50 protein-coding genes and 1 tRNA gene (1 of these 51 running past the window's edge) are annotated in these 57,671 nt (G+C 33.0%); 30 read left to right on the forward strand and 21 right to left on the reverse strand.

Annotation, left to right across the window (positions count from 1 at the left end; genetic code table 11):
* The first annotated feature begins 81 nt into the window (after nucleotides 1-81).
* Nucleotides 82-1,137, forward strand: coding sequence for an IS110 family RNA-guided transposase (locus B5X55_RS16710; RefSeq protein ID WP_079511101.1), 1,056 nt, complete (start codon nucleotides 82-84; stop codon nucleotides 1,135-1,137).
* A gap of 304 nt (nucleotides 1,138-1,441) precedes the next feature.
* On the opposite strand, the gene B5X55_RS16715 is transcribed toward B5X55_RS16710, so the two are convergent.
* The 7 genes from B5X55_RS16715 to B5X55_RS16745 all read right to left on the reverse strand — a co-directional run bounded on the left by B5X55_RS16715 (nucleotide 1,442) and on the right by B5X55_RS16745 (nucleotide 10,529).
* Entirely contained in the window at nucleotides 1,442-2,023 is a 582-nt protein-coding gene (locus B5X55_RS16715; protein ID WP_079514013.1) for a helix-turn-helix domain-containing protein, read from the reverse strand.
* A gap of 278 nt (nucleotides 2,024-2,301) precedes the next feature.
* Nucleotides 2,302-3,786 carry a cellulose synthase family protein gene (locus B5X55_RS16720; protein ID WP_079514015.1) on the reverse strand — a complete coding sequence of 495 codons (1,485 nt, stop codon included), beginning with the start codon at nucleotides 3,784-3,786 and terminating at the stop codon, nucleotides 2,302-2,304.
* Between the two features lies 1 nt (nucleotide 3,787).
* Entirely contained in the window at nucleotides 3,788-4,477 is a 690-nt protein-coding gene (locus tag B5X55_RS16725) for a glycosyltransferase family 2 protein (protein ID WP_079514017.1), read from the reverse strand.
* The gene (locus B5X55_RS16730; RefSeq protein ID WP_143814527.1) at nucleotides 4,477-4,968 is read right to left on the reverse strand and encodes a toxin-antitoxin system YwqK family antitoxin; all 492 of its coding nucleotides are present in this window, start codon (nucleotides 4,966-4,968) and stop codon (nucleotides 4,477-4,479) included. Before B5X55_RS16730 ends, B5X55_RS16725 begins: the two co-directional genes overlap by 1 nt.
* A gap of 112 nt (nucleotides 4,969-5,080) precedes the next feature.
* Nucleotides 5,081-7,489: an alpha-L-rhamnosidase-related protein gene (locus B5X55_RS16735; protein WP_079514021.1), complete on the reverse strand. Its 2,409-nt coding sequence runs from the start codon at nucleotides 7,487-7,489 to the stop codon at nucleotides 5,081-5,083.
* Nucleotides 7,490-7,590: 101 nt separating this feature from the next.
* Nucleotides 7,591-9,171: a 4Fe-4S binding protein gene (locus B5X55_RS16740; RefSeq protein ID WP_079514239.1), complete on the reverse strand. Its 1,581-nt coding sequence runs from the start codon at nucleotides 9,169-9,171 to the stop codon at nucleotides 7,591-7,593.
* A gap of 11 nt (nucleotides 9,172-9,182) precedes the next feature.
* A complete protein-coding gene (locus tag B5X55_RS16745) occupies nucleotides 9,183-10,529 on the reverse strand; it encodes an NAD(P)/FAD-dependent oxidoreductase (protein ID WP_079514023.1) in 1,347 nt (448 codons plus the stop codon).
* Nucleotides 10,530-10,806: 277 nt separating this feature from the next.
* On the opposite strand from B5X55_RS16745, the gene B5X55_RS16750 reads away from it, so the two are divergent.
* The 3 genes from B5X55_RS16750 to B5X55_RS16760 all read left to right on the forward strand — a co-directional run bounded on the left by B5X55_RS16750 (nucleotide 10,807) and on the right by B5X55_RS16760 (nucleotide 13,745).
* Nucleotides 10,807-11,520, forward strand: coding sequence for a DUF547 domain-containing protein (locus B5X55_RS16750; protein WP_079514025.1), 714 nt, complete (start codon nucleotides 10,807-10,809; stop codon nucleotides 11,518-11,520).
* A gap of 129 nt (nucleotides 11,521-11,649) precedes the next feature.
* Nucleotides 11,650-12,657, forward strand: coding sequence for a glycoside hydrolase family 113 (locus B5X55_RS16755; RefSeq protein WP_079514027.1), 1,008 nt, complete (start codon nucleotides 11,650-11,652; stop codon nucleotides 12,655-12,657).
* Nucleotides 12,658-12,719: 62 nt separating this feature from the next.
* Complete coding sequence (locus tag B5X55_RS16760) at nucleotides 12,720-13,745, forward strand: N-acetylmuramoyl-L-alanine amidase family protein (protein ID WP_079514029.1); 1,026 nt, start codon at nucleotides 12,720-12,722, stop codon at nucleotides 13,743-13,745.
* Nucleotides 13,746-13,748: 3 nt separating this feature from the next.
* Here B5X55_RS16760 and B5X55_RS16765 read toward each other — a convergent pair whose 3' ends face one another.
* From B5X55_RS16765 to B5X55_RS16780, 4 genes are read right to left on the reverse strand one after another with little or no spacing between them, the layout of a single operon-like run.
* Nucleotides 13,749-14,453, reverse strand: coding sequence for a TIGR04283 family arsenosugar biosynthesis glycosyltransferase (locus tag B5X55_RS16765; protein ID WP_079514031.1), 705 nt, complete (start codon nucleotides 14,451-14,453; stop codon nucleotides 13,749-13,751).
* A 44-nt stretch (nucleotides 14,454-14,497) separates the two neighbouring features.
* Nucleotides 14,498-15,313, reverse strand: a complete 816-nt coding sequence (locus B5X55_RS16770) for a purine-nucleoside phosphorylase (protein WP_079514033.1) — start codon at nucleotides 15,311-15,313, stop codon at nucleotides 14,498-14,500.
* A complete protein-coding gene (locus tag B5X55_RS16775) occupies nucleotides 15,310-15,981 on the reverse strand; it encodes a TIGR04282 family arsenosugar biosynthesis glycosyltransferase (protein WP_234999784.1) in 672 nt (223 codons plus the stop codon). The genes B5X55_RS16770 and B5X55_RS16775 overlap by 4 nt, the downstream gene beginning before the upstream one ends.
* A 37-nt stretch (nucleotides 15,982-16,018) precedes the next feature.
* Nucleotides 16,019-16,555, reverse strand: coding sequence for a rhodanese-like domain-containing protein (locus B5X55_RS16780; protein ID WP_234999778.1), 537 nt, complete (start codon nucleotides 16,553-16,555; stop codon nucleotides 16,019-16,021).
* A gap of 25 nt (nucleotides 16,556-16,580) precedes the next feature.
* Here B5X55_RS16780 and B5X55_RS16785 point away from each other — a divergent pair, with 25 nt between their 5' ends.
* A complete protein-coding gene (locus B5X55_RS16785; protein WP_079514039.1) occupies nucleotides 16,581-18,164 on the forward strand; it encodes a glycoside hydrolase family 32 protein in 1,584 nt (527 codons plus the stop codon).
* Between the two features lie 5 nt (nucleotides 18,165-18,169).
* On the opposite strand, the gene B5X55_RS16790 is transcribed toward B5X55_RS16785, so the two are convergent.
* The 3 genes from B5X55_RS16790 to B5X55_RS16800 all read right to left on the reverse strand — a co-directional run bounded on the left by B5X55_RS16790 (nucleotide 18,170) and on the right by B5X55_RS16800 (nucleotide 20,559).
* Complete coding sequence (locus tag B5X55_RS16790; protein ID WP_079514041.1) at nucleotides 18,170-19,444, reverse strand: ADP-ribosylglycohydrolase family protein; 1,275 nt, start codon at nucleotides 19,442-19,444, stop codon at nucleotides 18,170-18,172.
* The gene (locus B5X55_RS16795; protein ID WP_079514043.1) at nucleotides 19,441-20,412 is read right to left on the reverse strand and encodes a phosphotransferase; all 972 of its coding nucleotides are present in this window, start codon (nucleotides 20,410-20,412) and stop codon (nucleotides 19,441-19,443) included. Before B5X55_RS16795 ends, B5X55_RS16790 begins: the two co-directional genes overlap by 4 nt.
* 74 nt (nucleotides 20,413-20,486) lie before the next feature.
* Nucleotides 20,487-20,559, reverse strand: a tRNA-Phe gene (locus tag B5X55_RS16800).
* Between the two features lie 100 nt (nucleotides 20,560-20,659).
* Between B5X55_RS16800 and B5X55_RS16805 the strand changes: the two genes are divergently transcribed.
* The 7 genes from B5X55_RS16805 to B5X55_RS16835 all read left to right on the forward strand — a co-directional run bounded on the left by B5X55_RS16805 (nucleotide 20,660) and on the right by B5X55_RS16835 (nucleotide 28,412).
* Nucleotides 20,660-21,388 carry a type III pantothenate kinase gene (locus B5X55_RS16805; RefSeq protein ID WP_079514045.1) on the forward strand — a complete coding sequence of 243 codons (729 nt, stop codon included), beginning with the start codon at nucleotides 20,660-20,662 and terminating at the stop codon, nucleotides 21,386-21,388.
* Complete coding sequence (locus tag B5X55_RS16810; protein ID WP_079514047.1) at nucleotides 21,389-22,675, forward strand: BamG family beta-barrel-assembly machinery protein; 1,287 nt, start codon at nucleotides 21,389-21,391, stop codon at nucleotides 22,673-22,675. It abuts the gene before it with no gap.
* 39 nt (nucleotides 22,676-22,714) lie between these two features.
* Nucleotides 22,715-24,088 carry a hypothetical protein gene (locus tag B5X55_RS16815; protein WP_079514049.1) on the forward strand — a complete coding sequence of 458 codons (1,374 nt, stop codon included), beginning with the start codon at nucleotides 22,715-22,717 and terminating at the stop codon, nucleotides 24,086-24,088.
* A 5-nt stretch (nucleotides 24,089-24,093) separates the two neighbouring features.
* Complete coding sequence (gene lptC, locus B5X55_RS16820; RefSeq protein WP_079514051.1) at nucleotides 24,094-24,696, forward strand: LPS export ABC transporter periplasmic protein LptC; 603 nt, start codon at nucleotides 24,094-24,096, stop codon at nucleotides 24,694-24,696.
* Nucleotides 24,689-24,898, forward strand: coding sequence for a hypothetical protein (locus B5X55_RS19075; protein WP_079514053.1), 210 nt, complete (start codon nucleotides 24,689-24,691; stop codon nucleotides 24,896-24,898). The genes lptC and B5X55_RS19075 overlap by 8 nt, the downstream gene beginning before the upstream one ends.
* Entirely contained in the window at nucleotides 24,898-26,184 is a 1,287-nt protein-coding gene (locus tag B5X55_RS16830; protein WP_079514055.1) for a hemolysin family protein, read from the forward strand. Before B5X55_RS19075 ends, B5X55_RS16830 begins: the two co-directional genes overlap by 1 nt.
* A gap of 110 nt (nucleotides 26,185-26,294) precedes the next feature.
* Entirely contained in the window at nucleotides 26,295-28,412 is a 2,118-nt protein-coding gene (locus B5X55_RS16835; protein WP_079514057.1) for a peptidylprolyl isomerase, read from the forward strand.
* A gap of 51 nt (nucleotides 28,413-28,463) precedes the next feature.
* Here B5X55_RS16835 and B5X55_RS16840 read toward each other — a convergent pair whose 3' ends face one another.
* Complete coding sequence (locus B5X55_RS16840; RefSeq protein ID WP_079514059.1) at nucleotides 28,464-29,375, reverse strand: GYDIA family GHMP kinase; 912 nt, start codon at nucleotides 29,373-29,375, stop codon at nucleotides 28,464-28,466.
* 10 nt (nucleotides 29,376-29,385) lie between these two features.
* On the reverse strand, nucleotides 29,386-30,702 hold the full coding sequence (locus tag B5X55_RS16845; RefSeq protein ID WP_079514061.1) for a hydroxymethylglutaryl-CoA reductase, degradative: 1,317 nt from the start codon (nucleotides 30,700-30,702) through the stop codon (nucleotides 29,386-29,388).
* A gap of 209 nt (nucleotides 30,703-30,911) precedes the next feature.
* Between B5X55_RS16845 and B5X55_RS16850 the strand changes: the two genes are divergently transcribed.
* Nucleotides 30,912-33,077: a S9 family peptidase gene (locus tag B5X55_RS16850; protein WP_079514063.1), complete on the forward strand. Its 2,166-nt coding sequence runs from the start codon at nucleotides 30,912-30,914 to the stop codon at nucleotides 33,075-33,077.
* A 15-nt stretch (nucleotides 33,078-33,092) separates the two neighbouring features.
* Nucleotides 33,093-34,628, forward strand: coding sequence for a peptide MFS transporter (locus B5X55_RS16855; RefSeq protein ID WP_079514065.1), 1,536 nt, complete (start codon nucleotides 33,093-33,095; stop codon nucleotides 34,626-34,628).
* 1 nt (nucleotide 34,629) lies between these two features.
* Here the strand turns inward: B5X55_RS16855 and B5X55_RS16860 are convergent, their stop codons facing one another.
* Nucleotides 34,630-35,748 carry a ComEC/Rec2 family competence protein gene (locus B5X55_RS16860; RefSeq protein WP_262494168.1) on the reverse strand — a complete coding sequence of 373 codons (1,119 nt, stop codon included), beginning with the start codon at nucleotides 35,746-35,748 and terminating at the stop codon, nucleotides 34,630-34,632.
* A 39-nt stretch (nucleotides 35,749-35,787) separates the two neighbouring features.
* Here B5X55_RS16860 and B5X55_RS16865 point away from each other — a divergent pair, with 39 nt between their 5' ends.
* Nucleotides 35,788-37,395: a recombinase family protein gene (locus B5X55_RS16865; RefSeq protein WP_079514069.1), complete on the forward strand. Its 1,608-nt coding sequence runs from the start codon at nucleotides 35,788-35,790 to the stop codon at nucleotides 37,393-37,395.
* A gap of 16 nt (nucleotides 37,396-37,411) precedes the next feature.
* On the opposite strand, the gene B5X55_RS16870 is transcribed toward B5X55_RS16865, so the two are convergent.
* Nucleotides 37,412-38,158, reverse strand: coding sequence for a recombinase family protein (locus B5X55_RS16870; RefSeq protein WP_079514071.1), 747 nt, complete (start codon nucleotides 38,156-38,158; stop codon nucleotides 37,412-37,414).
* Between the two features lie 611 nt (nucleotides 38,159-38,769).
* On the opposite strand from B5X55_RS16870, the gene B5X55_RS16875 reads away from it, so the two are divergent.
* From B5X55_RS16875 to B5X55_RS16890, 4 genes are all read left to right on the forward strand, one after another.
* The gene (locus tag B5X55_RS16875; protein ID WP_079514073.1) at nucleotides 38,770-39,816 is read left to right on the forward strand and encodes a type I restriction enzyme HsdR N-terminal domain-containing protein; all 1,047 of its coding nucleotides are present in this window, start codon (nucleotides 38,770-38,772) and stop codon (nucleotides 39,814-39,816) included.
* A gap of 180 nt (nucleotides 39,817-39,996) precedes the next feature.
* Nucleotides 39,997-40,881 (forward strand): hypothetical protein, encoded by an 885-nt coding sequence (locus tag B5X55_RS16880; RefSeq protein WP_079514075.1) that lies wholly within the window; start codon nucleotides 39,997-39,999, stop codon nucleotides 40,879-40,881.
* A gap of 101 nt (nucleotides 40,882-40,982) precedes the next feature.
* Nucleotides 40,983-41,855, forward strand: a complete 873-nt coding sequence (locus B5X55_RS16885; RefSeq protein WP_079514077.1) for a hypothetical protein — start codon at nucleotides 40,983-40,985, stop codon at nucleotides 41,853-41,855.
* A gap of 152 nt (nucleotides 41,856-42,007) precedes the next feature.
* On the forward strand, nucleotides 42,008-42,463 hold the full coding sequence (locus tag B5X55_RS16890; protein WP_079514079.1) for a hypothetical protein: 456 nt from the start codon (nucleotides 42,008-42,010) through the stop codon (nucleotides 42,461-42,463).
* 280 nt (nucleotides 42,464-42,743) lie between these two features.
* On the opposite strand, the gene B5X55_RS16895 is transcribed toward B5X55_RS16890, so the two are convergent.
* The gene (locus B5X55_RS16895) at nucleotides 42,744-44,726 is read right to left on the reverse strand and encodes a WG repeat-containing protein (protein WP_079514081.1); all 1,983 of its coding nucleotides are present in this window, start codon (nucleotides 44,724-44,726) and stop codon (nucleotides 42,744-42,746) included.
* A 1,168-nt stretch (nucleotides 44,727-45,894) separates the two neighbouring features.
* On the opposite strand from B5X55_RS16895, the gene B5X55_RS16900 reads away from it, so the two are divergent.
* Entirely contained in the window at nucleotides 45,895-46,104 is a 210-nt protein-coding gene (locus tag B5X55_RS16900) for a hypothetical protein (RefSeq protein ID WP_079514083.1), read from the forward strand.
* Nucleotides 46,094-46,288, forward strand: coding sequence for a MerR family transcriptional regulator (locus B5X55_RS16905; RefSeq protein ID WP_079514085.1), 195 nt, complete (start codon nucleotides 46,094-46,096; stop codon nucleotides 46,286-46,288). Before B5X55_RS16900 ends, B5X55_RS16905 begins: the two co-directional genes overlap by 11 nt.
* 34 nt (nucleotides 46,289-46,322) lie before the next feature.
* Here the strand turns inward: B5X55_RS16905 and B5X55_RS16910 are convergent, their stop codons facing one another.
* Both B5X55_RS16910 and B5X55_RS16915 read right to left on the reverse strand, forming a co-directional pair.
* On the reverse strand, nucleotides 46,323-47,249 hold the full coding sequence (locus B5X55_RS16910; protein WP_079514087.1) for an HNH endonuclease: 927 nt from the start codon (nucleotides 47,247-47,249) through the stop codon (nucleotides 46,323-46,325).
* Entirely contained in the window at nucleotides 47,239-47,607 is a 369-nt protein-coding gene (locus tag B5X55_RS16915) for an HIT family protein (RefSeq protein WP_079514089.1), read from the reverse strand. The genes B5X55_RS16910 and B5X55_RS16915 overlap by 11 nt, the downstream gene beginning before the upstream one ends.
* A gap of 578 nt (nucleotides 47,608-48,185) precedes the next feature.
* On the opposite strand from B5X55_RS16915, the gene B5X55_RS16920 reads away from it, so the two are divergent.
* The 9 genes from B5X55_RS16920 to B5X55_RS16960 form a co-directional block, all read left to right on the forward strand.
* A complete protein-coding gene (locus tag B5X55_RS16920; RefSeq protein WP_079514091.1) occupies nucleotides 48,186-48,407 on the forward strand; it encodes a hypothetical protein in 222 nt (73 codons plus the stop codon).
* Nucleotides 48,408-48,653: 246 nt separating this feature from the next.
* A complete protein-coding gene (locus B5X55_RS16925; protein WP_143814528.1) occupies nucleotides 48,654-48,884 on the forward strand; it encodes a hypothetical protein in 231 nt (76 codons plus the stop codon).
* A 300-nt stretch (nucleotides 48,885-49,184) separates the two neighbouring features.
* Nucleotides 49,185-49,442, forward strand: coding sequence for a hypothetical protein (locus B5X55_RS16930; protein ID WP_200811631.1), 258 nt, complete (start codon nucleotides 49,185-49,187; stop codon nucleotides 49,440-49,442).
* Between the two features lie 46 nt (nucleotides 49,443-49,488).
* The gene (locus tag B5X55_RS16935; protein WP_159447564.1) at nucleotides 49,489-50,001 is read left to right on the forward strand and encodes a hypothetical protein; all 513 of its coding nucleotides are present in this window, start codon (nucleotides 49,489-49,491) and stop codon (nucleotides 49,999-50,001) included.
* Between the two features lie 30 nt (nucleotides 50,002-50,031).
* On the forward strand, nucleotides 50,032-50,268 hold the full coding sequence (locus B5X55_RS16940) for a hypothetical protein (protein ID WP_079514097.1): 237 nt from the start codon (nucleotides 50,032-50,034) through the stop codon (nucleotides 50,266-50,268).
* Between the two features lie 115 nt (nucleotides 50,269-50,383).
* Nucleotides 50,384-50,635, forward strand: coding sequence for a hypothetical protein (locus tag B5X55_RS16945; RefSeq protein WP_079514099.1), 252 nt, complete (start codon nucleotides 50,384-50,386; stop codon nucleotides 50,633-50,635).
* Between the two features lie 190 nt (nucleotides 50,636-50,825).
* Entirely contained in the window at nucleotides 50,826-51,590 is a 765-nt protein-coding gene (locus tag B5X55_RS16950; protein ID WP_079514101.1) for a hypothetical protein, read from the forward strand.
* 34 nt (nucleotides 51,591-51,624) lie between these two features.
* Nucleotides 51,625-53,994 (forward strand): InlB B-repeat-containing protein, encoded by a 2,370-nt coding sequence (locus B5X55_RS19230; protein WP_200811632.1) that lies wholly within the window; start codon nucleotides 51,625-51,627, stop codon nucleotides 53,992-53,994.
* Between the two features lie 562 nt (nucleotides 53,995-54,556).
* A protein-coding gene (locus B5X55_RS16960; protein ID WP_079514103.1) for a RecQ family ATP-dependent DNA helicase crosses the window boundary here: on the forward strand, nucleotides 54,557-57,671 show its 5' portion. Its footprint extends 278 nt past the window's final position; 3,115 of the gene's 3,393 nt are visible here — the first part of the coding sequence; its start codon is at nucleotides 54,557-54,559; its stop codon lies off the right edge, out of view.

The following is a 57,671-nucleotide window of genomic DNA, read 5'->3' on the forward strand; positions in this document are numbered from 1 at the left end:
GCCCTAAAGTCCGCATTACGTTTAGCATTGATGAAAAAGCAGTAAGTCGAGTATCTTTAAAATGAACTAAAAATTAAAGATATGATTACTCAAATTACTGCTATACCGAAGTTATATATTGGCATCGACATACACAAACGAAGTTGGAAGGTACATTGTGCAACAGATTTGTTTGCAGGTAAGTCTTTCAGTATGTCTGCAGATCCAAAGCAATTACAAACTTATGTTTCCAAACATTTTCGGGAGTATGAAGTAACAACTGCATACGAAGCAGGTTGCTGTGGTTATCATGCACACCGATGTTTTGAAGGTTATGGTTGGCGAAGTTTAGTTGTGAACCCGGCAGATATTCATCGCAAGGGTAAAGAGAAGCATACAAAGACAGATAAGATAGATGCGCAGTTAATTGCTAGAGAACTTAAAGATGGTCGTTTAGAGAGTATCATAATACCAAATAAGAAACGAGAAGAGCTTCGCAGTCTGTTTAGACGAAGAAATGATTTGGTTAAAGATTTTAGAAGAGTAAAGAGTTATATCAAGATGCAATTATTGTATTTCGGTATTAAAGAGCCAGAGGAGTTCGATAATGACCATTGGAGTCATAAATACAGAAATTGGTTAGATGATATGGTTTTTGAATACCCAACGGCGAAGTCTACTTTAGATAGTCGACTGCGTTTCTTTCGTTTCGTAGATCAAGAGCTACGTGATGTCTCTACTGAGCTAAGGAGGTACTGTAAAACGCATTACAAGAAAGATTATATGCTGCTAAGAAGTATACCCGGTATAGGTGGCATAGTAGCCTGTGGTATATTATGTGAACTAGGAGATTTAAGACGTTTCAACAACATTAAACATTTGGCAGGCTATGTTGGTCTGGCACCAAGTATATACCAAAGTGGAAATAGTCAAAGGACAATGGGAATGACTCCACGGGCAAACCGTTTATTGAGAAGCTATTTTGTGGAAGCATCATGGCAAGCAATACGAGCAGACCCAGTTATGCAGGCTTACTATCGTAAACATCAAGGGAAGAACGTAAAAAGTATCATTGTCAAAGTAGCAAGAAAGTTACTTAGTAGAACCTTAGCCGTAATTAAAACGGAAGTGCCTTATACCATAGGTGTAATTGAATAATAAAATACGAATTCAAAGAAATAGGAATCATAACAAAGCTCTAAAAAAGTAGTAAGAACTGTATCACAAAACAAAACCCGTGACCTGTATTGTTCAGGATCACATTTTTAGCAAGTGACCGGTTCTATTATAATTTATAATCATACAAATGCCGGTGACGTTTCAGGTTTCGAACCGATCACATATAGGAGTGCGAGCAAGTTATATTAAAAGAAAAAAAGGTGGTTTAAAGTAAAAAAGAAAATATTAATTAACTTTAAAGAACTGGACGAAGGCTTTTCATAGGAGGTTTTGTTGGCAACAGTTATTTTATTATTTGTATTAAATTCGGGTACGATGTGTATTTAGATTTTCGTTTAATTCTATACGCAATGATTACAGCCATTGCAACATTAATAATATTTAAAATCACAAATAGAAATAATAAAACATAGGAGATATATCCGTTTTCCAGATTAGTCAATTCTAGCGTAGCAGTTAATAGAGCTGTGGATAACGTAATAGTTGTTAAGACGGTCCAGATTATTTGAAAATTTAGTAAGCGAGTACCTTTTTCATCTAAGTTGATAATTTTATCTTTTTTTGAAACCCAAAAAATTAACGGAATTAATATATTTCCAATAGGAATGACTAAATAAGTAATTACAGATAAATGCATTAAAACTAAAAGTTTCAAATCCTCTTTTTTTCCATAATCAATGATTTTCTCAGGCAAAGTGTCTAACGCTTCACAGATAAATTTTAGAGTATTTCCACTCGGTTTGTTTTCTTCATTCTCTATCCTTTGAATTGTTCTTAAGTTAACTTTTGCTTTTTCTGCTAATTCTTCTTGAGTATAACCTTTTGACTTTCTTAGTTCGACAATTTTTTGACCAATATTCTCCATCTCTTGTAGTTTTAATTATTTGGTCAAAGTTATTTTAGAAACAAACAAATTGATAACGGTTCGTTTCCGACAACTTTACGACATTACTGTCTAATTCCTTGTTTTATAATTGTTGCCAACAATTATATATAGTAACTATATTTTTTTATGGTAGATATATGCATTAGTAAACCTATTCCCATTTCACCTGTAATTTAATCAATCTTGTAGAATTGAGGTAAAATAAAAAAGGGATAGCCAACGACTATCCCTTTTTTAAATATTTTATAATTACGGTTTTATGCTCTTGAGGTCAATGATGTAAAGAATACAAAGCCAAAGCCTAAGAATAACATAAAATGGAATGGGAATAAACCGAAATCATTTAAAGGTATAGCGCTGTACATACCGAACATGAAATAGACCATTAAAGCAAATTCTAAAATCATATTAGGTGAAAGCTTTTTGGCAAGGTATTTATTGCCTTTCCAGCTTTGTTTCAATGTACTAATATTGAATTTTGGTGTACGAACAAATTCACTTCGCTTACCCATGTGGCCTTCTATTACAGCAATGGTATTGTGTAAAGAGAATCCTAAGGCTACCGAGAAAAATGTAAAGAATATACGTATATAATCTACAAAATTATTAAAGCCACTACCTTGTATGCTCTTGTAGGTAAACCAATAGCAGACAAATAAAATGATGGTGCTTATGGCGAATAAACTAAGTAGAGAGAAAACCCAATCTAGGTGACCATAAGTATTCTTGATATATAATGATGGTATACTTAATATTGCTACTAAGAATACACATAAGAACATAGAGCTATTCAGCAAATGCATAACCCCATGAAACTTGGTTTTAAAGGGTATATTCTTGGCTTTAACAACACTCCAAACGGTCTTTCTAAAGTTCTCTGCACCGCCTTTGTTCCATCGAAATTGTTGTGAACGGGCTGCACTAATTACCACAGGTAGTTCAGCAGGTGTCTCAACATCTTCTAAGTACTTGAATTTCCAGTTCTTTAACTGAGCACGGTAGCTAAGGTCTAAATCTTCTGTTAGCGTATCGCCTTCCCAGTTACCTGCGTCAATGATACATTCTTTACGCCAGATACCTGCTGTACCATTAAAGTTAATGAAATGTCCTTTGCTGTTACGACCAACTTGTTCTAAAGTAAAGTGGGCATCTAAGGCAAAGGCCTGTATTTTTGTCAACGTTGAATAGTCACGGTTCAAATGGCCCCAACGGGTCTGTACCACACCTATCTCTTCATCCTTAAAATAAATAACGGTTTTCTTCAACCAATCTGAAGCTGGTAAAAAATCAGCATCAAAAATAGCGATGAATTCTCCCTTTGCTATTTTCAATCCTTCTTTTAAGGCTCCGGCTTTAAAACCTGATCTATCTGTTCTTGTTATATGCTGAATATCTAAACCGGTTTCTTGTAATTTAGCTACACTAGCAGCAGTTGTAATTACGGTATCATCGGTAGAATCATCTAATACCTGAATTTCTAATTTGCTTTTTGGGTATTCTATTTTAGCAATATTCTCCAATAAACGGTCCATTACATACTCCTCGTTAAAAACAGGAAGTTGAATGGTAACGAACGGAATTTCCTTTGGGTCTAGAAGATTAAATTTAGGAGCTGTTTGGTTCTGTCTTTTTTGAGACAAATAGTTGAATAAAAGATTTAGCTGTGCTAAGCTATAAAAGAAAATCAATAGTAATGATAAACTATAAATTGCTATGATAAAATACGCTAGTGCTAATTCCATATTATTTTATACTGTATTTGAAGATCCACCCCAAAATTTTTATGCCTGCAAATATACTACCTTTTACGGTTCCTGAAACTTTTGAGATACCTATTCTTCGTTTGTAACGTACTGGTACTTCGGTATATGTCATTTTCTTCTTTAGAATTTTCAATTGCATTTCCACTGTCCACCCGTAGGTTTTGTCTTCCATGTTCAATTCTTTGAGCTTATCGTACTTAATGGCTCTAAAAGGGCCTAAGTCTGTAAACTTTGCACCAAAAAATAATCGCATTAGAAATGTTGCTAACCAGTTACCGAACACTTGTTGCGGAGTCATTGACCCCTCTTCACGCAAATTTTTTCTTCTGGCCCCAACTACAAAATCAATATCATCTTCTAAAATAGGAGCTACCACATTATCTAATTCTTCAGGATAATCAGAATAGTCTCCATCGATAAATACGATAATATCTGGCTGTTTGGACTTCGATGCAATGTATTCTAGTCCCTTAAGGCAAGCATACCCATAACCTTTTCTTAGTTCTGTTATTACAGTAGCCCCAGCTGTTTCGGCATTTTTCACCGTATTATCGGAGGAGTTATTATTGACAACGATTACCTCAGAAACTGATTTTGGTAGTTCATTGACGACATGGGCAATAGAATCTACTTCGTTATAAGCCGGAATAATTACTTTTATATCGGCCATTATTTTAAATTGGATAAATTGTTTTCATGTGTAAAGGCATTGAATGTTGACCATTCTTTAATCTTTGCACCATTACTATATTTTTCTGCAGATATCATTTTCGAGTCTTTATATTTTAGGCAGTAGCCATCTTTAACGCCCTTATTTATTTGGCATTTGTGATTTATACGTCCTTTTTTATCATAGAATAACCACCAGCCTATTTGTTCGTTTTTAAGATATTTTCCTTCTTTCGTGCGAATTCGATTTTCATCATAGAAAAACCAATATTTTTCTTTCTTACCATATTCAAAATAGCCTTTCTCAGCTATTTTACCATTCGGATGATAAAAGGACCAGTAATCGGTCTTAATATTAAAACGCATCCAACCTTCGCTAGCCAAAGTGCCATCTTCAAAATAGGTACGTTCATAGCGTTTGTCCTCAGAACTTATAAACGCTAACAAGACAAAGCTGATTAGAATGGCGTAAACGAATTTTAATAACTTCATGTTCATTTATTTAATCAGTTAAAATCTGTACCCAAATCTATTGCCAAAGATCGGGTAATTTTTTTACTCAAAGAATTTGTGAAAACCCTTAATATATTGATTGCTAAATACACTATTTGATTTCGTTCTTTATGTCGTATACGTTTTTTCCTTTTTTCAGCGGAATTTCAGTTCCTTGCCAAGACAGATTTCCTGCCATGGTAATAGGTAATGTTATTTCTGCGGATAGTTTATTCTTGGTTCTATTCAGCTTAAATTCTATAGTTCCTTTAGATGTAGGCAGTGACCCTATAATAGTTTTTAATTTACCGAAAGCTGGAGCAATACGTACTTCTTCAAAATCATTTTTCACGGATTGAATGCCAGCTAGATAATTAAAATAGAAATAAGCAGGTGATGCACTCCAAGGGTGTACTTCTGAACGTGTAGGTTTCTCAATACTTTCAAAACGCTCTAAAGTAGTGGTCATATTATCTTCAATCATTTTCTCCCATGGTTTTAGGGCAACATCGAACAATTCTGGGGCTCCTACTTTCTTAATCGCCTCAAATAGGTAAAAACGATAATAATAGGTCGCCTGTAATAAATCTTTATCGTTCAATATTTTATCAAGAAGTGCTCTTTGCTCGCTTTCGTGAATAGCATCGGTCAATATGGCCATGATATTGGTGTGCTGGTCATAGATAGTCTTATCTGGCCGTTCGGCAAAAATGTTTGTTTCCATATCAAAACAAAGGTCATAAACCGATTTTTTAATTTCTTCTGCACGGTTTTGATATACTAGCGAAGTTTGGTTATCCCCAATTTCTTTAAAAAGCATAGCTGCATTTTGTAATGCGTGTACATAATGTAAACTTACTACCGCAGAGTTTTCGCCGTCATTTTTTGTTGCCGTACCGCTACCGTTATTAGGGCCAGTATACCAATCTATAAAATAACGATAGGGAGTTTTGTTGACTAGGTTAAGTTCGTTCATGTTCTTTTCAAAACCTGCCAATGTGTTTACAATGCCATCTTTATAGGTATGTATGAATTCTTTATCGCCAGATACATTGTAGTAGTCGGCAATCATATCGACCCATACCAAAGAATATGTAGGGTAAATAAATGTAGAACGAAGTGGATAAGCACCAAGAATATTACCGTCTGAATCTCTAGAATGATCAAATTGGCGAATAGCGTTTTTTGTATGCTCAGTATTACCACTCATGGCTTGCCAGATTAAGGCTTGTATTTTAGTATCACCTACATACTGCATAGTTTCATAATAGGCGTCACTTAAAAAATAGTCTTGTGTGCAGATATCGATAGTGCGTTTGCAGATATCGAAAATTTGATTGTATAGTTCATTGTCTGAAGTGAATTGGGCCACAGATGGTATGGTAGTTCGTGATCGATAATTCTTGAAAGAATTTAAAACTAAGGGCTGCACTTTAGTTTCTATTTCGAATTCAATAAAACGAAATGTCCGCATCCAATTCGGTATAAATTTCTGTGCATCTTTTCCATTGGAAATAATAAGGTCGTAATACCCTAAAAGTTGTTTTCCTTCCAAGTTATTTCGGTCACCTTTTTCATTGTTTGGGCCAAATAGGTTTTCAGCATATTTTATACGGATAGATGCATTTTTTCCTTTACTGAATAGCAATTCAGGAAATCCGTTGGTTACATATTGCTGATCTATTAGAAAAGTAGTTTTTGTATTTGCAGGAATTTTAAGTTCATCGCTTACTGGAAATTTTGTGGTAATAGATTTTGAAGATTTTACTATACTTCCTATTTGTTCTTCATCCCAAGAAAGTAATGGTAGATTTCGAGGTTCAAGTAAATACGCTATTGAACCTCCCATGCTACTGGCATTCTCAAAAAATTCAGTTTTTTGCCAGTTGGTATCATTATAATCTAATAATTCCCATCCGGTAGGGTAGGCATTTAAATCAATAATATCGGTAGGGTTGTTTGCATAGAAGCCACCGACAATTGACTTTTCTTTATCACCACGCCAAACAACTTCATTAGCTTTATACGAATCATCTATAGCACACACCCAGGCACCTTGCTTTCCGGTGGTGTTCAATTGTTCTGCATTTATAGTTACCCCGTTCACCATTAAACTTGTGAAGATAGACTGCATACCTAAAAATCTTCTTTTCCCGAAATTAATCACTTTTACAGCTAAGATGTTTTCGCCTTTTTCTAGGTAGTTTTTAAGGTTTAAAGTTTCATATTTATAATGCTGAATATCGCTCAATTGCGGGCCATGAGTAACTAATTTTCCATTGACATACAGAAAATAATGGTTGTCTGCAGAGATATTAATAATGAAATCTGCGCTAGTATTGTCTACTTTAAACGTATTTCGAAAAAGTACCACACGGTCTTCACCACCCAAAATATCTGGGTGGCTTACCCAGCTGGCATGTATGTTTTCGGGGCCATAAATTACTTCAGGATAATTGAGTTCCTCCTGGGCATAAAGTGGCAGGGAAATTAAAACTAGCAAGAGGAAATGGCGTATCATTTAAATAGAATGTATGTTGAGTTGAGAACAACCAGTGTTATAGCTATGAAAATAGGGTAAAATAAACTGAACCTTAACAATTGAAGGTGAAATTAAATGCGCTATTTTTTATTCACCAAATCCATAAGGTTAACATCATTACCTAATAACACATCTTTAGAATTGATACGGCCTTTCTCAGGTCCGTTTTCTAATTTCAACACGCCACGTGGGCATACTGCAGAACATACTCCGCAACCTACACAGCTAGAACGAACTATATTTTCACCCTTTTGAGCATATGCTCTAACATCAATACCTTGTTCGCAATAAGTAGAACAGTTACCGCATGAAATACACTGCCCACCATTTGTTGTTATTCTAAAGCGAGACTTGAATCGTTGTACAAACCCTAAATAAGCCGCTAAGGGGCAACCAAATCTACACCATACTCTATTACCAAAAATTGGATAAAAACCTGTGCCGATAACTCCTGCGAAAATGGAACCTACTGCTAAGCTATATACATTTTGTACGCTCTGGGTTTTAATACCTAGAACAGTACCTGTTTCTGAAAAGAAGCTGTAAAGGGTCATACCTGTCATTACAACAGCAAAAAGTAGTACGCCGTGAATTAACCAACGTTCAACTTTCCATGCGAAAAGTGATTTGTCTGAATGTTGTCTGTATGGGTCACCTAATGTTTCCGCTAGACCGCCACAACCGCAAACCCAAGAGCAGTACCATCTCTTTCCAAAGAAATAGACCATTACAGGAACGATAACTAAGGTTAGAATAATACCCCAAAAAAGAATGAAAATTCCGATACCACCACTATCTAAAAGCGTTTTTAGATTCCATTGAAAAAAGAAATCATAATCTAAAGGAAAAGCATTCTTGAAATCATAATAGGGCATTTGTAAACGCACCATAATTTCTGGAATAAGAAAGGCAAAAACAATTTGAAAGAACAATACAGATGTTGTTCTTACTACTTGGTATATGTTGTTGCGATACTTTATATACATACGTACTGCCATTACCGACATTACAATACAATACATAAAGCCATACACGAACCAATGACCAGCAGGGTTGCCACTTAAACTTTCACTAATAGGGTCGACTAAATAGGTCCAATTAGTTGCATACTCTGGGCGGAAATATAAGACGAGGTAAAATGAAACCAAGAAGATAAATACTAGCCAAGCTATCCAACCTTTATTAGTAGAACTTTGATGGTAGATGCCGTCATTTTTTATTCCTTTGGGTCCTAAAAGTACCACTTGAGGCACAATAAAAAGTAGCGCGCCAATAATACCTAGTCCAAAGGTTAGAAACCACATAAGGCCTTTGTTTTCTGCTATAAAGCCAACTCCAGATTTTTTGGCAATAGATCCTGCCATGTCTCTACCCTTTGTATAAATAACCTTTTTGTACTCTTTATTTTTTCTATGCGTCGCATTCGCATTAGCTAATGCAGAAACAATTATTGGAGATAAGCTCTGTATGCCATTAAACTCTTTGTCTTGTATTTTGGTTTCTAAATCTTGAATAAATAATTCGCTTTTAATTGAATTATCTGACACAATTTCTTGAACGATGGTTTTGTCTACTTTGAACGTTCCAAGAAGCGGTAAGGCAGCAAATGTGCTTAGACCTACCAAAAAAATAACTATTCCTATATTTTGAAGTACTTTCATTTTTTTGTTCATTAAGCTTTGCTAAAAATTCGTTTCCAACTTTTCTTTTCTAGACGTATATTTTTATTGAAGGCCGCATTGTATTTATTTACAATTTCTGCCTCATATAGTTTATAAAACTCAGGGTCGAAATTTGCATCTTTGAGGTAAGTCATTACATGGTCTACATCTTTGTTTTCGGTTAACCATTGGTCAAAAACCTCATGGCGCATGCGTATACCGAAGGTGTTGATGCCTAAAAATTTCATGGTGTCTTTATGATATGCAATAGTGATGCAAATTTTTTCTTTCGGGTGTCTCCAATGAAAATGATGCTCGTGGTCTTCTTTGCTTCGTTCGCTAAATACCCAACCATACGTTTGGTATTCAACATCTAAAAATTTGGCTGAATTAAACCAATGTCCTGGATTATATTCTCTAGGATTGTCACATAGGGTTTGGGCTAAAGCTTCACCCATCATACGACCAGTGTACCATACAGCCTCAATAGGTCTTCTACTGCCTATGCCTTCGTGCTGTTCAGCACAGTCACCAATAGCATAAACATCTTTCGCGCTGGTTTCTAAAAATCGATTGACTTTTACACCTCTTCCTAATTCGATACATGATTCCTTTAGAAAATCAATATTGGGAGTGACACCAGCGGTTAACCCTACAACATTACATTCTATAATGTCACCTTTATCGGTAACTACAGCTCTAGCTCTTCCATTTTCATCAGATATAATCTCTTCTAAATTGGTGTCTAATCGTAAATCGATATGATGCTCTAAAATGTGCTCGTTAATCATAGTAGATTCGCCTTCTGTCAAGACCCCGTTCCAAAAACTCTTTTCACGTACAAGAAAGGTCACCGGTATTTTTCGAGAACGAAGCATTTCTGCCATTTCAATACCAATGAGTCCGCCACCAACAATAACAGCTCGGTTACAAATGGCATTATTAGGAGCATTTTTCTCAAGTAATTCTAGGTCTTGTTTTGAATATAGTCCTTGAACACCTTTTAAATCTTGACCTGGCCAACCAAATTTATTCGGTTTTGATCCTGTTGCAATTACCAGCTTATCATAAGTAATGGTAGAGCCATCTTTTAGGGTTAGTTTTTTTGAATCAGGTGCTACTTTTTCTACAAAGCCATTCACTAAATCGATTTTGTTTTTTTTCCAAAACCAATTTTCATATGGCTGAGTATGTTCAAATTTCATGTGGCCCATGTAGACATACATTAATGCTGTACGGGAAAAAAAATAATCACTTTCTGCAGATATAATGGTGATTCTATTATTCGATAGCTTTCGTACATGTCTAGCTAAAGTAACCCCAGAAATACCGTTGCCTATAATTACAATATGATTCATATAATGCTTTTGTTGGTCCTTGTGTCGGTATTAAAGGTAATAACTTAACAGCTACATTTTTATTTAGAAAGATTATAAACTCATGATGAGACTGTAGTGTTTTTTAACTTATTTTACGTTTTAATAATCTTTAAATGGGTTATTAATAATCACATAATTAGTGTTTTATTTAATTGAAGTTTATTGAGGAAAGTAAAAGAAATATTCTATAAGTGTATGGTAATGATTAAACGCACGACTTAAAGTAACTCGATAACAATATTAAATTTAAAGTTTCATGAAACGACATATCATACAAGCATTATTTTTCTTATTGATTGTGACCGGTTCATCAGCGCAAGAATTGAATACATTTTTTAACGAAACCGATAGCTTTTTAAAAGCTAATATTATAGATGGTCGTGTTAAGTATAATGCGATTAAAGAAACCCCAGAAGCTTTAAAAGCTATTTTACATTTAGCAAAAGATATTTCTGTGTCAGAGTCAGAAGTTATGAACTACCAAGCCTTCTGGATTAATGCTTATAATCTTATTGTGATAGATGGAGTCGTTAAAAATTATCCATTAAAATCACCGTTAGATGTTGATGGATTTTTCGATAAAGCTAAGCATAGTATCGGGGGTAAAATGATTACTTTAAATGGCATTGAAAATGAATTGTTACGGGCAAAATTTCCAAATGAACCACGATTTCATTTTGTATTAGTTTGTGCAGGTTTAGGTTGTCCACCGATAATAAATGAAACGTACACTCCAAAAAAGCTAGAAACTCAATTGCAACGACAAACAGTTTTAGCAATGAATAATCCTAGTTTTATTAGGGTAGAAGGTAATAAAGTTAATGTTTCGCAAATCTTTGAATGGTATAAAGATGATTTCGAAAGGGTAGGGGGTATAGTTGCATTCATCAATAAATTTAAAACTTCAAAACTACCTGAGGCAGTTCAATTGGGTTATTATCCTTACGATTGGACCTTAAATTCCAAATAGTTGAATTTCTTATTGCATAAACAATAGCTTGTTATTCATTAGCTGGTATTTCTTAACAAATAGTTATGTGTGTACCCTATTGCAACCTGCTGTAAATAGTATAATTTTAGGTGATTAAGGAATTTAAAAATGAAAAAATTAAGCCTTTTGTTTTTATTCGCCATTCAGTTTTCATGTTTTGGTCAGGCAAATAAGAAAATTAATGGGGTGAGTTTTGTTGCCTCAAGGGAGAAGGTGGTTCAAGAACAAGTGGAAGCTATAGTACAGGTAAATGCAAATAGTGCTGCCGTAATGCCTTTTGGATTCATCAGAGAAGTGAATAATCCAAAAATTACATTCAATACCGAACGACAATGGTTTGGTGAAACCAAGAGCGGAGCAGAACAATATATAGAAATGCTACATGAAAATGGTATTTCGGTTATGATGAAGCCACAAATCTGGATTTCTAAAGGTGTTTTTACGGGAATTCTAAAAATGGACAGCGAAGACCATTGGAAACAATTAGAAGAATCATACTGTGATTTTATATTGACGTTCGCTCAATTAGCAGAAGAAAGTCATGTTGATGTGTTTTGTATCGGTACCGAATTAGAGCAATTTGTTCAGAATAGACCAGCGTATTGGAATGGATTAATTACTGAAATACGTCAAATATATAAAGGGAAACTGACTTATGCAGCGAACTGGGATGAGTTTGACCGAGTACCCTTTTGGAATCAATTAGATTATATTGGTGTTGATGCCTATTTTCCACTATCAGAATCAAAAACACCATCAGTTGAGGAACTTATAGCCGGTTGGCAACCATGGAAATCTAAGATATCAACGTTGTCAAATCAAACTCAAAAGCCAATTCTTTTCACGGAATATGGATATAGAAGTATGGACTATTCTGCTAAGAAACCCTGGCTTGTGGATCGTACCGAAGAAAGGCCTAATATGGTGTCTCAAGCGAATTGTAAAGAAGCTATTTTCTCTGAATTTTGGGGAGAAAAATGGTTTGCAGGTGGTTATGTTTGGAAATGGTTTCCAAACCATGGTACGGCCGGTGGTGTAAATGACAACAGATTTACACCTCAGAATAAACCATCGTTAAAAATAATCAGCGATAATTATAAAAAGTACAGTGAATAGTCTCAATTTTGCAGGCTGTTAGTTGTTTCGAAAGATGGCACAAACTTTGTTTCCCTTATCATATGTTTAGGTATTTAATTTTAGTAGTTTTTATTGCTCAAGCCGCATTTGGTCAAGAATCGTTGAAAACGGTAACGGCCGAACCTGGCGATGGTATTCTTTCCCTTTTAAGAAAGCAAGGGGTTAATCCGTATGAAATATTTGATGAATTCGTAGCCTTAAATAATCATGATTTAAGAGATAGTGTGCATCTTATAGCAGGTAAAACCTATGTGATTCCGAAGTTCGAATTGGAAACAGTGCCAATTGTAGACTCGATACAAAAACAATCTACTGATGTTAAAAAGTTAGAGAGTGCTTCTTATGCTATTTTTGGTGAAAAGCATAAAACAGTAATCACCAAAAGTGAACGACTGAAAGGTAATGTGTATTATTTAGTTTCTGGTCATGGTGGTCCTGATCCTGGTGCAATGGGTGTTTATGCCGGTAAAACCATATCGGAAGATGAATATGCGTATGATATTACATTACGATTAGCGAAAGAATTATTAGCTCATGGAGCAATGGTCTACATTATTATACAAGATGAAAACGACGGCATTAGAGATGAGCGTGTTCTTGAAATTGACCATGATGAGGTTGCCTATCCAAATAAAACGATTCCCTTAAACCAAGTAGCAAGATTAAAACAACGTGTAGAAATCGTTAATGACCTTTATAAGTCGAATAAGGGTAAGTACCAGCGTTTAATTGTCACACATGTTGATAGTAGAAGTGTGGGGCAAAATATAGATGTGTTTTTCTATTATCATGAAAATAGTAAGAATGGTAAAAAGTTGGCAGAAAGTATTCATACTACTTTCGATGCCAAGTATAAAAAATATCAACCTAATAGAAGTTATGCAGGTACTTTTGAAGATCGAACCTCGCTTTATTTGGTTAAGAAAACGCACCCTGCAATGACATTTATTGAGATTGGAAATATCATGAATGCTAAGGATCAAGTTAGAATCGTCGATCCCGATAATCGTCAAGCATTAGCAAAATGGATTAGTGAAGGCGTGCTGTTAGATTTTGAGGAGGAATAAAACTTATATGGCGATATATTTTAAATAATATTGATGTAATTCATTAGGTCTAGCCCCTAAATAATGCTTTAAATGAATCATTGCAAAATGCCATTGTAACATTACCATTCCGCGTTCCTCATATCGCCTAGCAGAAGTTGTTACAGCTGCAGGTATAATCTTGAAAGGTTTTAATTTATACATTCGACCTATGAATTCGTTATCCTCATAAATGATATAGTTTTCATTAAAGCCGTTATTTTCATGAAATAGCTTATTGGTGATAAATAGCGATTGGTCTCCGCCACGACAAATCTGATGGTTGATTTTGGTACACCAAGCAAAAAATTTCAAAAAATTACTATCACTATTAAAGCGCATTTGAAAACAACCTACTTCATGACCTTCTTTTAAAGCTTGAAATATAGCCAAGTCAAAGTGTTTTGGAGGCAAGGAATCTACATGTAAAAAATAAAGAATTTCTCCGGTTGCTATTGCAGCACCAAAATTCATTTGAACGGCCCTTCCTTTTATGCTGTTAATTACGGTAGCACCATAATCACGCGCATTAGAAGGCGTTTCGTCACTGCTGCCACCATCAACAACCAGTATTTCTTTAATGCGATTAGAGCCTGCATTTTTTGAAATGGACAAAAGAACCTTCTTAATGTAATTCGCCTCGTTCAATACCGGAATAATGATACTAATTGTGGGCTGGTAACTACTCATAAATATCTTTTTGCTTTCTTATGGTAGTAAAATGATAACTTAACTTACAGTTGCTTTATTAATTCTTGAAACAATTTCACCATTTTAGGTTCAGTTTTTTCAGCTATAGCAATAATTTCACTTATATCTACAGGCTTAAGATTATCTGGGTCGCATTCGTCGGTTAAAACTGAAACAGCTACAATCGGTAATGATAAATGGTTGGCTACAATCACTTCTGGTACGGTACTCATGCCAACGGCGTCTGCACCTATTAATTTAATCATTCTATATTCTGCCTTCGTTTCAAGTTGAGGTCCCACTACAGAAGCATATACTCCTGTTTTTAAAGAAATATCGTTCGCTTTGGCAATAGCTAATAATTTATTTCGCATGTCTAAATCGTAAGGTTCAGACATGTCTGCGAAACGCTCTCCATACTCACCTACATTCTTAAACGCCAATGGCGACCCACCTTGCAGATTAATGTGATCTTCGATCAACATCATATCACCTTTTTTGTAATTTAGGTTAACAGCACCTGCTGCATTTGAAATAAAGAGTTTGGTAATGCCAAGCATATGCATAACACGTATTGGGTATGTAACATCTAAAAAATCATATCCTTCATATAAATGAAAGCGACCTTGCATAACCACTACCTTTTTACCAGAAATGGTGCCATATACCAATTTGCCCGTATGAAACTCTACGGTTGCTAGAGGAAAAAATGGAATATGGTTGTAATGGGCGTCTATAGGGTCTTCGATGCTATCTACCAATTTTCCTAATCCAGTACCTAATACGATTCCTATTTCAGGTTGGTCAAAACCTTTGTTTTTAAGGTATGCTACAGATTCTAATAATTGTTCTTTAATCATGAATTTATATGTTTTAAAAAGGGTTGAAAAGCTTCAATATCCTTTATGTCCTCGTAATAATCTACGTCGTTTCTTGTTTCTAAAAGAGCAGTTTTCTTGTCGTTAAGGTCGGCAAGGGTATCCATTAAAACCGTTTCGGTGCCCCAATCTTTATTTTTAAAAAGTTCTGGCGTGTAATTTTTCATCCCAAGTAAATAATATCCTCCATCTTCTGCTGGCCCAACAACAAAATCGTTTTTTTCGAGTGCCTTAAATGCTTGTTCTATATCTTCCTGCGAAAAATCGAACATATCACTACCAATAATTATGATTTTTTGAAATTCATTTTGAAATCCTTCTTGAAAAGCATTCGCCATACGAGCGCCCAAATCATTACCAGTTTGTAGTTTCTTTCCAAAACGTTTGTTGTCCCAAATGTCATTCTCCCAAATCTCTTCAGAGTAGTATACAATCTTTTCTGCGTATAAGTTACTTGTAATTTTAACGGTATGATTGAGGAGAAACTGATAAATATTCAGCGCCGACTCGTCACCAACCGTTGCCGCCAATCGCCTTTTTCCTTTACCCAGCTCAGGATTTCTTGTGAAAATCAGCAGTAGATTATTAGAGCTCGCCAGTGTAAAATCAATTACCTTTTCATCTCGCTCTTCTTTGTTGTCTTGTATTATTCCCAAAGTAAATTTTATTGATTATCCAAACTCCTACCTAATAAACCTTTATGCCTTCATGTAAAAGCTTACCCCAATGCTTGCTAAATGCATGTACACTATCGGTGGCTTTTTCTTTGTCGTTAAATACTTCGCCACCTTTATTTTTCCATTCAAAAATACCACCATGAAGATTACGTATTTTGGTATAACCAAGCTTCTTCAACTTTTCACCAATATTTTCTGAACGTACACCAATTGAGCAATAAACAATAATGGATTGAGAAGTGTTAGGGATAGTTTCAAGAATTTTTTGTTCGTCAAAATTTTTATAACCTACCCAAATGGCATTCTTTAAATGGCTAACATCAAACTCTTCCTTTTCTCGAGTATCTAAAAACAGAATTGAATCTGACATAGATAAACTTTCAGGATAGACATAGGGTATGCTTTCTTTATTCCACGTCTTTAAAGCGCGATTAATATCATCTTGCCCAACTACAACGTTTGAAAAGCATAGAAGGGAAAATAAACTAAAAACTTGTAGATATTTGATTAACTTCATTGCTGTAAAGGTACTATTTTTAGTCTCCAAGGTTTATAGTTTAAAAGACGAGTTTATGGTTAAAATTTTGCAAAAGGTGTTTTTTAAATCGGGATTAATTATGCTTGTCATGTGCAATTTTAGCTGTAAGCAGGATGCGAAAATTCAAGAGATTACTACAGAGCTAGAACCATCTGATTATTATACGGAATCATATCGACCACAGTTTCATTTTACCCCAGAAGAAAAATGGATGAATGATCCTAACGGACTTGTTTATAGCAATGGTAAATATCATTTGTTCTATCAATACTATCCAGACAGCACTGTTTGGGGTCCTATGCATTGGGGCCATGCCATTAGTAAAGACTTATTGGAGTGGGAGCACAAACCAATAGCGTTGTTTCCAGATAAACACGGGTTAATATTTTCTGGTAGTGCCGTAATTGATAAAGAGAATACATCTGGTTTTGGTACAAAAGAAAAGCCAGCAATGGTTGCGATTTTCACGTATCATGATATGGAAGGAGAACAGTCTGGTAAAAAGAATTTTCAAACACAGGGTATTGCATACAGTTTAGATGATGGAGATAGTTGGACGAAATATGAGGGAAATCCTGTGATCGGTAATGATGGAATTAAAGATTTTCGGGATCCTAAAGTTTTTTGGAATGCTAAAGAGCAAAATTGGACGATGCTTTTAGTGGCAGGAGACCATTTGCAGATATGGAACTCGCCAGATTTAAAGGAATGGAAAAAAGTAAGTGAATTTGGGAAAGAAAAAGGAGCACATGGCGGCGTATGGGAATGTCCTGATTTATTTCCTTTAAAAATTGAAGGAACTGATGAAGAGAAATGGGTTCTTTTAATAAGTATTAATCCGGGTGCGCCAAATGGGGGGAGTGGAACACAATATTTTATTGGTGATTTTGATGGAACAACATTTACAACAGACCAAACAGAATCTCGATGGATAGATTTAGGCCGAGATAATTACGCTGGGGTTACCTATAACGATGCTCCGAACAATGATCGAATATTTATTGGGTGGATGAGTAATTGGGATTATGCGCGCGATACACCAACCGAAAAATGGCGAAGCGCTATGACGGTGCCTAGAAAATTGACATTGCGTAAAATTGAAGGCGAGCTTTTCTTGGTGAATTATCCTTTAGACAATATGAAGGGTATAGTGTATGAGACTTTTTCAGATAGTCAATTTGAGTTAACGAAAAATCAGAAGGAAATGATTCCGTTGAAATACGGAAATCAATCTGAAATTAGATTCACGGTCAAGAATCCTGAGATGACATTGTATTTCAGTAATGAAGCCGGTGATAACTTAGACATAGTAATCGATAGAAAAAACAAAATGTTGACTTTTAACCGTGGAAAATCGGGCAAAGTCGATTTTAGCGAAAAATTTGCTGGTGGTTTACAAAAGATGGATATGTCAAATTTGCCTGAAGAACCAGTTGAGGTGAAAATTCTATTAGATCATTCTTCTATGGAGCTTTTTATTAACGGAGGGCAGTATGTTATGACCAATCAAATATTTCCAAATGAATTCTATACGGCTTTAACTCTTGAGAATAATTCAAATGATGAATTAATAATAAACGATTTTAGCGAGCGTGAGATGAAGCGTATTTGGGATTAGATCTATCAATAAGTCATTTCTTTTGCTAAAGCTTCTAAGTCCATCCCTAAATTTTCTTTATTGACTTTAAGAATCTTTTCTCGCAATTCTTTCGGAAGTGTTTTGTAGCCTAATTTCGCCCCTAAAATCATGCCGGCAACTGCGGCAACGGTGTCATTATCACGACCGTAATTGACTATGAATTGCATTGTTTTATCAAAATCACCTTTTCCAAACTCAAGGCCTGTTACTAATATTTGCCAAATTTCTGCGGAGTGAAATGCAATGCCACGCTTATCCTTTTCTAGTATTTGATAAAGCATTTCTTGACGTATCCAATCCGTTTTTGTCCCGGGGTAACCCGTTGGTACTTTAAAGACGGTATTATTATTTAATAGCAAAGAATCGACAAAAACAATATCCTCTATTCGACGTACATTTTTTTGCGCACCATCTAAAATTGCTAGTGGTATACGACCCACCAACCGACTATCTGCATACCCAATAGGGTCTATGAATTTAGGCGCGCTCATAATAGAATCTAGTTCTTGCGTTCTCATCGCCATATGGGTCATTGCAGAAACTAAAGCAGTTATGTCTTTAGCGTACCCAATATCAAAAAGGCTTAAGTCATACGCTTTTTGGTAGGCCTCTAAAGGAGATTTAGTAATAAGACCGATCATGGGCGAGTATAATTGCCCGGCACAAGACATTTCTCCACCATAAAAACGATTCTGCGCTTGAAGGTAAGATTGGTTGTCCTTTTTGTAAGCAATGGCCACCCTTGCCCATTCTTTTATCCAATCTATTTTTTCAATCTGTGTATCGAGTAAATCAGTGCTGGTCTGAATATCTTTATCTGCGAGAGACTGCGCTAAGTTTTGGTAGTATTCTATGATGTATTGTGAGAAATTGTCTGGGCTTATAGAATTCTGATTATCCTTAAAATAATGAACCATTAGACTCTTCCATCGCGTGTCGTCTGTAGTTGCCCCAGCCAATAGGTTATGTTCCCAAGTACCTTCAGGAGATTGTTCTCGAACGGCAGGCGTTAGTCCGTTAATAAAGCCATAGTTTAGTTGAATATCTTTTCTGTGCCACATTTCGGTAGATGCGCCCATAGCATCACCAATTGCAGATCCTACAAGTGCGCCTAAAACTTTGTCGTAGTAAACAGAATCTGCTAATTGCAATTTATCACTGGCATATGTGCTGTTGGTAGGTGAGGGAATGTCAAATTGTTTATTTTCATTTTTGCATCCAACAATACAAATTAAGATAAGTAGATATACATATTTCATGATAGTATCATGTTTTTGCTCATGAGTAATAATTGTTCTTTATCGGCAAGGGTTCTGCTTAACGGTAGTTGTGCCAAACCTATTAATCTCCTCATAATTTCAATGCCGGCAATTTTCTTTAAAAGTTTCATATCAATAGTTTTAGGATATGTTTTTTCAATTTTTTCGAAGTAAGAGGGATTATGAGTGGCTATGATTAAATGCGCTGCCATTACCCCAAGGTCAAATTCAGGAAAACCAACAAAGCCAAATTCTGGGTCAATAACATAAAGATGGTCTTTTTTAGTCATCCAACTACCTGGATAGTAATCTCCATGTAAAAGCGTATTTCCTTTCGATAAATATTTTTCACCAATTAGGGTCACTTGCTTTTTAAGGTTTTCATTTTCTTTAAAGGACATCGAGAGTTCTTGCAGCCCTTTTTGAATATCGTCTAAGGAGAAGCCATTATCTATAAGAAAAGGCAGAACAAAAATATGCTGGTGGTTAAGCTCACGCATTTTCATATTTGCAGGAAAATTGGTTGGTGTCGCAGTGTTATGAATTTGATAGCTTATTTCAATAAGTTTTTCAAATTGATCATCGCCGATAGTGCGTTTGTGGTAAATAAAACCCATATCATCGCAAACACCTAGATCTTCCATCACTAAAATGTAAGATTCAAGGTCAAACCCGATAATTGGCGGAAAATTTTCTTTGATAGATCCGTTGCTTATAGCGTCATAAAAAGTTTTTTCGACTGCAATTCTTTCTATTGGGGCAGGTATGTCTTGGTATTTCTGAACAAAGGGTCTAGATTGTTTTATAATTAAAGAACGTATACTGGTAGTTACACGAAGTACTACATTCATATTGCCTTCACCAGCCTTGGTAATTTTGGTTATTTTTTCATTTTCTTTTGCCCAGCTTTTAGAGGTTAGATAGTTTTCTAAGGAACTGAAAGAGCTGTCTTCGCTAATTTGTATCAAAATCGTTACGTTTATAGCAATTGAAGATAGGTATTAAAACAAAAAAATCCTTACCGTTAAGTAAGGATTTATTGTGGTGCCTCCAGGAATCGAACCAGGGACACATGGATTTTCAGTCCATTGCTCTACCAACTGAGCTAAGGCACCATGTCGCTATAAGCGGCTGCAAATATAATTTCAATTTTATGATTTACAAACTAATTCATAAAAAAAGCGAATTGTTTTTTTAATTTATGATCTTTGTGTCATGAATTTAATCATTGATGCCGGCAATACAAGTGTAAAGTTGGCGATATTTAAAAAGACGGAAATCATTCATTTAGAGTCTGTTGCTGCCTATGATTTTGTGGCGGCGGTAAAAATAATTTTCAAGAATTATGCGAAAATTCAATTTGCAATTATTTCTAGTGTTGGGGCACTTTCTAAAGAACAAATGAACGTTTTGGCTATTTTTTGTGAGGTACATGAGCTTTCGAATACTTCAAAAGTGCCATTTAAGAACTCTTATGCCTCGCCTCAAACTCTTGGTGTAGATCGTTTGGCTCTTGCTACAGCAGCCTTTTATTTTAATCCGCACCATAATAATCTAATAATAGATGCAGGAACATGTATAACGTATGATATGTTGAATGATTTTGATGAGTATTTAGGTGGGTCTATATCTCCTGGTGTGCAAATGAGATATAATGCTATGCATAATCAAACTGCCAAGTTGCCTTTATTAGAAAAAGTAGAGCTCTTAGATTATATTGGGAATACTACTGAGAACTGTATGCATAGTGGGGTTATAAATGGTGTAATTCTCGAAATTGACGGTCTCATTGACCTATATAAGAGTCGTTTTAAAGATTTAACAATTATTTTAACAGGGGGTGATACACTATTTTTGTCTAAACGATTAAAAAATACCATATTTGCGGATTCTAAATTTCTCCTGAAAGGGCTTAATTATTTGCTAGAATACAACAAGCACTAAATGATCAGAAAAATTGTAATTGCAATTGTATACATGTCCACTATTGGTATGTACGCTCAAGATGGTACTGTTTCTCCCTATTCCTTTTTTGGAATCGGTGATTTAAAGAACGCCAGTACGGTAGAAAATCAAATGATGGGAGGTATAGGCATGTATGCAGATAGTATCCATCTTAACTTAAGAAACCCTGCTGCTTACGGTAAATTGGGTTTAGAGGTAATGGATAAAGAGGGTCTTGTGACCTATACTGCCGGTGTTTCCAATAAACAGTATCGACTTAAAAGTTTTACTGAAGAAGAGAAAAGTTCAATAACCAGTTTAGATTATTTGGCTTTGGGCTTTAGTCTAGGTAAAGGTTTAGGAATGGGTTTTGGTATTATGCCTTATTCTTCTGTAGGGTATAATCTAGTAAATGAACAAACTAATGCAAGTGGTTCGTTAACGAATGTCTACACTGGCCAAGGCGGTTTAAACCGTGTTTTTTATTCTGTTGGTTATGAGGTTCTAAAAGATGTAAGTATAGGGGCTACTGTTAATTTTAACTATGGTACTTTAGAAAATCAGCGCCTACAACAAATAGATGGTGTTCAATTTGGAACATTCGACAGACGTAGCTCTAGGGTAAATGGTTTCGATTTTAATTATGCTTTAAATTATTCGCCTATAATAAAAGATAGATATAGGCTACATTCATCTATACGTGTAAATACCCAGGGTAATCTGGTGTCAACGAACGATAGACAAATTGGTTCTTTTTCTGTAGCTACAGGGGGTAATATTGAAGAGATAGATGTCAATTTAGATGCCCAAAATCTAAAAAATACAGAATTAAAAATACCAACAACTACCACTTTAGGTCTTGGTTATGGGGAAGATTATAAATGGTTTGTAGGTGCTGAGTATAGTTTTCAAGCAATGAGCTCTTTTGAAAATGTATTTCTTGGAGCAGATAGTGTACGTTATAATGATGCAAGTTCAATTGCACTTGGTGCTTTTATTACACCTGACCATGATTCTTTTACAAGTTACTTAAAACGAGTAACTTATAGAGCCGGTTTGCGTTTAGATAAGACCGGAATGATAGTTAATGATGTTGATATTAATAACTTTGGCATAACTTTTGGATTAGGTTTACCACTGGGTAGAAGTTTCTCTAATCTTAATTTAGGATTTGAAATTGGAAGAAGAGGAACAACTAGGGCAAATCTAATAGAAGAGAGCTATTTTAAATTTAACGTAGGTCTATCTTTAAATGATCGCTGGTTCCAGAAAAGAAAAATCAATTAATAAAAATTTAGTACATTAACCACTTTAAAAAGAGAAAAAATGAAATCGAAACTTTACTTCACGGCAATAATGTTCCTTGGGATGATGGGGGTAAGTAATGCACAGGCTCAGAACCCTGAATGTATGACAAATCTGTCTATCTTTTCAGAGCATGCGAAAGTTAAAAATTATGATGCTGCTTATGAGCCATGGAAAATGGTTTATGAAACATGCCCTCAATTAAATAATGCAATTTATGTATATGGAGAACGTATACTTAAAGATAAACTAGAAAAAGCTACAGGGGCTGAAAAGGAGAAATTCGCTAATGACTTAATGGGTCTTTATGATAACAAATTAAAGCATTTTGCATCAAAAACTTCTTTAGGTGAAACTGATGTAGATAAGGCGATGGTGATGTATGATAATAAAATGGCCGATGATGCTAAGATGTATAGCTTGTTAAGCGAAGCTTTTACTAAAGATCAAGAAAATTTCACGAATCCAAAGGCACTATATATCTATTTTTCTAGTTTGGTTGATGAGCATAAAGCTGGTAGAAAAGATTTACAAGAAGTTTTTGATGTTTATGACGCTGTAACAGAGAAGATTGAATTAGAAAACGAACAAATCACTGGTAAAATCTCTAAGTTATTGCCAAAAGAAGAAGCTGGTACGTTGACATCTAAAGAGAAGTCTCGTTTAAAGTCTTATAACTCTTATTCTGAGGTTTACGGTAAAATTGCTGGTAGTATCGATTCTAAATTAGGTCCTTTAGCAGATTGTAGTAACCTGATTCCTTTATACGAAAAGAGTTTTGAAGAGAAAAAAGGAGATGTTGTTTGGGTAAAAAGAGCAGTAGGTCTTATGTTCAACAAAGAATGTACAGATGACCCAATGTTTCAAAAATTATTTGAAGCTCAGTTAAGGCTAGATCCATCTGCCGATGCATATGTATACGGTGGTACTTTGAAAATGAAGAATGGTGATACTTCAGGTGCACTTGCCGATTTCGATAAAGCTTTATCTTTAGAGACCAACAATGATAAAAAGTCTAAGATAGCTTATAAGGTTGCTGTGATAAATAAGAGAAAGGGTAGTAAGTCTACAGCACGTAGCTACGCTCAGAAAGCTATTGATGCAAACCCATCAAATGGTCGTGCTTATTTATTGATTGCTAATTTATATGCAACTAGTGCAAATGATTGCGGTAGTACTACTTTTGAAAAAAGAGCAATGTATTGGAAAGCAGCAGATATGGCAAGACAAGCAGGTAGAGTGGATCCATCTTTAGGTGGTTCTTCAAGTCAAGCTGTAAATAGTTATTTAGCAAAAGCGCCAAGTAAAGAAATGATCTTTAGTTCAGGTATGGCTGGTAAAACTGTGTCCTTCTCATGTTGGGTTGGTGGTAGTGTAAAGGTTCCATCGTTATAGTAAAAATGATACAAATTTTCAATTATAGAGGCATTGCCATGGTATGTACCATGGCAATGCTTTTTTTATCTTGTAAGGATAATTATAAAAGAGTAGGCGATGAGGCTGCTAAAAAAGTTTATCCTAGAGGTGTTGTTGAAGATTTTGTACTTACCTATACCGAATCTCCTGAAAAATTAGACTCTGAAGATGAAGGTACTTCGAAAGTTCTTGCGATTTTATCGGGTCCTATCCGTAATGACTTCGACCAGCTTTCATTTCCATATCAAACCTTTCCAGAGGGTTTGCTAGTGGAGATATTTAATGAAAAAAATGAAAAAACAACAATAGAAGCAGATTACGGAGTGTTGTATTCTGCAACTTCTATTGTAGATTTGCGTGGAAATGTACTCATAAAAGGGGATGATGGTAAAAAGCTAGAGACCTCTCAATTGTATTATGACCGTGCAAATGAGTGGGCATTTACGCAAGAGAAGTTTACCTTTACCAACCCAGATGATGGTACGGTGATGGATGGAGAGGGTATGGATATTCAAAAAGACCTTCAGTTTTTGAATGCGCATAAAACTTATGGTCTAATGTTGATAAAAGAAGAAAAGGATGATTAACATTTTAAGGTATACTGAATACCTATATATAATAGTAGCGGGTTTTTCTATTTTTAGAATTTTCACCGATTGGAATACGGACCGAAGTATGGCGTATTTGTTTATATTTTTTGCTATAGTATCTATTGGTATGTTTTTGTTTAGAAGAAGCTATCGGAAAAAGTTTGAACAGCGTAAGCGAGATAATAATACTAAAGAATAGTGGGTACAGCTGGTATTATCATTATTCTTTCGCTTGTACTTTCGGCATTTTTCTCAGGTATGGAGATTGCATTTATTTCTGCAAATAAAATACACATCGAAATTGAGAAAAAGCAAGCTGGCTTTTTGGCTATGGTGCTTACTAGGCTAACGAAAAAACCATCGAAATTTATTGCAACTATGCTAATTGGAAACAATATAGCTTTAGTTATTTATGGTCTTTTTATGGGAGAAATTCTCATGAATTGGTTTACCGGAATGACCTCTGAAAATGCTATTTTAAAGATTTTAATTACAGATTTTAGTCTTTTAACGCAAACCTTGATTTCCACGTTTATCATTTTGATAACCGCAGAGTTTCTTCCTAAGGTGATGTTTCAGATATATGCAAATAGCCTGTTGAAATTATTAGCAATACCTGCGTTTATATTCTACCTGTTATTTTCATTTATTTCAGATTTCATAATCTGGATTTCAGATTTAATCTTAAAATATATATTTCGCACTTCTGGTGATGAGGTACAATTGGCATTTAGTAAGTTAGAGCTCGGGGATTATATTACAGAACAGATGGAAACTGTAGAAGCTGAAGATGATGTAGATACGGAAATTCAATTTTTTCAGAATGCTTTAGAATTTGCAGCAGTAAAAGCTCGTGAGGTTATGGTTCCTAGAACTGAGATTGTTGCTGTTGAAATGCATGAAACCCCCAAAAACCTTGCTAAAATTTTCACCGAAACGGGGTACTCTAAAATATTGATTTACAATGATACGGTAGATAATGTAATTGGTTATGTGCATTCTTATGAGCTTTTTAAAAAACCCAAGACATTAAAAAGTATTCTACTTCCTGTTGAGTTTGTGCCAGAAACAATGCTTATTCAAGATATTTTAAATACGCTTATGAAGAAGCGAAAAAGTATAGCTGTAGTCTTAGATGAATATGGTGGCACCTCTGGTTTAGTAACCGTTGAAGATATTGTTGAAGAACTTTTCGGTGAAATTGAAGATGAACATGATACGACCGATTTACGAGAAGAACGTGTAGATGAGCGACATTTTCTTTTTTCAGCTCGTTTAGAGGTAGATTATATAAATGAAAATTATAAGTTAGAGCTTCCGGTTTCAGATGAATTTGAAACGTTAGGAGGTCTTTTAGTTCATACATTGGGGGAAATACCAGAAAAAGAAGTAGAGTTGACCATAGAGCCTTATAAGTTTACTGTTTTAGAGGTTTCGAATACAAAAATTGATTTAGTATCAATAGAACTTTTAGAAGAACAATAACCGTATATCGACCAATAAATTAGGTGGCTTTTTAGTTTTTATTATTTCAATTAAAAATGGTAGTTTTGCCTCCCAATAACCACAAACGATTATTTTAAACGTTAATTAGAATGGCAGTATTAGAAAATATAAGGAAACGTACAACAGTGTTGATCTTGATAATAGGTTTGGCGCTTTTTGCATTTGTTATTTCTGGTGTTTTTACCAGTAGCAATTTTGGAGGTGAAAAAGTAGGTTCGTCCGTTGCCGTGATTAATGGTGAGGATGTATCTATAGATGATTTTAGACAAGAGGTGGAGACAGCTTCAAGAAGAGTTGGCCCAACTGCATCGTCTATGCAAGTTGTTAACCAAGTTTGGGAGAACACAATTAGAAAGAATGTTTTAGGAGCGCAATTCGAAGATTTAGGTATCGGTATTGAGCAAGATCAGATTGTTGATTTTCTTCGTACTACGGGATATGCGCAAAATCCTGAATTTCAAAACCAAGATGGTCAGTTCGATCCTAATATCTTTAAGCAAACAGTAGCAGATTGGAAGGTTAATAACCCAGCACAATATGACGCTTGGTTACAAACCGAGAACGAAATCATTCAATTGGCTAAAGAACAGACTTACTTTAATATGGTAAAGGCTGGTATCGGTGCAACATTAAAAGAAGGTGAGTTAGACTATAAGTTGGCAAACGAGAAAATGGATATTAAATATGTAAGAGTACCTTACTCTTCAATTCCAGACAGTACTATTACGGTTACTAAAAGTGAGATTGCTGATTACGTTAATGATCATAAAGAGGAATATAAGCAAGATCCAGCAAGGGATTTACAATATGTATACTTTGAAGAAAAACCATCTGAAGCAGATGAGAATGAGATTAAAGATGCTATTTCAAAACTTTTAGATGACACTGTAGAGTATAACTCTCAAACAGATCGTAACGATACTATTAGAGGATTTAGAAATGCTAAAGATGTATCTGCCTTTTTGGACAGAAACTCTGACACGAAGTTTGACACTATTTTTAAGGCTAAGAAAAATTTACCTGCTAGTGTTGCGGATACTTTAATGAGCTTGGGCGTAGGTCAAATTTATGGTCCTTATAAAGATGGGGGTTCTTATAAGCTTTCAAAAATGATTGCTCGAAAGTCTAACGGTTCTGTAAAAGCTAGTCATATTCTTATGCAATATGCAGGTGCTACTAGGGCTAACCCTGATGTAACTAGAACAAAAGAAGAAGCAGAGGCAAAAGCAAAAGAATTACTTATAGAAGCTAAAAAATCTGGAGTTGTATTTTCAGAATTGGCTAGAGATAATTCAGATGGTCCTTCAGCACCGCAAGGAGGTGATTTAGGTTATTTCCAAAGAGGAGTAATGGTTCCTGAATTCAATGATTTTGCATTTAATAATAATGTAGGAACAATAGGTTTAGTGGAAACTGATTTTGGATTCCATGTAATTAAAGTTGATGATAAAGAAGACGTAGTTCAGATAGCTACTATTTCTAGAGAGATTGTTGCGTCGGAAAAAACAATAAACACCTTGTTTACTAAGGCTACAAAATTTGAAATGGAAACTACTGAAGATGAAAGTGCCTTTTCAGCAATGGCTAAAAAAGAAGAGTTTGTTGTTCGTCCTGTAAACAAAATTAAAGCTTTAGATGAAAACCTTCCTGGGTTAACTAATCAAAGAAATATTGTTCAGTGGGCTTTTAATGGAGATACTGAGGTAGGAGATGTTAAGCGTTTCAATATCAACAATGGTTATGCCGTTGTTCAATTAACAGGTAGCTACGCAGAAGGTGTTATGAGTTCAGAAGATGCGTCTGTATTGGTTTTACCTATTATTAGAAAAGAGCGTAAGGCGGCTAAAATTATTTCCGCTAATAAAGGTAAGGACATGAGTACTATTGCTTCAGATAATAGTGTTTCTATTTCTAATGCATCGGCACTTACAGTGAAGTCACCAACTATTCCAGGTGCAGGTAGTGAGCCAGTTGTTGTAGGTACAGCTTACGGTATGGCAAACGGAGCAACTTCAGGTTTAATTGAAGGTAATACAGGGGTATTCAAAATTGAACTTGTAAATAAGACTGAAGCTCCAAAATTGGATAATTACAGTGTTTATGCAAATCAACTAAAGACTAGTGCTGCAAGTCGTGTGAATACTTCGGTTTACACCGCGTTAAAAGATGCTGCAAAAATTGAAGATAAAAGAGCTACTTTTTACTAGTAAAAGATTATAATAGTTATAAAAAGAGCATCCAAAATGGATGCTCTTTTTTTATAGTATCATTTCTTTGTAAGGGAGAATAGTTGAATACCCTTTGTTTCTAAAGTAAGTCATTTCAGATGCTGTTCCCGTTACCAAAACAAAGTCACCTCCCCATGCTCCTAAGCTTTTAATAGTGCCTGAGTAATCTGAAAAAAGGGTTTCTTTTACCGTAGGTATTTTTAGAGTTTCCGATAGAATTTTTTCATGTGTATTTAATAATGTAACGAATTCTTTTAATTCTTTACACTGTAAAATTTTGTTGGTAATGGCATCAATTTTTGAGACTAAAGCAGTTTTATCAAAATCTAGATTTCTATAACTGTTGATGGCGTCACGACTATTTTTCTTTTTATTGAGATAAACAAAGTAGAGCTGGTCAGAAAATTTGGGTTGAAAATTAACTTCACTAACTGAAGGATTGTATTCGTTACTTCTATATAGAATTGGGGTATTGTGTTGTGCACAAGCAATATCATAACCACTACCACCAAACGTCGCAGCTAATAAACGGTAAGGGTTCACATTTGCCCATTTTGCTATATTGGCAATTAAGGTAGATGAGGAACCTAAACCCCAATCTCTAGGGAAAGTAAGTTTTGCTTCAACTGAGTTATATTCGGTTTTACTTGATAAAAAGGAAGGGTTTAAGTGTTTTGCTTCCAATAAAATTTGTGCTAGTCTTTTAGAAATATCAGTATCTGAAGTATGTATGGTTTTTAGTTCAATTTTAGAAAATTGTGCACTAAACCAGATAGTGCCGTTTTCATTTAAACTCTTCCATTCGAATGTTTTTGAGTTTGATGTTTCTAATTTTAGAGATTGTCCGAATTTGGTAGGTAGAGCCAACCCTTTAGCACCATCTAAAATGGCGTACTCTGCAGTGAGTAGTAATTTTCCATTGCTATAGAGTTCCTTAGTCATTTCGCAATACTTATTTCCTTAGTGCGTTCAATTGTAGTTCCACTTCGTGATGAGTAACGATATTCGTTCTAAAATGGGTGACTAACTTCCCTTTTTCAAGGTCTGAAGCTCCAAGTTGATTTAAGATATTTAATAGATGCATTTTCATATGACCTTTTTGAATACCTGTTGTTACCAATGAGCTAACTGCTGCAAAATTCTGTGCAAGACCGGCAACGGCAATAATTTGCATGAGTTCTTCGGCAGAAGGGTTTTGAAGTATTTCTAAGTTTAATTTAACCAATGGGTGTAGGTTTGTTAGGCCGCCAACAGTACCCAATGCCAAGGGTAATTCAATCCAAAATGTAAATATGCCATTTTCTATTTCGGCATGTGTTAGGCTGCTATATTGGCCATTTCTACATGCATAGGCATGAATACCTGCCTCCACAGCCCTAAAGTCATTACCGGTCGCTAAAACCACAGCATCGATTCCGTTCATAATGCCCTTGTTGTGGGTCACTGCACGATAAGGTTCAATCTGGGCTATTTTAATTGCTTGTATTATTTTTTCTGCCGTATGTTGAGGAGATATGTCTGCGCTTAATTGTAGCTCTTCTACAGGGCAGCTAACCTGAGCGCGTACCGTACAATTAGGCACGTAATTAGACAAAATACTCATGATTACTTCAACATTTTTTTCCTCATCAGAAAAACCATCATAAGCAGCTGTTTCTTTTTTTAAAGTTGTCGCAAATTGCTCTAAACAACTATTTATGAAATTTGCCCCCATAGCGTCCTTAGTTTGAAAGGTAGCATGTAGTTGATAATAGTTTTTTAGCTCAGCTGTCTTATTTTTTAAAACGATATCACTGATACCACCACCTCTTTTTTCCATACTAGTGGTGAGTGAAGTGCTTTCAGCTAGTAATTTCGGTTTTAAATAAGTGAAAAAACTACTTAGCTTTTCAAAATTTCCTTTAAATAAGAAATGTACTTGACCTACTTTTTCAGTTCCTAGAACTTCGGTTTTAAAACCTCCTCTATTTAGCCAGAATTTGGCAGCTTTACTTGCTGCAGCAATTACCGAGCTTTCTTCTATTGCCATTGGTATGGCAAACAATTTATTATTAATCAAAAAATTTGGAGCTATACCTAATGGTAGGTATAAATTGGTGAGGGTGTTTTCTATAAACTCATCATGTAACTGTTGAATATTGGAATTCTGGTTCCAATACGTTTGTAGAATTTTTATTGATTGTTCTTTGTTTTGTGTGTAATTGGAGGTTACCCAATCTATTTTCTCTTCTTTCGTAAGTTTGGAAAAACCACTAATCGGCTCAGTCATTTAGGTATAACTTTCTTCTAAAGGTTGATATAACTATACGGCATTTATTTAAAAGGCCTTTTGTTTTTTATGAGAGTAAATATAAGCATATTGGTACGAACCTTTATATGTGGATTAAAGCGTTAAAAGCTGTTTCTTTTTCGGTGTAAATTGTGGTTTTTTAAGGAATTTGTGGTAAACTTGAGAGATTTAACAAAATTCTAATTTTTATGCGAAAAACACACTTATTTACATTGATTGTACTAGTTTTCAATGTATTTACTTGGGCACAGGAGAAACAAATTGAGGTAACGGATATATATCAAGGTGCTTTTAGAACCGAAGGAATGGATGCATTGCGCTCTATGAATAATGGAAAACAGTATACGGTTCTTAACATGGATAGAATAAATCAATCTTCAACCATTGATAAATATGACTATAAGACACTAAACAAGGTTTCTACTATAGTATCATCTGCAGATTTAAACGACATTCCTAATTTCTCAGCGTACAGTTTTAGTGCCGATGAAAAAAAGATATTACTGTCAACCGAGATAGAACCTATATTCAGACGCTCTACTTTAGGTGTTTTTTATGTGTTTGATGTAGAATCTAAAAAGGTAGTGCGAATAAGCGATGCTAAAATACAAGAGCCAACGCTTTCGCCAAACGGTAAGTTAGTTGCATACGTAAAGGATAATAATATTTACCTATTTAATATAGCAACAGGTGAAACTAAGAAGGTAACTGTTGATGGGGTTAAAAACAAAATTATCAACGGAGTAACTGACTGGGTATATGAAGAAGAATTTGCATTTGTACGAGCTTTTGAGTGGAATGCCGATGGAACTAAAATAGCTTTTTTGCGTTTTGATGAGACCAATGTTCCTGAATTTTCTATGGATGTTTATGGAACCGGATTATATCAACAGTCACACGTTTTTAAATACCCAAAAGCAGGAGAGAACAATTCATTCGTGACTTTGCATCTTTTAGATGTAGCCAGTGGTAAAATAGCTTCGGTGGACTTAAACGATGCGTATTATGTGCCTCGAATTAAGTGGAAGAACAATAAAAACATGTTGAGTGTACAGACATTAAACAGGCATCAAAACCATTTAACCATGTATTCTGTTAATGCTAAAACTAGTAAAGTTTCAATTCTATTAGAAGAGACAGATGACGCCTACGTCGATATAACAGACAACTTAACTTTTTTAGAGGATGATAGTTTTATCTGGTCAAGTGAAAAGGATGGTTGGAATCATATATACTTATATAATGAAGATGGCGAATTAATGAACCAGATTACCAAAGGTGATTGGGAGGTGACCAAATATTATGGGTATGATCAGAATGAAGATAAGATATACTATCAATCTACTGAAAATGGTTCTATAAATAGAGGTATATATAATATTAGTAGTGGCGGTGATGATAAAAAAGCATTGGCAGTCATTGCAGGCGCTAACAACGCATCTTTTAGTGCCGATTTCACTTATTTTATAAATACATTTTCAAGCGCAGAAATACCGCCAGTTTATACGCTACATCAAGCCGTAAATGGTAAGAAGATAAAAGATATAAAGGATAATCAGCAATTACTTCAAAAGTTAGAAGGGTATAAGATGAGTTCGAAAGAATTCTCTACGATTTCTATTAATGGCAATAATCTTAATATGTATATGATTAAGCCAAAAGATTTTGACCCATCAAAGAAATACCCATTATTAATGTATCAATATAGTGGTCCGGGTTCGCAAAATGTTTCTAATAGTTGGATGGGAGCTAACGATTACTGGCACCAAATGTTAGTGTCAGAAGGGTATGTTATTGCCTGTGTTGATGGTAGGGGAACTGGTTATAAAGGAAGTGATTTTAAGAAGGTTACTTATATGAATCTAGTGAAATACGAAACGGAAGACCAAATAGCTGCAGCAAAAAAGTTAAGCGAGCTAGAATATATTGATGAGAATAGAACAGGAATCTGGGGATGGAGTTTTGGTGGCCATATGTCAACAAACTGTCTTCTTAAAGGTAACGATGTTTTTGAAACCGCTATCGCAGTGGCACCGGTGACTTCATGGCGTTTTTATGATACAATTTACACCGAACGTTTTATGCGCACACCAGCCGAAAACCCTAGTGGCTATGATGATAATTCTCCATTTAATTATCCTGAATTGTTAGAAGGTAATTATTTGTTGATTCACGGTTCAGGTGATGATAATGTACATGTTCAAAATTCTATGCGTATGATAGAAGCATTGATTCAGGCAAACAAGCAATTCGATTGGGGTATCTATCCAGATAAAAACCATGGTATTAATGGTGGAAATACAAGAATTCACCTATTCAATAAAATGACCAATTTCATAAAAGAAAAATTATAAACCAACCATACGACTATGACTGAAGTTAATACAGAATACAGTGACCAAAAGCAGATGCTAGGCCACCCCCAGGGATTATTTTATTTGTTTTTTGCAGAATTATGGGAACGATTTAGTTTCTATGGTATGCGCGCGCTGCTTACGCTTTACATGGTAAATGTAATATTTGAAGCACTGGCCGAGAGAGATTTTGCAACTGCTGCCGTTTATGCTTCTTATGGTTCTTTAGTATATGCATCTACAGTAATTGGTGGAAAGATTTCAGATCAAATCTTAGGGATGAGAAACTCCATTTTTTTAGGCGGTATACTAATGGCTATTGGCCATTTTGTATTGGCAGTTGAGAATGACATTGCATTTTTCTTGGCGTTGTCTTTAATAATTGTGGGCAACGGATTTTTTAAACCTAATATTTCCACATTTGTTGGAACATTATATGAAAAAGGAGACCCTAAAAAAGATTCTGGTTTCACTATTTTCTACATGGGTATCAACATTGGAGGTTGGGTAGCTCCACTTTTATGTGGTTGGTTAGCTGCGAAATATGGCTGGCACTACGGTTTTGGATTGGCAGGCATAGGAATGTTAACAGGCCTGATTGTTTTCTGGAGGGGTATAAAAAGGAATGTTTTTGGAGCACGAGGACTTCCACCTAATGAACAGGTTATGAATAAAAAGATTCTTGGAATTAAGCAGGGAATACTTGTTCCTGTTTTGGCTGTGATTTCGGCTCCATTAATTGCTTTATTATTAGCATCTTATAAATCAATTGCAACGGATGGAATTTTTGGAGGTCAGAATATTGTAAACGTAATCTTTCAGGGTATAGGAATTGCTGTTTTAGCTTATCTAGCTTATGAGATGTATAGGGCTACTTTAGAGGAGAGAAAAAAGCTTTTTGTAGCTGTTTTAATTACGGTTTTCATGACTATATTCTGGGGTTTTCATGAGCTTTCAGGTAGTGTAATAACTTTATTTGCAGCAAGAAATATTGATCTAGAGGGCATCATGAGTGCTGCTCAGACGAATTCGCTGAATTCTATGTGGATTATCATACTTGCAATTCCCATATCGATGATGTGGACATGGTTGAGTAAGAAAAATTCGAATCCACGTACCCCTTATAAATTTGGACTAGGATTACTTTTTGCGGGTATTAGTTTCTATGTTCTTGCAATCAGTGGTGCAAGTGCTAATGCAAATGGATTAGTGCCTTTTGCATACCTTTTATTAATGTATTTTTTACTTTCCATAGGTGAATTATTTATGTCTCCGGTTGGTCTTTCTAAAATTACAGATTTGTCTCCAAAACGAATTGTAGCGTTCATGATGGGTGTTTGGTTTTTATCATCGGCTTTTGCGTTTCAAATAGTTGGTTTTATTGGAAAACAATTGGCAATCGAAAGTACTGATAAGAATGTCGGCGGGTTTGATACTTTGGCCATTTATACAGACGGTTTTATGCTTATTGCAAAATACGCTTTAGCAGCAGGTTTAATAGTCTTGGTAGCTTCGCCATTCATTAAAAAACTAATGGGTAAAATTCATTAAATTAGTTCTCCAAATCAAAATAATAAGCTCCCTTTTCACCAGTATAGTGAAAGGGGATTTTATTTTTTAAACAAGTCATTCTCCAGCGGTCAATATAACTTCGGTAATTACTGCCATCAGCAATAATTTCTTTAGGGTTGATCCTATCTATGAATCTCTCAAGATTAATTTTTGGTGATTGGGTTAATAGAATTGTTTCCATTGATGTGCTTTTAGGATAAATACCTGCACTATCTAAAACCAGTAGTATTTCATTTTTAAAAGAGTAGCTATTCTTCAAAGAATCGAATTGGGTCAATTCTATTCGTTCAGCAGTCTGATAATCTGAAATCAGATTGTTAGCCATTTCCGTCGAATTCGATAAGATGGATAAATTCCTGCCGCTTCTATTGAATAGGATACTCCTTTTGGTTTGATGTAGAACAATTGCTTCCGTTATTTTGGATGCTTCAATTTTTTGAAAAGAAGTATAGCATTGAAAACATAGTAAACTAATCAAAAATATAGCGATGCGTTTGTAGGTAAATAGGGTACAGGCTTTAATAAACAAAACGATGGTTATAATAGACAGAATAAGTTGTCCGAAATCGAACGAAATAGAACTGAAAATAAAACTTTCTTGTTTCGCGACCCAGCCGATTAAATTGTTCATTAGGTTTATTATTCCATTATAAAACCATACAATTTGTGAGGGAAGCCAATTTATCAGGGAAAGGAATATCACTAAAATACCTATACCTAAAATAACACCTAAAGCAGGAACTATTATTAAATTGGAAATAAAAAATAATCCTGGAAATTGATGAAAGTAATATAGACTTATTGGCAATACACCCAATTGGGCAGCTATACTTACACAGAGAAGTTGCCAAAAATATCGGACAAACGTGTTCTTCGGAAAATACAATTTTTTAAGCAAAGGAAAAATCCATAATATAGCGAATACTGCCGCGTAACTCATTTGAAAGCCAACCTGAAATAATAAACTGGGATTAATAAAAAGTAGAATGAATAATATAGATAAAGCTAGAATGTTAAAGGAGTTGCTAGGCCTATTTAAATATATCGCATAAGCTACGAATGTGAACATTGTTGTAGCGCGAATAATACTTGTTATCAAACCAAATATGGTACAAACTAAATTTATTATATTAGTGTTATGATAGGAATATATTGTAGAATTTCCAGAGAGAAGTTAGATGGTAAGGATAGGAGTATTAATGACCAGAAGTTGTTAGGAATAGAATTATCTGAAAAATTAAAACTTCCTTATAAAGTATATATTGATGAAGGGATTTCTGGTACTGATGAAATTAAAAACAGACCCGAATTTTCAAATCTGTTGGATGATGTTCAAGATGGTTTAGTTACTCATATCTATGCTTATGATCAATCTAGGTTAGAACGTAATCCACAAACACGTTTCGCTTTTAAGAATTTACTTAAAGAAAATAACACCAAATTATATACAGAAACTGGGGAGGTTGATTTGTATGATGATGAATTGGAGATGTTAGGGGATATTGTTTCCATAATGAACTCTTACTATGTCAGAATTACCACGAAGAAAATTAAGTCAGTTATAAAAAGGAATGTAAGTTCAGGAAAAATACACGGTTTACCTGCTTACGGTTATACAAAGGATGAAGATGGTATAATGATAGTTGATGAGGAAGAAGCTAAAATAGTAAAATTAATATTCAAACTTTCTTTGGAAGGTAAAGGTCAGAGAACAATAGCTCGTTACCTGAATGAAAAGAAGATTCCAACACGATATCAGAAATTAAATCAAGAATATAAAAGCACTAACTACAATACTAATAAAACAGTTGTAAAGAAAGGGAGTGAATCTAAATGGGGTCATTCCGTGGTTCGAGGGATACTAATAAATCCTGTATACAAGGGTGTTAGAAAATTTATGGATGAAATATATGATTGTCCAGTAATTATTAAACCTCAACTATGGCAAAGAACACAGGATAATCTAATATTAAATTCTAGATATACGGGTAAACCTACCTATCATAAATATCTTTTGAATAATATATTGTATTGTGGTGAATGTGGTAGAAGATATTTAGGTAGATCAACAGATAGTAAGAGAGGAAATCCCTACATGTGTTCTTCTAAACAAAGAATTCCAAGTGAATGTGATAATAGAAATATTCAACAACCTAAAATTGAATGGTTCGTTTGGAACAAATTCTTTGTTGATAAAGAACTGTTAAACATAGTGAAGAATCATTTTAAGGAAACGGAAATAGATGATGTACCGAAAAGAATATCGAAAGAATTGACCAACCTTAAAAGGGAACTTAAACAATTAGAGAGTAGGAGAGGGAATGCGATTTCGATGGTGTTAGATGGGACTTTGAGTAAGACTGATATCAAATCTGAACTTAGAAAGATTGATTTGAAACGGGAAGATTTGAAAGTGAAAATTTATAATATAAGGGAAGAGCAGGAAGTACAAAAAAAACAACTAAAAAATATTGATAAGGTTGATGAGGATTTAGATTTTATTAAAGAGAATTTACCTTTCAAAAGAAAACAGGACTTTATTAAAAAATGGATAAATAAAATAGAAATACTGTTTCATGATCCATATTACCTAATAGCTTTTGATTTCAATATACCCAAACTAAAACCACAAACTTTTTATATTCACAGAAAGTACGTTGGTTTGGAGGAAACATTGAAAACTGGTACTTGGTTAGATCCAAAGGAATGGGTTAATAAGAAAGGAAAGTTTACTAAAAATAAGTAAGAGGAAGAATTTTGGTTTATTTAGATTTCAAATCTACATATTCAGTTAAACCCAATTCTTTATAAACATCACTCTCTTTCATAACCTCAACCTTTCTTTTTTCCATAATCTCAATTGAAAGGTTCTTACGGTCTTTCTTCATGTATTTTTTAATTTTGGTAACTGTGTTCTTGTTGAGGTTTCCATCCATCAACCTTATAACCTCACTACCTTTCATACCCATGTTCAAATAATCTACAGCCTTAGAATGTTTCTTTAGGAAAGCTGATGGTGTTTCTTTTCCTCTTGGGGTTCTGTTTTTATACTTTCCTTTGATCTTGGCTATTTCAATTCCCTCTAATTGACGTTCTTTTCTGATTTCGTTCTCAACCTCACCGAAACTACCCAAAATGGAAACCATCATTTTCATCACATAGTTCATCTTCCCATCAACTAGGGTTCTCATTCCAAGGTTTTTAATATAAAGTGAAATACCACGTTCGTGGATGTAATCAATGAATCCAAGTAAGGATTTAAGGTTTCTAGCTAATCGATCGATGGTATGAATCTGAATTTCATCAATTGTACCTTCATCGATCATCACCTTCAATAGTTTTCCTTTATCCCTTTCAAAAATCGGAATAGTACCGGAACACTTATCCTCCAGTATGAATTCATAATCCTCACTATTTACCAATTGTCTTTCAGTCGATTGTTGGATAGTTGAACAACGAACGTAAAGAACTACTCTTTTCAAATCCTCCTTATTCTTATTGTCTTTCATATTTCCTAATAATAATACCCATATTAATAATGCATTAAAAATAGGAATAAAGTCTTGTATACCCTATTTTCAGGAGGTTTTTTCGATGAAGCACCTTTCCTATTTTCGAGTATACATTTATATTGGGAATAATATTTGGTGAGTTTATGAACTCATTAAATTGGGGACAGGTTTCGTGTAACTCCAAAGTCTGATTCACACTTTACCCTTAAATAAGTGGCTCTCATATAGAACCCAATTTTTTTATTGTGGGTAAAACTCGATTTGATAAGTTGGTTACATATTCAATATTGAAAACACTCTCTCTTAGGAGTTAAAAAAGAGAAGAAACAAAGTACACATACTGAAACGCTTTATAAACCTCAAATAAATACTTTTGTGGGTATACATTAAAATCGTTTAAATAATTTTTAAGAAATTGGTCAACGTCACAGCTTGGTGACATTCTGAATATTTTCGTTCACGAACATATATTAAACGAATCTACTTTTGAATTATCCATAAACATAGGAATATTCGTAGATTAACGTCTTATAAAATATGTTCTATATATAATTGTTGTAGTCCATTAGACGAAACAAGAAACATCCTACAAAAAACAAAAATTCAATATGGAAAAATGGAATGAACTATGTTACATACTATCTGAAAATTTACCTTCAAATACAAGTGAACAGCTATTTGAATTAAAAGTAGTTCAGGCATTTGAAAAATTGGGATGGAGTCAATTTAATAATGAAATTGTGGTGCGGAAAAGTATTCAATTAGGAGCTTCAAATAGAATTGTTCCTGATTTAATTTTGAAATCAAAAGATAAAGGAAATCTTTTCGTTGTAGAAGTTAAAAAACCTTCTCTCGAAATTAACAATTCTACTTACAAAGGGCAACTATCGTCATTTATGGCAATTACGAGAGTTGAATTAGGGATTCTAATTGGTAATAAATTACAGCTATTTTTAGACGGCAAATTTTTTAATGAAAATGGCATTGTCTTAATCGACGAAATTGAGTTTAAAAGAGATAGTGAAAAAGGACTAAAGTTTGTGCAATTATTCAGCAAGGAAAATTACAATAGAGAAAATATTGAAAATCACGCTCAAGAGAAAATTCAAAAATTAAAAGAAATAGAAGATTTTAAAAGACTGAAAAATCAATTACTCTCTAAAAATTATAATGAAAAAATAATTGATTATTTAAAAACAGAACTTTTAAAAGAATATAACGAAAAGACAATTGAAAAAGTACTCAAAGTATTAGATGTTAAAATTGAGAATAAAAACAAAATAGTTCCTGTCGAAAATTACCAAAAAAGTAGAACGAAAAGATATAACTCGGTTGAAAATTTTAATGAATTTACTGGAAAACTTCCAATCGGAAAATATGTGCGAAAAACATTTAACGAATTAGTTAAAAATAATTTAATTGACAGAAATGAAATTGAAAGATTACAAAGAGCTGACTATTCAAAAATGACATTTGATATTCAATTTCCTTTTTTGGCTAAAGAAAACTCTACCTATTACGAAAGAGTTAGGTATTGGAAAAATCCATATCAAATAAATGGCGAAATATTTTATGTGACTTCTCAATGGTATGAAGTTCCTGCTAATAATGACAGACCATATTATGAGGAATGGTTAAAGAAAATGAAAGAATAATAACGCACTACAAGCCGTGTAAAAATAATTGCTTGGTTCTCGCCTACTTGGAAAATTCTGCGGATTTCCCAAAGCCAGTTTTTATCTGGAGAGGTTCGTGCTTTAACACGCCATAGCTCATATACAAAAACGTTATGCATAATTAACCAGATAATTTCAATTCAAAATGGCTTATTCCACATGAAGAAAATAGACATCATATTAATTGTTTTCATAGCTTTATTTTGGGGATGTGGGGATGGAGTATCTAAACATAATATCTCTGACAACTTTGAAAACTCTATTCAGACAAGTGAATACTATGATGATGATATTACTTATAAAATTGCTTTAAATAAGAAAATTACCGTTGATTCATTGAAAAGTTTAGACAACATAGTTCTTGAACTACAAGTTTTCGTCAATAACAAGCCTGTAAAAATTGACGAACAAAATAAAATTGAAATTAGTGGATGTTCCTATTTAGATTTTCCTGAAATTATCATTTCAGTGGTAACATTTAAGGATAAACTGGCTATTGGATGGCGTATTGATGGTTTGGGTTCTGTATGTGGGAACACATACTCTTCTAAGACATACCTCGTTTTACCGCAGAAACATAGCACTTGTTTTCTTTACTCTTTGGCTTCTAAAGGTGAACCATTAATTGAAGTCCGTTCAGCTAACAGTATAGAAATCTTAAGTTACTATCAAGAATGGGGACGAACTGGTACAGCCAGCAGTTTTTTTGTTCCCATGAAGACAATTCTAAAGATAGATTCCAATTTTTCTAAACCGGTAGAAATAGAAAAAGGAGATCTTCTAATCGAAATAGAAAAGTTAGATAATGAAATTTGCGAAAGCTATCTTAAAGGAAGTTATCTGGGTTTGTTTACTGCTGCATTGAATGATAGGAACGCAGAATTATTGGAGTATGCCTTTATCAACTTCTTTGATGAAAACGACGCATCCTGGTACAATTCACAAGGAATCGTATATACTCCGAATGAAATTTCTGACCTTAAGAGAGTTTTAGTGAACAATCAAAAATTACCGGATAGATTTAAACATTTATTAAGACATTAAATGAATAACAAAAAATGCTTAACAAAACCTAAAATTCATGTCCACTGCGTACCTTGTGGCCGCGAAATTTTAGCCAAATCGTTGGCATTAATTTGAACCGAATGAAATTCAAACTTACATACATTTTGATTTTTGTATTATTAGTTTCTTGCAAACAAAATAAGTTGGATGCTGCTACTGATTTTAAAAGTAAGAGAGTATCCGAATACATCTACTCTTCTGAATCAGATTCAGACCCAATTAATGAAAATTGGGTTAAAGAAGATTCACTCTTTTTATCTGAATTAACTGATATTCTAAAAAATGATGAAAGTGATATACTCGATATTCTTAAAATAGATGAAAGTGATAGGAGAACCACACTTGGTTTTGGATATGAACAAATCGAGGCAAGTATGGGGAAAGGCTATGCTGGAATTTATTACAATTTAATATTAAAAGATGGTCAAGTTGCATCTTATGAGTTCACACCAAATTTCCCAAATAATAAAGACATAAAAGAGCGTTATTTAAAAATGTTTTCAGGAATTTTTAAAATAAGTGATAATACACTTCATAAACGATATTTCAATATTTCGGAAATGGAAAAACCTTTAAAAAACATAAATCCAGATATTTCGTTGAATGAAAATTTAAGATTCCTTATGACACCATTTTCTGGAACAAGGTATGGTTTTAGTGGTGGGTATTCAGGAAGCACTTTTACGAATAGAGCAATATTTATAGAAGAATCCAAAAGCATAAATCCTGAAGTTTGTCAAATACTTATGAATAGCATAAATTCTGGAACAAGACTTATGGGAATTGAATATTATATGAAAAACAAATCTGATTTTAAAAATCAAGATTTAATCAATAATTGGATTGACAAAGTTTACTCAGAATTACCAACAATAGAAACTTTAGAAGGCTGTTTTGTGATGCAAAGAGATAGTAAAGCATTGGTTGCGGAGTATGTAAAAAGAAAAAACTAATATTAATCTGTATCCGTATTTTAGGACTTGACATTTAAGGACTGATAATAAATCGAGTTTTTAGTTTAATTTTTACACTTGTTATTTTAACAAGTTGTGCGGACACGGATAAAAAATGGAAATTTCAAGAGATTGATGAGACAAAATTAGTCTTGCAAGAAAATATTCTCACGGCCGATTATCTGAAAACGGTTGAATTCAAAAATCATCTTTACTCAAAAACATATGATACAATTATAGAGGTAACATCCTATCAGTACGAATCAGAGCTTTGGAAAAATAATAAAATGACTGGCCGATTTAATGCTTCCACTTACGTATATCCAAAGTCTGACTTAAATGATATGGACGAATATTTTTCTTTCCACATAGCTGGATACGATTTTGAGGCATCCATATCACCTAATTTCAGATATGAGAAAACTTATGAAATTAAATTGCCTTATAGAAAATATCAAATTATTAAAGCATTCAAAAATGACACCCTGAATATAGGACTAGCATTCCATATTTTGAAAGAAAATAAAATAATTTTCACAACAGTTATGACAAACGATAAATTTGAATTGGAAATTGAAAAGTTGATTCAAAAACTGAATGAAATATAAAAAATGTAAGCTTCCCTTAAAACCGAACTGATACTGAAAATTCCAAAAAGCCCAAAGGAAATTAAAAAGTTCTTAGGTTTTAATGTTTTCATATTTTATCACTTACTTTGAAATATTACTTAAAATGTTTCCCTCAAAAACTAAATATCTATTTTAAGATATAATGGATCATTTATTCTATCAACTTCTTTCTTCATTAAACATCTTGACAAGTTGACAATACAGAAGTCCTTGTCATTCATATCTTTTATACTATCATTTAAAGGTTGGGGTATTTTTGTCACTCGACCCTATTATCATATTCTCTATACCATTCCAGTATTTCCATACTAGGTATGACAATATCTCCGTATTTGTCAATAAAACTCTTTTCATAATCACCTTCTAATCGCACTCTCGCATATCCATTCCTAAAATCTCCAGCCTCAATGAATTCAATTTGAGTAATTTCATTTCCCATTCTATCTACATACCCATATTTATCATTTAATTTCACTCTTAGAATATCATCTTCTACTCCCCAAATACTGTCATACTTAAAGTCAGTAAGTAACTTGCCTTCTTTATCAATAACCGCCCATTCATAATTTTTTTTAACAGAACTTAACCCGTTTTTAAAATTTAAACAATAATCATATTTTAAAGGTATTACCACATTGCCTTCCCTATCAATATAACCTTGTTTCTCATTGAGTTCAACAGATGATAAACCTTCATGAAAATCTGAAACCTTATCATATTTTAGTGGAATTATCTCTTCTCCTTTATCATTTATGAATCCATATTTATCATCAATCATTACTTTAGCTATGCCACCTCTAAAATCATCTGTATTGTCATACCTTATTGAGGTTATTTCTTTTCCTTTATTATCTATATAACCCCATTTATCATTTAATTCAACTCTACAAAAATTTTCTGTAAATGACCTTACATTGTCATATTTAATTGGTGTTACATCATTACCACTTAAATCAATCAATCCGCATTTATCGTTAGTTGTAATATCTGCTAAATCCTGTTTATGACATTTACTAATATTCCGAAACTTCAAAGGAACTATGGTATTATTATCAATATCCACTACTCCATTATTATATTGGGTATAGGTGTGATATTTGGTTTGCCCATCTGTTCCTTTATATTTGGATTTACGTTCGATTCCAATAAAGTCTGTAACAATAAAAAAATCATTGTTAATCTTAGAAACTGAACGATACTTTAAATGAATTTTTGAATTTCCGTTTCTATCAATAATATGATAATTTTTATTTGAATTAACTAAACTATAGCCATTCTCAAAATCACTTGGGTGGTTTTCATAAATAAGCGGTATAACTTCTTTACCCTCAATATTTATAAAACCCCATTTGTTGTTTAATTTAACCTTTGCTAATCCCTCGCAAAAATTACCAGCTGCATCATAAATTATTGGAATAACCTCTTTACCATTTCTATCAATAAAACCAGCCTTTTTTCCTACCCTAACACTTGCAAATCCTTCTTTAAAATATACATCTATTAAATCACCATACATATTGTAATCTGGACGATATTTAAAAGTTGTTAATTCATTTCCCTCTCTGTTTATAAATGCCCATGTACCTTTACCCAGAATGGCAGCCACCTGTTCGTTATAATTACAAACATAATAATACTTTGGCCTTATAACTTCTTCACCATTCTTATTAATATAACCCCATTTACCTTTACAAACAACTCTTGCAAGTCCATCATGAAATAATGACGTAGGTAACTCATTCACACAAAATAAATGACTATCGTATTTTAGCTCCGTAATATGAATACCTTTTGAATTAATAATACCCCATTTCCCATTCAATTTTATAGCTCCATATCCATCATCAAAAACTATTGCTCCATCATAGATTATTTTCGTAATGGGTTTTTTATTAGAATTAATTAATCCACAGAATCCATTTTTCCATACTATTTGTGTATCGCTTGAGATTATTTCTTTTGCTATGTCCTCTTTTAATGAAGGTTCATTTTCAAAGGCTGAATTATTATTTTGAATAATTTTAATCAAGGAGTTAAATGTGACTAAATTTTGTTCAATTTTCATTAGAGCCTCGTCATATTTATTAGACTCTATAAGGCTACTAATTAAATCTTTATCCTCCAAAATATCAAAATCTTTTAATTTATTAATCTGTTCTTGTATCAGATGATATTCTTTTAAAAGAATATAATTTTTTATCAAATTAAGCCTAGAAATTATATTAGAAATTTTTTCTGTCATTACATTAACTTATTTTAGAGTTAAATACTTTTTTTAACCGATAAGTTATGTTAAAAATAAAAATGTTATCATAATAGGGGTTCTCTTAAGGGATGAGGAGTGGGTGACCTCATTACTGATTAAATTAAATTTCTTCATTGATTAATCATTTGATAATTTGGGTTATTGAAAAACCCTTCTCATTATTATTTACCAATACCTCCTCTAATAACTCTTCTGAAAACTCATTTACAACAGAGAATGAAATAATCTCATTTAAAGGATTAGAATCATATATATTTTTAGTCTCTGAGGACTTTATATTTTTGCCTAGAAGATATCCTCGCTCCCATGTATTATGATACCAATTAGGATTATCACATTCACAAAAATCATAATTAAAACTGCAATTGCATTTTGGTAATTCAGCCTATTTTTCCAAACTAGCAAGAGCCATTTTGGAATATTAAGATAATATGTGTTGTTTCAAACTCTGAATTTGACCTATTATATGAAAATGGATTTCCTCGATTTAGATGTTTTAAAACATTATTAAATTGATAATGCAGAAAAGCGAGGAATTATAATTCCTTTCATTAGCTCTAAAATAACAAAAAAGCAAATCAAAAAACTACTTAAAATAGTATTTGTGTTACAAATGTTTTACAATGAGAAATGAGAAAAGGGTTACATTTCTGTAACCCTTTGAAAACTAAGTGGTCCCACCTGTAATAGAACCAATACCTTTATGCCCTAATAATTAGTATATTAATAATTATAGTGGAACTCCAATAGTTCCAGTTTAGAACTTCTGGAGTTCCAACGAAATCTATAAGTTTCCAATAAAAATTTCAATCTTTTTCAAACATTTCTTCACGTTTTCTCAAACTTCCTATACTTATATATGGTACTGGTATCCATCAAAGGGGTAAAATACCAATCACCCTATCACCATCAACAATACGATTGAGTACAGGAGTAGGGTTAGACATCGGGTAGTAATCTGTGGGATTGAAACAATATCCAATAATAACGGATGAGGTTTCTCCGGTAGTACCAAAAATAATTTTATTATAAATCAGATATGGGTGAGAACGGACTGGTCTGAGGAAATATAAAATTAATCACTTAAAGGAAGAGAACTAAACTTCTCCGAAAGGGGATTCGTGTATTTAATTTAAAAATAACAATGGAACTAAACAGATACGAAACAGTTAAGAGTGTAATTAATAAACTTGATAAGATAATTTCCAAATTTCTAAATGAGGCAAAACCAAACTTAAAAGAACTATTCTCTTTAATAGAAATGAGAAGTACTTATGTAAAAGAACTTGATGGACTGACCAGAAGTAAAAACACACATGAAATGTTTAAAAACAAAAATAGATATGGAAAATAATCACAGAATAACAAAACAAGAATTAGAGAAGATGTATGGAGTAGATAGAACCACAATAGAGATCTGGAGAAGAAGATATGGACTTCCTATAATAGAAATATCATCTCATTCAAAATACATCAGGAGAGATGAGCTAATAGCTTGGGAAGATAGAATGAAGGATAAGTTTCAAGTTGAGGTTTAAAATTCAAACTATATGAAAATTTGAATTTGATATACTATCCTTTAAATCCTATCCAAAACTTCTTTGGAAAGTTCTTCTCATTCGATAATCGAAGTTCTTCTAAATGTTTATCAGATATTCCTTCGGACTGTAACATATCAACCAGTCTTAAATTTCTTGTTTCAAGTCTTTGAATTTCAGATTCATCAACTATTCTATTTGATTTTGAAGAATTACAACCTCTATGCGTATAAACTAGATTCCACAAATCATCAGAATACATAAAAGACCACGGAATGACATGGTCTATTGATATATCTCCATCAAAATCTTCCCCACATATAAAACATTTTTTATCAGATAGAGTAAGATACTTATGGAACTTGGATAGAGATTTCCTACGGATATTTCCTCTATCAGTTATCTTTATCTTTTGAGATATTCTAGGCGAGGAATTAAAATTTTCAAGGATTTGAGACCATCTATAATTGATTATCTCAAAGAGTAAATCCGAATACTCCTTTAATATTTCAGGATTTGGTAATACAATGATTTCGTTCCCTTTATCCAATTCGTAAAGAGAAAATTCTTTTCTATCAACTTTAAGAAACCGATAACTTACATCCTTTTTTAACTGATTATTCAAGAATTTAATATCTAAGTCGATTTCATCCTCCACTCTTTCAAACTTAATGGGCTTAAATCCATTATCCTTTTGATATTCATCAATTTTCTTCTTTACATACGTTATTAAAACAGGAGGTTTCTTTGGATTAGGACTTTGTTGTAAATCAAAGAATATGGTTTGATTCCAATAATATTTGAACATATTTCTTGAAATCCTATCAAAGGATATTATAGAATTATTTCCACCCTCCAAACAACATTCTATTATGGATTTACTCCATCCCATTTTATAGGTATTGTCTACACTTCCGTTCTTAATTACCGTGAACCAATCTTTAATGGTTTCATTCATCATAATTCTGTTTTGATGGAATTACACCTCTAACTCCCCCTCGGGGATTTTCAGTATCTCCTTTGTATCTTGGAATGATATGAACATGGGTATGTAAAATTGTTTGTCCACTTTCTTCTCCCACATTCATTCCAATATTAAACCCTGAGGGATTGAATTCTTTTTGAAGATATTCCTTTAACTCATCTATAATTGAGATAAGGGATATCTTTTCCTCCTTAGTACACTCAAAATAATCCTTCCGATGGTGTTTTGTAATAATCAATGAATGACCATTAGTAACAGGGTACTTATCAAAAGAAACAAGCCAATGTTTATTCTCAATTATTGGTTTTGATATATTACAGAAAGGACAATCCAAATTAAAACAGTTTAGTAATTATTGCTATAACAAATAGCACATAATTCGAAGCATACCTCATAATTAATAATAAAATATAGTGAGTTAATGAACTCATTAAATTGGGGACAGGTTTTACGTAACCACAAAGCTTCTTTTTAGTTTTGTCCTTGAAATACCCATGTTCATATCGGCCCAATTTTTTTATTGTGGGTAAAATCTTATTTGATAAGTTGGTTTTAAATTCAGAATTGAAAACACTTTGTCCTAGGGTATAATAAAAAAGAGAAGATACAAATTACACATACTGAAACGTTCCATAAACCTAAACTAAATAGTGCTGTGGATGATATATTAAAATCGTTTAAATATCTTTTCAAGAAATTGGTCAAAGCCATAGCTTGGTAATATTCTGTATATTTTTGTTTACAAACATATATAATATGCATATTAAACGAATAGGACTTTTTTGAATTACCCATAAAAAAGGGAATATTCTTATATTAACGTTATAAGAGAAATATAGTAACTTGTTACTATAAGCAATTGTTGTAAGCCATTTAAAAAAAACCAAAAAATAATTAAATATTGATAATATTATGTTGGAATACGAGGACGAAATTGAAAATGAAACAGATTTACTTCGCTGGCTATATTTTTACATTGAAAAGAAATCCAAAAAAGGAGTAAAACAAAAACATTTAGAAAAAATGATTTTGAAAATTGAAAATATACTAAACATTACCATAAATGATGAATTGGGCTTTGGGTATATTCCAGATTTGGATAGAGAAGAACTCGATGATAATTTACCATTCTAATTCCTATGACAAAAAAAGTACTACTTTATTATATTCTTGGTTATTTGAATAGCCAAAAAAATTCAAGGAATACTGAATCCTTAGAATTGTCCTATGTCCTTAGACTAATCGAAAAATATACTCGAATTTCAAATAAGAATAACTCAAATGAATAAAAAAGATATACTTTATTATGCTTACGGTTATTTAAAATTTCTATCCGAAAGTAATAATAGTGACGAAGATTTATATATACGACTGAATATCATGATTGCACGTTATTCAAAGGATAAACTCATTAGAAGCCATCGTAGGTATCAAAACAATTTAAATAGAGTAATATGGGATATAGAAGATAAAATTGGACACCGAAATGCATTTCCTGAACTTTATAGTAATCAATCTTATAATAATAATAATAATGATGATGATAATGGAAATGACAATTACAATCCTGATTTAGATTTAGACCAGCAACATCCTGATTTCTATGTCTGAATAAAAAACGGCTTACAATAACGTATATAAAACATAGCTATTACAGGCTTTCCGAAAGGTTTTTGTGTATTTGCCAAGTCCGCCAAATCTTTTGGATTTGGCTTTTTGAGAGAGTAAAGTAAAAAAGAAAATTTAAAAATTCGGCTTGTGTTAATCCGAATGTTCCGTGTCTTTTTGCACGCTACGTTATTCAAATTTGAAAAACAAAGACTGACAACGAGTAGACGAATAAAAAAATAAACTATTAAATAAATTAAAAGTATGAAAATTGAATGTCGAAATTGCAAAAATATAGAAATCGTGAACACAGACTTGTTTGTGAAAATCATTGGTGGTGCATTACCTGTTGGTGGGTTTTGGGCTTGGACAACTTATCTACTTGCTGGTACTGGTTTTGCATTACCTATTGTCATAGCAATGATTGCAGGCGGAACAGGTATGCTTATTTATAAAGACAAAATCGTTAAATGGCTTACAAATAAGAATTATAAATGCTCAAAGTGTAATAGTATAAGTTGGGATACTATGAAAGAAAACGTCCCTAGAAAGAAAAAATAAGTACCCATTAAGCTATGTAAAATGGTTTGCTGGTGTTCCCCTATTCATGAAAATCCTGACAGATTTACCTTCTTTTTGTATATGCTTTAAATTAATTGCTAAAACACTAAGACCTCTAGTCCTTATTGTCTACCTAATTCTTTTGACTATAATTTATTTGAATTGGAATTTTTTAACTGGTAAATGGCTAGAAGGTTTTAATCTTTTGAATCAAGGTGAAAATAAAATCCTTGTTGGTTTAACATCAGTATATTATACATTTGGGTCTTTTTATGGTGTAATATTTTTGTTGATGCCACTATCAGTTTTTGAAAAAAAACACAAAAAAGAAGAAAAATTAATATTTAAAATACCACGTAAAACTGATACACGCTTTTACTTAAAAAATATATTAATTTTCTTTGTCTTCCCTTTGTTGTTAATAATTGGTATTGTTCTTTGGATGTTTATAGAAGTAGAATCTACTTACCTTGCATACGTCTTTTGCTTAATCGTTACTGTTGCATTGATTCTCTCTTTAGTATATACTATTTTTAAAAAAGTATTGAAAATAAAGTAAGCGAGTTAAATTATATATAGTTGTAAAAAAATGGGTATCTATGATTTCAACATTTTATCCGACCATGAGAAATATGATACTGTATTTACAAAAGGTCAATTCGTTGATAGTGTTAAGGAGGGAAGGATAACATATTTACTTTACTCACTATCTTATTTCTGGATTGAGGTAATGTACGATACACCTACTAACAAAATATTAGAAATAGGTAGTTTTGTAAGTGGTAAAACTTTGGACAGGTATAGTAATGTTCCAAACAAAATTTAAATTAAGGAATAATTAAAATACTTCTTCCTTTACGGTTTTCCGTAACCAATTAAGTACTTCTTTTAGTATCATTACTCCTATTGCGTTTTAAATCTCTAGAATAAAAAACCTCAAAATGGAAACAATGAAGCAAAAAAATTTTGAAATCAAACCATATCAAAGACTATTAAAACAAATAAAATTTGAAAATGTACGTAGTCAATATACAGATAGAGAAATTCAAATGGAGCTCTTATATTCCAATAGCCTATTATTTGAACAATTACAACTCACTCAAAAGAATACCAACATCATTAAAATTATCGTTCTAATATTTGCGATATTATCAGTATTAATTGGCTTATTAATTGGTCTAGGCATTATTTAATTTAAGGTTAAAAGGGAAGTGAATTAATTTCATTCAAGAAATAAAATAATATTAATCTAAGTCTTATTCGAACATGACAACTAAAATAGGAATACATGTACTTAGACTTAATATTCTGTAAATCAACCATTTTATAAATTAAATTAACTTTAATTAAATAGTTTTAATGGTTCATATAAATACTTAAATAATGAAAAATATTTGGATTCCTTTTTTCACTCTTATTTTGATAGTAAGTTCTTGTAGTAAAGACTTTGAGGATGTGACCTCGAATCAGGAAGTTTCTTCCATAAGTTTAAGAGGTAAAATGGATAAAGTTTCCATCTGTCATTATGACGAAGATACGGATACTTGGAAAACCTTGAATGTTTCTGGAAATTCCCTAAAGGGACACTTGAAACATGGAGATGTTATTGGGGAGTGTTCAACCTCTGTTGTTTATGATTTCAATGATTGTTCAATTGATGGATTCAATACAAATGGAGAAGGAACATTTTCAATAATTGATAATGGAATTGATGGATGTGGAGTTTCATTGACACGACCAATCAGTATGAGAACGGACTCTCAATTTTCCTATGGAACCTATGAAATGGATACAAGAGCTTCTACTGGGGTATCAAATCAATATATGTTTCTTTTTCTTAGTGAAGATTTTTCTTCTTATGGAATAGGTATTGGTATACAACCGGATAGAACTGATGATGAAGGAATAGATTTTATCGTTAATGGAGTTCCTCTTTTACAAGGTAGAAGAAGTGATATCCCTGTTTCCTATCCTAATTGGTATCATGTTAAAGTTGAAGTAACACCAGATTATGTGAAACTTTGGTTAGACGAAACTTTAATGTACGAATTATATGATTATGGGGGAATCGAAAATCCTATAGGTAGATGGGAAATTAGTTCATATTCAACAAGTGAATTTGATAACCTGAAATACACTCCAATGTAGAACATCTAAATTTTAAAATATTATATAAGTTATCATGAAAAACCCTCTTGTTTATTTCTTCTTTATTTTAATTTCCTTTTTCGTTCTTAGTTGTACTTCAAGTTTAGATACAGATCCGGTAATAGAGACAAAAACATACACTCTAACTCTTTCAACAACCCCATCAGAAGGTGGAACAGTTTCTCCTTCGAGTGGAAATTATGAAGAAGGTACTACCGTGTCTATAGAAGGTACTCCCAACGAGTTTTATAAATTTAATGAGTGGACAGGAGATGAACAGAATACAGATAATCCCGTATCCATTTCTATGAATTCCAACAAGAGTATCACAGGAGTTTTTGAACTTTTGGATTCGGATGGGGATGGAGTAACAGATGATATTGATGAATGTCCTGATACTCCCAATGGGGAAACGGTTAATAGTATTGGGTGTATAGAACCTGAACTTACTTATGTTCCTGATGATGTATTTGAACAAACTCTTATAGATTTAGGAATTGATGATGAATTAGATGACTATGTTTTAACTAACTCAATCAAACCAATAAAAGAATTAGTTTTTGATGAAAAGGAAATATCCGATTTTACAGGAATAGAAGGTTTTGAAAATTTAGATAAATTGGATGTTACGAAACCATCCACAAGTTTAACATCTATTAATTTAAGTACTAATCTAAATCTTGTGACTTTGTACATTAATCAAACTAGTATTCCTTCTTTTGATTTATCCAATAATACAAGTTTAACCTTCCTTGATTTATCCGATAATCAATTATCAACTATCGACCTTTCCAAAAATATTGATTTAACCTTTCTTGATTTGGCAGGAAATCAATTCACAACTATTGATTTATCAAACAATATCAATCTTACACAACTTGATTTCGAAGTAAATCAACTTATGTCTATTGATTTATCAAATAACACTAACCTAAGTGAATTGTATTTATTAGATAATCAACTATCCTCTATTAATGTTTCCAATTTAGTTAATCTTACTTCCTTTTTAATTTATGAAAATCCTCTTACGTGTATTCAGGTTAATCAAGATCAATTAAATAACATCCCTATTGGTTGGGAAAAAGATTCTGAGGATTCTTATTCCTTAAATTGTTCAGATACAGACGTTGATGGTGTAACAGATGATGTTGATAAGTGTCCGGATACGCCTTCAGGAGAAACTGTTGATACCAACGGTTGCTCTGATTCTCAAAAGGATACCGATGAAGATGGTGTAACTGATGATTTAGATACTTGTCCAGATACACTTTCAGGAGAAACTGTAGATTCCAACGGTTGTTCAACTTCTCAAAAGGATACCGATGAAGATGGTGTAACTGATGATGTTGATACGTGTCCTAATACTCCCTCAGGAGAATCTGTGGATGCAAATGGTTGTAGTGATAGTCAAAAGGACTCTGATGGTGATGGGGTTTCAGATAATAAAGACTCGTGTCCGAATACTCCAGCAGGAGAATCTGTTTTACCAAATGGCTGTCCAGTTAATACTCAAACCTATGTCCCTGATGATAATTTTGAGCAATATCTTATTGATTTAGGATATGATAGGTTTTTGGACGATTATGTGACTACCGCAAATATTAGTTCTGTAGAGAGTTTAACTATAGCTTTTAATGAAAATATAACTGATTTGACTGGTATTGAAGACTTTACTTCATTAACTTCATTAGGAATAGATTCCGTTCCTATAACATTTTTAGATATCTCTATCTTCAATAATTTAACATTTCTATCTTTGGAGTATATCAACTTGAATTCTCTAGAAATAGTTAATCATAATAGTCTAGAGGCCCTGTCATTATATGATATTGGAAGTTCTGTTACTTTGAATGTAAGTAATAACAATAGTTTGAATTCCATTAGTGTGGGAAGAGGTAATTATGAATCAATATCTATAACTCAAAACCCAGCATTAAACAATACAATTTACTTGGGCAATATGGTGGCAAATTCACTGGAAATTATTAATAATCAAGAATTGCCAAGAATTCAGATTTATGCTATGGATCAACTATCCAGAATAGATATTGCTAATAATTTAGCTCTCACGGGAATTAGCATCTCTAACAGTCATATTAATGCCTCGTTAGATGTCTCCACAAATACCAACTTGACAAATTTGGAGATACCTTATTACGATGGTGGCGGAAATATATATGCATTGAACATTTCTAATAATACTTTGTTGGAAAGGTTAGATATAAGGTGGAATCAAATCCAAAGTTTAGATGTTTCACACATTGTGAATTTGGCATATTTGGGTACGATAGGAAATCCATTGACCTGTATCAAGGTAAATCAAGAACAATTGGACCAAGTTCCCAATATTTGGGCTATATGGGATAAAGACGAAGAAGACGTTTATTCCTTAAATTGTAATTGACGGTTATTATTAAAAAATAAATTGATGTTTAACTAGTAGAATCTCGACATTAAACGATACATAATTGATAAATACTCCCCAAAACCCAAACTTCTTAATACTATAAATAGGTTATTTTATTTTCTATGAGATTTTGATGTTATGAAATTTGGTAAAATTTTTGAGAAAGTCAAATTTTAAGCGGAATTGTTGTCTATTTTTCTGCTTTTATGCGGGGTTTCAGTTCCGTTTTACACTGATCATACACAAGTGTATACATCAATATAAAACGGGAGTCTTAAAGAAAAGAGACCTAATTATTATCTTATGGCAAACTATAAATGGTTTTATCCCTAATTTTAGGAAAAGATAAAATTAAAATAAAACAACTTACAACAGGTCCTATAAGTAATGTCCTAAAAACTCATTAGCATGAATAAGGACATTACTTATAGCCCTGTCGTTGTGCTTCATTAAGGAAACCAGCCGCACAAACAGCACATTTGGTTTTTCCGACACTAAAGCCAACGAATAAAAAACCAAAAGAGCTGTTTTTTGCCAACGCTTGAAAGAATTAAAATGAATGATGAAAAAATACTCTGCAAACTACTCTTACACCAATCATAATTTTGTTATTCAGAACCTAACGAATACAAGAAAAGAGTCGAAATTTTTACCTGCAATTTTAATAATCAAAAACCTTATTCAAAGAGGTAAGCCAACCTTAATGAGCCAATATTTACAAAGTATTTATGGTTCAGTTCACAAAGAAATAGAACTCTTTAAAAATCCCTTTGTTTTAATAAATAAATCAAGCCTTAAATGGAATAACACTATAAAAGGAGATGAAGAAAATAATTATTTTCCAGCAAGAACATTTTTGGAAGAGAGAATTAGTGAAGATTTATCTGAGTATGAATTTATAAAACAACTAATAATTCCAGAAATTGAGATTAATCAAATCACTCAAAGAAATGATGAAAACTTCAAACATCAATGCGTTGATTTTTTCTTGCCACAAGCGAATTTAGTAATAGAAATAGATGGGCAACAACACAAAGAGGAAGTTGGAAGAGTTATTGATTCAATCAGAGACAATCACTTAACCTTATCAAAGGTTTTAACGGTTAGAATCGACACAAAAGATTTAGAAGCGAGAAATGAAATCTATCTTGAAAATATAGAACAAATAAAAAACCAACTCGACAAATATTCAAGATTTCTAAATTTATACAAAACAAACTTCAATCTCAGCTTCGATGAGATTCCAGAAGAAATAAAAAAAACAAAATTATTGCCTACGGCAATAATTCGTTTTCAAGTTTTAATTCTTGAATTACTTGAAAGTGGTATATTAAGTCTTGATAGCGAAAAATGGTTATTTGAAGTTAAAAACAAGGATATAAATGGATATGAAAATCATTCGATAGAGGATATATTTGAATGGCTTCATCATTTATTGAAATTGCAAAAACTTCCTTTTAATGAACCTCAATTTGAAATTAGAAATGTTGAAAATTTCAGTAACGGAAATTGTGTTAAAATTGACTTTAGCCTTTTACAACGTTGGACTGATGAAAATTCACTTAATGAAAAAATTATTTATGTAAGAACTGACTATTTAGACTTATTTCATAATCGAAATAAAAATAAATTAGACAGAATCAACTATTTTAAACTAGGTACTTCTTCTAAATACAATTACAAACTTCTTTTCAATGAAGAGTCTGATGATTTAGAAAACTTACAGTTTTTTCTTAAAAACATATTTGGGTATGATAAATTTAACAATGGTCAGATTTCAATTATTCAAAACGTTTTAGAAAATAATACAACTATTGGATTACTACCAACAGGTGGCGGAAAATCTTTGACCTACCAACTTGCGTGCCTTTTACAACCTTGCATCAGTTTTGTTGTATGTCCAATCAAATCTTTAATGTACGACCAAATAAAAGACCTTGACAAAGCATACATTCAAAATATTGAATCAATAAATAGTGATGTAATTGGAGCTGAACGAACTGAAATATTAGACAATTATAGCAATGGAAAATATTTCTTTGTTTTTATTTCGCCTGAGAGATTTCAAACCAAGGATTTCAGAGAAAGACTAATAGCAATAAATTCACAATTGAACTTCTCTTATGCTGTCATTGATGAAGTTCATTGTTTGTCAGAATGGGGGCACGACTTTAGAACCTCATACTTAAACCTTTCAAATACCATAAAAAAATATTGTCCTTCAATCAACTTTTTAGGATTAACAGCAACTGCATCAGTTTACGTTTTAAAAGATATTCAGTTAGAATTTAATACTGACCAAAAGAATGTAAAAACGCTAACCGATTATACTCGACCAGAATTAGAATTTATTGTTATAAATGATAACGGTAAAAAATATCAAGAAATTAAAACTATTATTGAAAATCACAACGAAGAAGATAATCTTTTTGATTTAGATTCTGAGAACCCTAAATGTGGTCTTATATTCACACCTTTTGTAAATAGTGGAAATGGTTGTTTTGATTTGGCAAGTAAACTAACAACTAACTTCAAAGTACCCGTAAAATTCTATTCAGGTACGAAACCAAAAAATTATCAAAACGATTTAGATTTCGAGAAGTACAAACTAAAAGTTCAAGACGAATACAAAGAAAATAAATTCTCATTATTGACAGCAACTAAGGCTTTTGGTATGGGAATTAATAAAAAGAATATAAGCTTTACAGTTCATTATGGTATGCCTGCTTCAATGGAATCACTTTATCAAGAAGCAGGAAGAGCAGGAAGAGACAAAAGTGATGCAAAATGTTATGTTTTACTAACAGAAGAAAATCCAGAAACTGATGTTCAAACTATTTTCAACCCAGAATCAACTTATGAAGAAATCCAATCATTAACAGAAAAAGTTAAATGGGATGGTCAAGATGTCTTTCGTCAAATCTTTTTGTATCAAAATGGATTAGACTCAATATCTAAAGAGTTAGAACTTGTTGCCCAACTTCATAACACATACTCAGAATCAGGAACATCTAAAGTTGTTTCTGCAACGAGTTTAGCATCAAACAAAGCGAAAGTTGAGAAAGCTATTTATCGTTTGTCAAATTTGGGAGTTATTTTAGATTGGACTGTTGATGATTTCTTTAATGGAGTGTTTACCGTTACATATAATACTTTCACAGAAGAAAGTATAAAATCTACTCTACTCAAATTTATTAAAAAGTATGTTGATGACTTTGAATTTGATAACCATTCTGATAGAATTAAATACACAAATATTTTAAACAATACTGAATTGCCAAAATTCGAGCGTTTAGTAAAAATCTTACTGCAATGGTCTTACGATAAGTTCGGTTCAAACAGAAGAGAGTCATTAAAAAATGTATACGAAAACTGTTTAAAATATGATGATACAATTGAAGGAAAAGAATCTTTTAAAAAATCGTTAGAAGCATATTTTAAATTCACAGAAGCAACTTACATTTTACAACATATTGCAGAAAATAACAACAGAGACCTTTCTAAATGGTTTGATGTATTCTATGATGAAAACAACAACTTCATCAACAAAGATTCATTAGTTGATTTAAAAGGTAACCTACAACGGTTTTTAGAGAGTTTTCAATCTAACACAGGACTAAATCTTATAAATGGTTTAACCATCTTACTTTTAGAAGATTCATTTAATAAAATTG

The sequence above is a fragment of the Maribacter arcticus genome (assembly GCF_900167935.1).
Taxonomy (GTDB): Bacteria; Bacteroidota; Bacteroidia; order Flavobacteriales; family Flavobacteriaceae; genus Maribacter; species Maribacter arcticus.

Bases quoted from the DNA above. Each gene is read 5' to 3' on its own strand.
- B5X55_RS16710 (WP_079511101.1), top strand. From the start codon at position 82: ATGATTACTCAAATTACTGCTATACCGAAGTTATATATTGGCATCGAC.
- B5X55_RS16715 (WP_079514013.1), bottom strand. From the start codon at position 2,023: ATGGAGAATATTGGTCAAAAAATTGTCGAACTAAGAAAGTCAAAAGGT.
- B5X55_RS16720 (WP_079514015.1), bottom strand. From the start codon at position 3,786: ATGGAATTAGCACTAGCGTATTTTATCATAGCAATTTATAGTTTATCA.
- B5X55_RS16725 (WP_079514017.1), bottom strand. From the start codon at position 4,477: ATGGCCGATATAAAAGTAATTATTCCGGCTTATAACGAAGTAGATTCT.
- B5X55_RS16730 (WP_143814527.1), bottom strand. From the start codon at position 4,968: ATGAAGTTATTAAAATTCGTTTACGCCATTCTAATCAGCTTTGTCTTG.
- B5X55_RS16735 (WP_079514021.1), bottom strand. From the start codon at position 7,489: ATGATACGCCATTTCCTCTTGCTAGTTTTAATTTCCCTGCCACTTTAT.
- B5X55_RS16740 (WP_079514239.1), bottom strand. From the start codon at position 9,171: ATGAAAGTACTTCAAAATATAGGAATAGTTATTTTTTTGGTAGGTCTA.
- B5X55_RS16745 (WP_079514023.1), bottom strand. From the start codon at position 10,529: ATGAATCATATTGTAATTATAGGCAACGGTATTTCTGGGGTTACTTTA.
- B5X55_RS16750 (WP_079514025.1), top strand. From the start codon at position 10,807: ATGAAACGACATATCATACAAGCATTATTTTTCTTATTGATTGTGACC.
- B5X55_RS16755 (WP_079514027.1), top strand. From the start codon at position 11,650: ATGAAAAAATTAAGCCTTTTGTTTTTATTCGCCATTCAGTTTTCATGT.
- B5X55_RS16760 (WP_079514029.1), top strand. From the start codon at position 12,720: ATGTTTAGGTATTTAATTTTAGTAGTTTTTATTGCTCAAGCCGCATTT.
- B5X55_RS16765 (WP_079514031.1), bottom strand. From the start codon at position 14,453: ATGAGTAGTTACCAGCCCACAATTAGTATCATTATTCCGGTATTGAAC.
- B5X55_RS16770 (WP_079514033.1), bottom strand. From the start codon at position 15,313: ATGATTAAAGAACAATTATTAGAATCTGTAGCATACCTTAAAAACAAA.
- B5X55_RS16785 (WP_079514039.1), top strand. From the start codon at position 16,581: ATGGTTAAAATTTTGCAAAAGGTGTTTTTTAAATCGGGATTAATTATG.
- B5X55_RS16790 (WP_079514041.1), bottom strand. From the start codon at position 19,444: ATGAAATATGTATATCTACTTATCTTAATTTGTATTGTTGGATGCAAA.
- B5X55_RS16805 (WP_079514045.1), top strand. From the start codon at position 20,660: ATGAATTTAATCATTGATGCCGGCAATACAAGTGTAAAGTTGGCGATA.
- B5X55_RS16810 (WP_079514047.1), top strand. From the start codon at position 21,389: ATGATCAGAAAAATTGTAATTGCAATTGTATACATGTCCACTATTGGT.
- B5X55_RS16815 (WP_079514049.1), top strand. From the start codon at position 22,715: ATGAAATCGAAACTTTACTTCACGGCAATAATGTTCCTTGGGATGATG.
- lptC (WP_079514051.1), top strand. From the start codon at position 24,094: ATGATACAAATTTTCAATTATAGAGGCATTGCCATGGTATGTACCATG.
- B5X55_RS19075 (WP_079514053.1), top strand. From the start codon at position 24,689: ATGATTAACATTTTAAGGTATACTGAATACCTATATATAATAGTAGCG.
- B5X55_RS16835 (WP_079514057.1), top strand. From the start codon at position 26,295: ATGGCAGTATTAGAAAATATAAGGAAACGTACAACAGTGTTGATCTTG.
- B5X55_RS16840 (WP_079514059.1), bottom strand. From the start codon at position 29,375: ATGACTAAGGAACTCTATAGCAATGGAAAATTACTACTCACTGCAGAG.
- B5X55_RS16845 (WP_079514061.1), bottom strand. From the start codon at position 30,702: ATGACTGAGCCGATTAGTGGTTTTTCCAAACTTACGAAAGAAGAGAAA.
- B5X55_RS16850 (WP_079514063.1), top strand. From the start codon at position 30,912: ATGCGAAAAACACACTTATTTACATTGATTGTACTAGTTTTCAATGTA.
- B5X55_RS16855 (WP_079514065.1), top strand. From the start codon at position 33,093: ATGACTGAAGTTAATACAGAATACAGTGACCAAAAGCAGATGCTAGGC.
- B5X55_RS16865 (WP_079514069.1), top strand. From the start codon at position 35,788: ATGATAGGAATATATTGTAGAATTTCCAGAGAGAAGTTAGATGGTAAG.
- B5X55_RS16870 (WP_079514071.1), bottom strand. From the start codon at position 38,158: ATGAAAGACAATAAGAATAAGGAGGATTTGAAAAGAGTAGTTCTTTAC.
- B5X55_RS16875 (WP_079514073.1), top strand. From the start codon at position 38,770: ATGGAAAAATGGAATGAACTATGTTACATACTATCTGAAAATTTACCT.
- B5X55_RS16880 (WP_079514075.1), top strand. From the start codon at position 39,997: ATGAAGAAAATAGACATCATATTAATTGTTTTCATAGCTTTATTTTGG.
- B5X55_RS16885 (WP_079514077.1), top strand. From the start codon at position 40,983: ATGAAATTCAAACTTACATACATTTTGATTTTTGTATTATTAGTTTCT.
- B5X55_RS16895 (WP_079514081.1), bottom strand. From the start codon at position 44,726: ATGACAGAAAAAATTTCTAATATAATTTCTAGGCTTAATTTGATAAAA.
- B5X55_RS16900 (WP_079514083.1), top strand. From the start codon at position 45,895: ATGGAACTAAACAGATACGAAACAGTTAAGAGTGTAATTAATAAACTT.
- B5X55_RS16905 (WP_079514085.1), top strand. From the start codon at position 46,094: ATGGAAAATAATCACAGAATAACAAAACAAGAATTAGAGAAGATGTAT.
- B5X55_RS16910 (WP_079514087.1), bottom strand. From the start codon at position 47,249: ATGATGAATGAAACCATTAAAGATTGGTTCACGGTAATTAAGAACGGA.
- B5X55_RS16920 (WP_079514091.1), top strand. From the start codon at position 48,186: ATGTTGGAATACGAGGACGAAATTGAAAATGAAACAGATTTACTTCGC.
- B5X55_RS16925 (WP_143814528.1), top strand. From the start codon at position 48,654: ATGATTGCACGTTATTCAAAGGATAAACTCATTAGAAGCCATCGTAGG.
- B5X55_RS16935 (WP_159447564.1), top strand. From the start codon at position 49,489: ATGAAAATCCTGACAGATTTACCTTCTTTTTGTATATGCTTTAAATTA.
- B5X55_RS16940 (WP_079514097.1), top strand. From the start codon at position 50,032: ATGGGTATCTATGATTTCAACATTTTATCCGACCATGAGAAATATGAT.
- B5X55_RS16945 (WP_079514099.1), top strand. From the start codon at position 50,384: ATGGAAACAATGAAGCAAAAAAATTTTGAAATCAAACCATATCAAAGA.
- B5X55_RS16950 (WP_079514101.1), top strand. From the start codon at position 50,826: ATGAAAAATATTTGGATTCCTTTTTTCACTCTTATTTTGATAGTAAGT.
- B5X55_RS19230 (WP_200811632.1), top strand. From the start codon at position 51,625: ATGAAAAACCCTCTTGTTTATTTCTTCTTTATTTTAATTTCCTTTTTC.